50 protein-coding genes, 2 tRNA genes and 1 riboswitch (1 of these 53 cut by a window edge) are annotated in these 56692 nt (G+C 69.7%); of the genes, 37 read left to right on the top strand and 15 right to left on the bottom strand.

Going from position 1 to position 56692, the window contains the following annotated elements:
• The 6 genes from Q0Q23_RS10170 to msuE all read left to right on the top strand — a co-directional run.
• On the top strand, nucleotides 1–625 hold the 3' portion of the coding sequence (locus Q0Q23_RS10170; RefSeq protein ID WP_295122737.1) for a thymidine kinase. The gene continues 50 nt to the left of window position 1, outside the view; only the last 625 of its 675 coding nucleotides appear in the window; its start codon lies beyond the left edge, outside the window; it ends in the stop codon at nucleotides 623–625.
• Complete coding sequence (locus tag Q0Q23_RS10165; protein ID WP_295122733.1) at nucleotides 625–1932, top strand: UDP-glucose/GDP-mannose dehydrogenase family protein; 1308 nt, start codon at nucleotides 625–627, stop codon at nucleotides 1930–1932. Before Q0Q23_RS10170 ends, Q0Q23_RS10165 begins: the two co-directional genes overlap by 1 nt.
• Before the next feature lie 70 nt (nucleotides 1933–2002).
• A complete protein-coding gene (locus Q0Q23_RS10160) occupies nucleotides 2003–3853 on the top strand; it encodes a DUF4012 domain-containing protein (RefSeq protein WP_295122730.1) in 1851 nt (616 codons plus the stop codon).
• A gap of 49 nt (nucleotides 3854–3902) precedes the next feature.
• A complete protein-coding gene (locus Q0Q23_RS10155) occupies nucleotides 3903–4448 on the top strand; it encodes a hypothetical protein (protein ID WP_295122727.1) in 546 nt (181 codons plus the stop codon).
• Between the two features lie 64 nt (nucleotides 4449–4512).
• A complete protein-coding gene (locus Q0Q23_RS10150; protein WP_295122724.1) occupies nucleotides 4513–5529 on the top strand; it encodes an LLM class flavin-dependent oxidoreductase in 1017 nt (338 codons plus the stop codon).
• A gap of 86 nt (nucleotides 5530–5615) precedes the next feature.
• Entirely contained in the window at nucleotides 5616–6209 is a 594-nt protein-coding gene (msuE, locus tag Q0Q23_RS10145) for an FMN reductase (RefSeq protein ID WP_295122720.1), read from the top strand.
• 83 nt (nucleotides 6210–6292) lie between these two features.
• Here msuE and Q0Q23_RS10140 read toward each other — a convergent pair.
• The 3 genes from Q0Q23_RS10140 to Q0Q23_RS10130 form a co-directional block, all read right to left on the bottom strand.
• Nucleotides 6293–6366: transfer RNA gene (locus tag Q0Q23_RS10140), tRNA-Pro, on the bottom strand.
• 81 nt (nucleotides 6367–6447) lie between these two features.
• A complete protein-coding gene (locus Q0Q23_RS10135) occupies nucleotides 6448–7428 on the bottom strand; it encodes a metallophosphoesterase (protein WP_295122717.1) in 981 nt (326 codons plus the stop codon).
• The gene (locus Q0Q23_RS10130) at nucleotides 7428–9974 is read right to left on the bottom strand and encodes a transglycosylase domain-containing protein (protein ID WP_295122714.1); all 2547 of its coding nucleotides are present in this window, start codon (nucleotides 9972–9974) and stop codon (nucleotides 7428–7430) included. The genes Q0Q23_RS10135 and Q0Q23_RS10130 overlap by 1 nt, the downstream gene beginning before the upstream one ends.
• Before the next feature lie 115 nt (nucleotides 9975–10089).
• On the opposite strand from Q0Q23_RS10130, the gene Q0Q23_RS10125 reads away from it, so the two are divergent.
• Both Q0Q23_RS10125 and Q0Q23_RS10120 read left to right on the top strand, forming a co-directional pair.
• The gene (locus tag Q0Q23_RS10125; protein WP_295122711.1) at nucleotides 10090–10224 is read left to right on the top strand and encodes a hypothetical protein; all 135 of its coding nucleotides are present in this window, start codon (nucleotides 10090–10092) and stop codon (nucleotides 10222–10224) included.
• A complete protein-coding gene (locus Q0Q23_RS10120; protein ID WP_295122708.1) occupies nucleotides 10224–10694 on the top strand; it encodes a RidA family protein in 471 nt (156 codons plus the stop codon). Before Q0Q23_RS10125 ends, Q0Q23_RS10120 begins: the two co-directional genes overlap by 1 nt.
• 82 nt (nucleotides 10695–10776) lie before the next feature.
• Here the strand turns inward: Q0Q23_RS10120 and acs are convergent, their stop codons facing one another.
• Complete coding sequence (gene acs, locus Q0Q23_RS10115; RefSeq protein WP_295122704.1) at nucleotides 10777–12726, bottom strand: acetate--CoA ligase; 1950 nt, start codon at nucleotides 12724–12726, stop codon at nucleotides 10777–10779.
• A gap of 383 nt (nucleotides 12727–13109) precedes the next feature.
• Here acs and Q0Q23_RS10110 point away from each other — a divergent pair, with 383 nt between their 5' ends.
• From Q0Q23_RS10110 to Q0Q23_RS10090, 5 genes are all read left to right on the top strand, one after another.
• Complete coding sequence (locus Q0Q23_RS10110) at nucleotides 13110–14099, top strand: TadA family conjugal transfer-associated ATPase (RefSeq protein WP_295122701.1); 990 nt, start codon at nucleotides 13110–13112, stop codon at nucleotides 14097–14099.
• A complete protein-coding gene (locus Q0Q23_RS10105; RefSeq protein ID WP_295122698.1) occupies nucleotides 14092–15144 on the top strand; it encodes a type II secretion system F family protein in 1053 nt (350 codons plus the stop codon). The genes Q0Q23_RS10110 and Q0Q23_RS10105 overlap by 8 nt, the downstream gene beginning before the upstream one ends.
• Before the next feature lie 102 nt (nucleotides 15145–15246).
• Nucleotides 15247–15447 (top strand): DUF4244 domain-containing protein, encoded by a 201-nt coding sequence (locus Q0Q23_RS10100; RefSeq protein ID WP_295122695.1) that lies wholly within the window; start codon nucleotides 15247–15249, stop codon nucleotides 15445–15447.
• A gap of 29 nt (nucleotides 15448–15476) precedes the next feature.
• Nucleotides 15477–15839 (top strand): hypothetical protein, encoded by a 363-nt coding sequence (locus Q0Q23_RS10095; RefSeq protein ID WP_295122692.1) that lies wholly within the window; start codon nucleotides 15477–15479, stop codon nucleotides 15837–15839.
• Nucleotides 15840–15853: 14 nt separating this feature from the next.
• The gene (locus Q0Q23_RS10090; protein WP_295122689.1) at nucleotides 15854–16198 is read left to right on the top strand and encodes an Rv3654c family TadE-like protein; all 345 of its coding nucleotides are present in this window, start codon (nucleotides 15854–15856) and stop codon (nucleotides 16196–16198) included.
• Between the two features lie 6 nt (nucleotides 16199–16204).
• Here Q0Q23_RS10090 and Q0Q23_RS10085 read toward each other — a convergent pair whose 3' ends face one another.
• On the bottom strand, nucleotides 16205–16456 hold the full coding sequence (locus Q0Q23_RS10085) for a hypothetical protein (RefSeq protein ID WP_295122686.1): 252 nt from the start codon (nucleotides 16454–16456) through the stop codon (nucleotides 16205–16207).
• A 238-nt stretch (nucleotides 16457–16694) separates the two neighbouring features.
• On the opposite strand from Q0Q23_RS10085, the gene topA reads away from it, so the two are divergent.
• The 6 genes from topA (at nucleotide 16695) to Q0Q23_RS10055 (ending at nucleotide 23915) form a co-directional block, all read left to right on the top strand.
• Complete coding sequence (gene topA / locus Q0Q23_RS10080) at nucleotides 16695–19529, top strand: type I DNA topoisomerase (RefSeq protein ID WP_295122682.1); 2835 nt, start codon at nucleotides 16695–16697, stop codon at nucleotides 19527–19529.
• Entirely contained in the window at nucleotides 19526–20158 is a 633-nt protein-coding gene (gene tmk / locus Q0Q23_RS10075) for a dTMP kinase (RefSeq protein WP_295122679.1), read from the top strand. Before topA ends, tmk begins: the two co-directional genes overlap by 4 nt.
• Before the next feature lie 86 nt (nucleotides 20159–20244).
• On the top strand, nucleotides 20245–21435 hold the full coding sequence (locus Q0Q23_RS10070) for a DNA polymerase III subunit delta' (protein ID WP_295122675.1): 1191 nt from the start codon (nucleotides 20245–20247) through the stop codon (nucleotides 21433–21435).
• Complete coding sequence (locus tag Q0Q23_RS10065) at nucleotides 21432–22988, top strand: alpha/beta hydrolase (protein WP_295122672.1); 1557 nt, start codon at nucleotides 21432–21434, stop codon at nucleotides 22986–22988. The genes Q0Q23_RS10070 and Q0Q23_RS10065 overlap by 4 nt, the downstream gene beginning before the upstream one ends.
• Nucleotides 22989–23062: 74 nt before the next feature.
• Nucleotides 23063–23755 carry a TetR family transcriptional regulator gene (locus Q0Q23_RS10060; RefSeq protein WP_295122669.1) on the top strand — a complete coding sequence of 231 codons (693 nt, stop codon included), beginning with the start codon at nucleotides 23063–23065 and terminating at the stop codon, nucleotides 23753–23755.
• Between the two features lie 87 nt (nucleotides 23756–23842).
• Nucleotides 23843–23915: transfer RNA gene (locus Q0Q23_RS10055), tRNA-Thr, on the top strand.
• 49 nt (nucleotides 23916–23964) lie between these two features.
• Here Q0Q23_RS10055 and Q0Q23_RS10050 read toward each other — a convergent pair.
• A complete protein-coding gene (locus Q0Q23_RS10050) occupies nucleotides 23965–24597 on the bottom strand; it encodes a TMEM175 family protein (protein ID WP_295122666.1) in 633 nt (210 codons plus the stop codon).
• 268 nt (nucleotides 24598–24865) lie between these two features.
• Between Q0Q23_RS10050 and Q0Q23_RS10045 the strand changes: the two genes are divergently transcribed.
• From Q0Q23_RS10045 to Q0Q23_RS10005, 9 genes are all read left to right on the top strand, one after another.
• The gene (locus Q0Q23_RS10045; RefSeq protein ID WP_295122664.1) at nucleotides 24866–26332 is read left to right on the top strand and encodes a D-alanyl-D-alanine carboxypeptidase/D-alanyl-D-alanine-endopeptidase; all 1467 of its coding nucleotides are present in this window, start codon (nucleotides 24866–24868) and stop codon (nucleotides 26330–26332) included.
• A 15-nt stretch (nucleotides 26333–26347) separates the two neighbouring features.
• On the top strand, nucleotides 26348–26941 hold the full coding sequence (locus Q0Q23_RS10040) for an isochorismatase family protein (protein ID WP_295122662.1): 594 nt from the start codon (nucleotides 26348–26350) through the stop codon (nucleotides 26939–26941).
• Nucleotides 26942–27012: 71 nt separating this feature from the next.
• Nucleotides 27013–29178: an efflux RND transporter permease subunit gene (locus Q0Q23_RS10035; RefSeq protein WP_295122659.1), complete on the top strand. Its 2166-nt coding sequence runs from the start codon at nucleotides 27013–27015 to the stop codon at nucleotides 29176–29178.
• Between the two features lie 134 nt (nucleotides 29179–29312).
• Nucleotides 29313–30092 carry a thiamine pyrophosphate-dependent enzyme gene (locus Q0Q23_RS10030; RefSeq protein ID WP_295122656.1) on the top strand — a complete coding sequence of 260 codons (780 nt, stop codon included), beginning with the start codon at nucleotides 29313–29315 and terminating at the stop codon, nucleotides 30090–30092.
• A gap of 44 nt (nucleotides 30093–30136) precedes the next feature.
• Entirely contained in the window at nucleotides 30137–30880 is a 744-nt protein-coding gene (locus Q0Q23_RS10025; protein WP_295122653.1) for an alpha/beta fold hydrolase, read from the top strand.
• Nucleotides 30881–30929: 49 nt separating this feature from the next.
• A complete protein-coding gene (locus Q0Q23_RS10020; RefSeq protein WP_295122651.1) occupies nucleotides 30930–31391 on the top strand; it encodes an Lrp/AsnC family transcriptional regulator in 462 nt (153 codons plus the stop codon).
• A gap of 26 nt (nucleotides 31392–31417) precedes the next feature.
• Nucleotides 31418–32896, top strand: coding sequence for an NAD-dependent succinate-semialdehyde dehydrogenase (locus Q0Q23_RS10015; protein WP_295122647.1), 1479 nt, complete (start codon nucleotides 31418–31420; stop codon nucleotides 32894–32896).
• A 33-nt stretch (nucleotides 32897–32929) separates the two neighbouring features.
• Nucleotides 32930–34114, top strand: a complete 1185-nt coding sequence (locus Q0Q23_RS10010; protein ID WP_295122644.1) for a thiolase family protein — start codon at nucleotides 32930–32932, stop codon at nucleotides 34112–34114.
• Between the two features lie 33 nt (nucleotides 34115–34147).
• Nucleotides 34148–34927, top strand: coding sequence for a 3-hydroxyacyl-CoA dehydrogenase (locus tag Q0Q23_RS10005; protein ID WP_295122641.1), 780 nt, complete (start codon nucleotides 34148–34150; stop codon nucleotides 34925–34927).
• Between the two features lie 69 nt (nucleotides 34928–34996).
• Here the strand turns inward: Q0Q23_RS10005 and Q0Q23_RS10000 are convergent, their stop codons facing one another.
• Nucleotides 34997–36454 carry an XRE family transcriptional regulator gene (locus Q0Q23_RS10000; RefSeq protein WP_295122638.1) on the bottom strand — a complete coding sequence of 486 codons (1458 nt, stop codon included), beginning with the start codon at nucleotides 36452–36454 and terminating at the stop codon, nucleotides 34997–34999.
• A 116-nt stretch (nucleotides 36455–36570) separates the two neighbouring features.
• On the opposite strand from Q0Q23_RS10000, the gene Q0Q23_RS09995 reads away from it, so the two are divergent.
• On the top strand, nucleotides 36571–38499 hold the full coding sequence (locus Q0Q23_RS09995) for a phosphoenolpyruvate carboxykinase (GTP) (protein WP_295122635.1): 1929 nt from the start codon (nucleotides 36571–36573) through the stop codon (nucleotides 38497–38499).
• 136 nt (nucleotides 38500–38635) lie between these two features.
• Here Q0Q23_RS09995 and Q0Q23_RS09990 read toward each other — a convergent pair whose 3' ends face one another.
• On the bottom strand, nucleotides 38636–40600 hold the full coding sequence (locus Q0Q23_RS09990) for an ABC transporter ATP-binding protein (RefSeq protein ID WP_295122632.1): 1965 nt from the start codon (nucleotides 40598–40600) through the stop codon (nucleotides 38636–38638).
• Between the two features lie 124 nt (nucleotides 40601–40724).
• Here Q0Q23_RS09990 and Q0Q23_RS09985 point away from each other — a divergent pair, with 124 nt between their 5' ends.
• The 3 genes from Q0Q23_RS09985 to Q0Q23_RS09975 are packed head-to-tail and all read left to right on the top strand — an operon-like array spanning nucleotide 40725 to nucleotide 43320.
• The gene (locus Q0Q23_RS09985; protein WP_295122629.1) at nucleotides 40725–41651 is read left to right on the top strand and encodes an ABC transporter ATP-binding protein; all 927 of its coding nucleotides are present in this window, start codon (nucleotides 40725–40727) and stop codon (nucleotides 41649–41651) included.
• Nucleotides 41648–42493, top strand: a complete 846-nt coding sequence (locus tag Q0Q23_RS09980) for an ABC transporter permease (RefSeq protein WP_295122626.1) — start codon at nucleotides 41648–41650, stop codon at nucleotides 42491–42493. Before Q0Q23_RS09985 ends, Q0Q23_RS09980 begins: the two co-directional genes overlap by 4 nt.
• Nucleotides 42490–43320, top strand: a complete 831-nt coding sequence (locus Q0Q23_RS09975; RefSeq protein WP_295122622.1) for an ABC transporter permease — start codon at nucleotides 42490–42492, stop codon at nucleotides 43318–43320. Before Q0Q23_RS09980 ends, Q0Q23_RS09975 begins: the two co-directional genes overlap by 4 nt.
• Before the next feature lie 21 nt (nucleotides 43321–43341).
• Here the strand turns inward: Q0Q23_RS09975 and Q0Q23_RS09970 are convergent, their stop codons facing one another.
• The gene (locus tag Q0Q23_RS09970; protein WP_295122620.1) at nucleotides 43342–44739 is read right to left on the bottom strand and encodes an MFS transporter; all 1398 of its coding nucleotides are present in this window, start codon (nucleotides 44737–44739) and stop codon (nucleotides 43342–43344) included.
• A 160-nt stretch (nucleotides 44740–44899) separates the two neighbouring features.
• Here Q0Q23_RS09970 and Q0Q23_RS09965 point away from each other — a divergent pair, with 160 nt between their 5' ends.
• Nucleotides 44900–45361 carry a DUF2269 family protein gene (locus Q0Q23_RS09965; RefSeq protein ID WP_295122618.1) on the top strand — a complete coding sequence of 154 codons (462 nt, stop codon included), beginning with the start codon at nucleotides 44900–44902 and terminating at the stop codon, nucleotides 45359–45361.
• A gap of 23 nt (nucleotides 45362–45384) precedes the next feature.
• On the opposite strand, the gene ribH is transcribed toward Q0Q23_RS09965, so the two are convergent.
• The 5 genes from ribH to Q0Q23_RS09940 all read right to left on the bottom strand — a co-directional run bounded on the left by ribH (nucleotide 45385) and on the right by Q0Q23_RS09940 (nucleotide 50201).
• Nucleotides 45385–45870, bottom strand: a complete 486-nt coding sequence (ribH, locus tag Q0Q23_RS09960; protein ID WP_295122616.1) for a 6,7-dimethyl-8-ribityllumazine synthase — start codon at nucleotides 45868–45870, stop codon at nucleotides 45385–45387.
• Nucleotides 45867–47165: a GTP cyclohydrolase II gene (gene ribA / locus Q0Q23_RS09955; protein ID WP_295122614.1), complete on the bottom strand. Its 1299-nt coding sequence runs from the start codon at nucleotides 47163–47165 to the stop codon at nucleotides 45867–45869. The genes ribH and ribA overlap by 4 nt, the downstream gene beginning before the upstream one ends.
• Entirely contained in the window at nucleotides 47162–47809 is a 648-nt protein-coding gene (locus tag Q0Q23_RS09950; protein ID WP_295122612.1) for a riboflavin synthase, read from the bottom strand. The genes ribA and Q0Q23_RS09950 overlap by 4 nt, the downstream gene beginning before the upstream one ends.
• Complete coding sequence (ribD, locus tag Q0Q23_RS09945; RefSeq protein ID WP_295122609.1) at nucleotides 47810–48856, bottom strand: bifunctional diaminohydroxyphosphoribosylaminopyrimidine deaminase/5-amino-6-(5-phosphoribosylamino)uracil reductase RibD; 1047 nt, start codon at nucleotides 48854–48856, stop codon at nucleotides 47810–47812.
• A 94-nt stretch (nucleotides 48857–48950) separates the two neighbouring features.
• Nucleotides 48951–49102: riboswitch (FMN riboswitch) on the bottom strand.
• 94 nt (nucleotides 49103–49196) lie between these two features.
• Nucleotides 49197–50201, bottom strand: a complete 1005-nt coding sequence (locus Q0Q23_RS09940; protein WP_295122607.1) for a sugar-binding transcriptional regulator — start codon at nucleotides 50199–50201, stop codon at nucleotides 49197–49199.
• A gap of 144 nt (nucleotides 50202–50345) precedes the next feature.
• Here Q0Q23_RS09940 and Q0Q23_RS09935 point away from each other — a divergent pair, with 144 nt between their 5' ends.
• The 4 genes from Q0Q23_RS09935 (at nucleotide 50346) to Q0Q23_RS09920 (ending at nucleotide 56020) form a co-directional block, all read left to right on the top strand.
• A complete protein-coding gene (locus Q0Q23_RS09935; protein WP_295122605.1) occupies nucleotides 50346–52085 on the top strand; it encodes a glycerol-3-phosphate dehydrogenase/oxidase in 1740 nt (579 codons plus the stop codon).
• Between the two features lie 131 nt (nucleotides 52086–52216).
• Entirely contained in the window at nucleotides 52217–52996 is a 780-nt protein-coding gene (locus tag Q0Q23_RS09930; protein ID WP_295122603.1) for an MIP/aquaporin family protein, read from the top strand.
• 75 nt (nucleotides 52997–53071) lie between these two features.
• Nucleotides 53072–54586: a glycerol kinase GlpK gene (glpK, locus tag Q0Q23_RS09925; protein ID WP_295122601.1), complete on the top strand. Its 1515-nt coding sequence runs from the start codon at nucleotides 53072–53074 to the stop codon at nucleotides 54584–54586.
• 126 nt (nucleotides 54587–54712) lie between these two features.
• Nucleotides 54713–56020: an LCP family protein gene (locus Q0Q23_RS09920; protein ID WP_295122599.1), complete on the top strand. Its 1308-nt coding sequence runs from the start codon at nucleotides 54713–54715 to the stop codon at nucleotides 56018–56020.
• A 57-nt stretch (nucleotides 56021–56077) separates the two neighbouring features.
• Here Q0Q23_RS09920 and Q0Q23_RS09915 read toward each other — a convergent pair.
• The coding region (locus Q0Q23_RS09915; protein ID WP_295122597.1) for an HAD family hydrolase at nucleotides 56078–56692 on the bottom strand (615 nt) is incomplete at its 5' end.

The raw sequence follows: 56692 nt of genomic DNA, 5'->3' as shown, positions 1-56692 counted from the left end.
GGCCATGCTGCAGGCGGCGTACAACTATGAGGAACGCGGGCATCGCGTGCTGCTCGCCAAGCCCGAGATCGACACCAAGGGCGACATGGGCATCCTGTCGCGCCTCGGTGTGACCCGCCAAGTGGATTTCCTGATCGCTCCCGAGACGGACGCGTACGGCAGATTCCAGCAGCATCGGGAGCGCACGATCAAGCGCTTCGACCGCGACGTGAGCGCGCTGCTGGTCGACGAAGCGCAGTTCCTCACCGAGGCGCAGATCGACGACCTGCTGCGGATCGCCCTGCTGGACGACATCCCGGTTCTGGCGTACGGCATCCGCACCGACTTCCAGACGGTCGCGTTTCCCGGCAGCCGGCGGCTCCTGGAGGTCGCCCACAGCCTCGAGGAACTGAAGACGATCTGCCGCTGCGGCCGCAAAGCCATCTTCAACGCGCGCCAGATCGACGGGGTGTTCGTGTTCGACGGCGATCAGGTCGCCATCGACGGCGCCGAGGTCAGCTATGAGGCGCTCTGCGGCAACTGCTACCTCGACGAGAGCCGTGGCGTGCTCAACAACGGCCGGCGGCATTGGCCCGTGAGCGCCGCGACCGTCTACGACAGCGAACCGGATTCGGACTTCAGCTGATGCGCATCTCTGTCATCGGAGTCGGCTACCTCGGCGCTGTGCATGCTGCCGCCATGGCTGATCTGGGCCACACCGTCGTCGGAGTGGACGTCGACGAGGCCAAGATCGCGGCGTTGTCGGAGGGGCGTGCGCCGTTCTTCGAGCCGGGTCTGCCGGGGGTGTTGGCGTCGGCGTTGGGTAGTGGCCGGTTGTCGTTCACGACGGATTTCGCGGCAGTGGCGGGTGCGCAGGTGCATTTCGTGGCGGTGGGGACGCCGCAGTCGGCGGGGTCGGATGCGGCGGATCTGCGGTTCGTGGACGCGGCGTTCGCGTCGCTGTTGGAGCATGTGGCCCCGGGTGAGGTGATCGTGGGCAAGAGCACGGTGCCGGTCGGCACCGCGGGACGGCTCGCCGAGCTCGTGGAGGAGCGAGTCCCGGGCGCGACCCTGGCCTGGAATCCGGAGTTCTTGCGGGAAGGCTTCGCGGTGCAGGACACGGTCAGCCCCGACCGGCTCGTGTACGGCGTCCCGGCAGGTCCGCGTGGGGAACGCGCCGTGCGGGTGCTGGATGAGGTGTATGCGTCGGCGGTCGCGGCCGGGACACCGGTGGTGGTGACCGATTACGCGACGGCGGAACTGGTCAAGGTCGCCGCGAACGCGTTCCTGGCCACGAAGATCTCCTTCATCAACGCGATGGCCGAGATCGCCGAGGTCACCGGCGCCGACGTGACCCGGCTGGCCGACGCGATCGGTCACGACGCCCGGATCGGGCGCCGGTTCCTGAACGCCGGTGTCGGCTTCGGCGGCGGCTGCCTGCCCAAAGACATCCGCGCCTTCAGCGCCCGCGCCCGCGAACTCGGCCGCGGCGAGTCGGTGCGGTTCCTGGAAGAAGTCGACCAGATCAACCTGCGCCGCCGGCAACGCGTCATCGACCTCGTCCGGGAACACACCGGCACCCTCACCGGCACCCGCGTCGCCGTGCTCGGCCTGGCGTTCAAACCCCACTCCGACGACATCCGCGACTCCCCCGCCCTGGACATCGCCCTCCGCCTCGCCGACGCAGGCGCGATCGTGACCGCCACCGACCCCGAAGCCGTCCCCAACGCCCGCCGCCAAGCCCCCCACCTGACCTACACCAGCACCGCAGTGGAAGCCGCCACCGACGCCGACGCCGTCCTCCTGATCACCGAATGGCCCGACTACACCACCCTCACCCCCGACACCCTCACCCCCCACGTCACCAACCGCCTCATCATCGACGGCCGCAACACCCTCGACCCCCACACCTGGCGCACCGCCGGCTGGACCTACCACGGCCTCGGCCGCTGAAACTCGGCGCCCTCCTTTTGGGGGTGGCTGAGCACTGCGCAAAAAGATGAGGATTTGTTAGTTTGGTCGCATGGCGACCGGTCTCGCGCGCGAAGAAGCTCCGCCGACCGCGGCTTCCGCTCCGAGGCCGCGTCGAAGCAGGCCGATCGTCGTCGCCATCCTGATCGTGGCCCTCATCCTGCTCCTCGGCGCCGGCTGGATCGGCTGGCGGGCCTATCTCGCCCGCCAGGAGCTGAAGGTGGCGCTGTACGACGTCGATGCCGCGCGCTCGGCCATCGAATCGGGAAAGGTCGCCCAGGCGAAGGCGGCGGCCGCCGACCTCTCCCGCCACGCGCGGACGGCCGCGTCGCTCACCAGCGATCCGGTGTGGCGCGCGGGGGAGGGCGTCCCGTGGCTGGGTGACGATCTCGCAGCCTTCCGCACCCTGGCGGCAGCCGGCGAGACTCTGGCGACGCAGGTCGTCCAGCCGTTGGTGTCGGTCGCCGACTCGGTCGACCCGCGTGAACTGCGCTTGTCGGGCGGTCGGGTCGACGTCGCCCCGCTGGCTGCGGCCGCACCCGAGGTCGAGAAGGCGTACGCCGCGTTCGGTGTCGCCCAGCGCCAGGTCGACGCCCTCGACGACCGTCGGCTGATCGAGCCGGTCGACCGGGCCGTCACCCGGATGCGAACGATGCTCCACACGGCGCAGCCGCAGGTGGAGGCGGTTGCGAACACCGCGCGTCTGCTGCCCGGGATGCTGGGCGCGAGCGGTCCCCGCACCTATCTGGTGGTGGCCCAGAATCCGGCCGAGCTGCGCGCGACGGGTGGACTCATCGGATCCGTCACCGAGATCACGACAGACCATGGCGCGATCACGCTCACGGCTCAGACCCCGGCCTTCGGGCCCTGGCCCGAGCCGGTCCTCCCCGTGCCGGCGGAGACCACCGCTCTCTACGGGGGCGTCGTGGGGCAGTACCTGCAGGACGCGAACGCAACACCGGACTTCCCGCTCGCGGCGCGCATCACATCGGCGATGTGGGTGCACGACCACGGCGGCGTGGTCGACGGGGTGATCGCTGTGGATCCTGTCGTGCTGAGCGGGTTGCTGGGCGCGACCGGGCCAATCGCGATGCCGGATGGGCAGACCCTCTCGGCCGACGGCGCCGTGCAGTTGCTGCTCAGCGGCGTCTATCAGCACTTTTCGCATCCGTCCGACCAGGACGCGTTCTTCGCCGGCGCTGCGGCCTCCGTGTTCGCGCGCGTCGCCCAGGGCGGCGTGAGCGGCTCCGAGCTCGTCGATGTCCTGGCGGCATCCGGCGAGTCGGATCGCATCCGGATCTGGAGTTCTCGGCCCGCAGAGCAGACCATCCTGGCCACGACCACGCTGAGCGGCGGCCTCCCCGTCTCCACCGCGGGCACGACCGCGCTGGGCGTCTACCTCAACGACGGCACAGGCGGGAAAATGGACTACTACCTGGGCACCTCCGTGTCGGCCGGCGCTGCGGTCTGTCGAGCCGACCGCAAGGTCACTTCGCGCGTCGAGGTGACGCTGAGCAACAAGGCGCCAGAGAACGCCGGGACGACGTTGTCGTCCTACGTGACGGGAGGCGGGTTGTTCGGAGTGCCGACCGGCTCCATCCGGACCCGCATCGCCTTCTACGGGCCGCAGGGCGGTCTGCTCGCGGGCGTGACGAGCGGCGGCGCCGCGGTGCCGTCGGTGACCGGCAACGATTCCGGGCGTCCGGTGGCGGTGGTGGAGGTCCAGCTCGCCCCTGGCGAGTCGAAGACGGTGGCGGTCGAGTACGTGGGGACCAAGCAGGTGAAGACCGGGGTGAGCGTCGCCGTCACTCCCACGTTGAACGGCGATGGCACGGCTCCTGCGCTCGGCACTCGAAAACCGATCGGAAGCATCGCCAATGTCTGCTCTCCGGGTGTAAAGTGAGAATTAATCAGAATATCCGGGTTTGCTAGTCGAGCGGAGCGTGATCCCGATGCTGAAGAGATTCCTTGCGGCGGTGATCGTCGGTGCCGGTCTTCTCCTGGCCGCCCCCGCGGCCGCGAACGCCGCCGACTATCCGAGCGGCGCGCCGTGCAGCATCGACGCCAGCACGGTCCAGGCCGGCGACACGGCGACCGTGACCTGCATACCGGGCACCTGGGCCTCCAGCGAGCTCATCACGTGGACGGGAAGCGGCCTGAACGGCGCGAGTATCCGCATGGCCAGCGCCGTCACCTTCCAGAAGCACGCCAACGCCGACGGCAGCGATGTGCTGCTCGTGACGTTGCCGTCGGACGCGAGCGGTCCGTACACGATCACCGGCGTTGGAACGACCAGCGGCCACGTCTGCACCGTCACGGTCACGGTGATCCCGGCCGACACCACGGCGACCGCGGTCAACGACCCGGGAAGCTCCGGTCTCGCCGACACCGGCTCGGTCGTCGCGGAGTGGGCGCTCTGGCTGGGCGGTGGCCTGCTGGTCGTCGGCGTCGTGAGCGTCGCGATCGCGGCGTGGATGCGCAAGGTGCGGTCGTCCTGACGTCGACGCCGGCCGGCACTGCCGGACGGGGAATGGGCGAAGGGCGGCGGCGGTTGCCCCACTCGTGACTTCCACCGCTATCCCCCTCAACGTCCTCGACCTCGCCAGCAGACCCGCGGGCGGCAGCAACGCCGACGCCGTGGCAGGAACGATCCGCCTCGCACAGGAGGCGGAACGGCTCGGCTATCAGCGGTTCTGGGTGGCAGAGCATCACGGGATGCCCGCGATCGCCTCCAGTGCCCCCGCCGTGCTCATCGCCGGCATCGCGGCGGCGACGGAGCGCATCCGCGTCGGATCCGGTGGGGTGATGCTCCCCAACCACGCCCCGCTGGTCGTCGCCGAGCAGTTCGGCACGCTGCGTGCCCTCTACGGCGACCGCATCGACCTGGGGATCGGCCGCGCACCGGGCACCGACGGCGCGTCCGCCATGGCGCTGCGACGCAGCGCGGAAGGCCTCGGCGTGGACGACTTCCCGCAGCAGCTGCTCGACCTCTTCGGCTTCTTCTACGGCGGCATGACGGATGCGAACCCACTCCACACCATCACCGCTGTGCCGGGCCTCGGCGACGCCCCGCAGGTGTGGCTTCTCGGCTCGAGCGGCTACAGCGCACAGGTCGCCGCCGCGCTCGGGCTGCCGTTCGCCTTCGCCCACCATTTCGCGGGCGAGAACACCGAGGCCGCGCTCGACCTGTACCGGTCGCGGTTCGAACCGGGGGAGCAGCTGAGCGAGCCGCACGCGATGATCGCGGTCAACGTGATCTCCGACGACGATGCCGAGCGCGTGCGGGCGCTGTCGTTGCCCGGGCAGCTCTCGTTCCTGCGGATGCGCCGCGGCCTGAAGCCTCAGCCGGTGAGTGTGGAGGAGGCACTCGCGTACGACTTCAGCCCCGCCGAGGAAGAGTTCATCGCCGCCCGCAACGCGCGCCAGGCCATCGGCACGCCCGACCAGGTGAAGGCGCGTCTCGACTCGCTGATCGCCTCCACCGGTGTGGACGAGCTCATGGTGTCGTCCGGGGCCGCGACCGTGGAGGGCCGTATCCGATCGCTCGACGTCGTCGCCGAGCTGTACCCCGCTGCATGACGGTGCGTGACGGCCGCGCGGGCGCTCGCTGAGCGCCGAGGGTAGCGTTGGGCGCACCCCGACCCCCGCATGAAGGCGGTAACCGCATGGCACACGCACCCCACGTCGTCGGCGTGAGCGGCAGCCCCACCACTCCCTCCCGCACGACCGTGCTCGTCGACGAAGTCGCTCGCAGCTTCGCCGAGGCGACGGGCGGAAGGTCAACGACGATCGAGCTCGCACCGCTGCTCGCCGATCTCGGCGCCGCACCGTTCCGCACCGGCCTGAGCGCTCGGGTGCAGGAGGCGCTCGAGACGGTGGAGTCGGCCGATGTGATCGTGGTCGGCTCGCCCGCCTACCGGGCGACCTACACCGGCCTGTTCAAGCTGTTCTTCGACCAGATCGGCCAGTACGCCCTCATCGACAAGCCCATCGTGCTCACCGCCACCGGGGGCAGCGACCGGCACGCTCTCTTGGTGGAGCACCAGATGCGTCCGCTGTTCGGCTTCTTCCAGTCCCTCACGCTGCCGCTCGGCATCTACGCCAGCGAGTCCGACTTCAAGGACTACGCCATCACCTCCGACGACCTCCGCGAACGCATCGACACGGCGGTGTCGCGCACCATCCCGCTCATCCGCTCCCACATCGACCCCGAGTCGATCTACGCCACGGTGGACTTCGCGCGGCCGGATGCGTTCTAGCCACGGACTGCGACGCTCGCGCCAAGCGCGGGAACGACACAGGAGGGCCGGCTCGCAGTGAGCCGGCCCTCCTTGTGGTTGGGTCGGGGTGACAGGATTTGAACCTGCGGCCTCTTCGTCCCGAACGAAGCGCGCTACCAAGCTGCGCCACACCCCGGTGGCCCGAAGGCCTCAACTAGGATACACGAGCGCGAGGGGTGCAAATGACCATCGAAGCTCGACCGTCGGCGCCGCGGGTCTACTCCGACGCCGCCAGCGTCACCAGCGTCGCCTCCGGCCGGCAGGCGAACCGCACCGGCGCGTAGATCGACGTGCCGAGCCCGGCCGAGACGTTGAGATACGCGGCCCGGAACGCGTGCCTCCACAGGCTGAGCCCCTTGACCTGATGGCGCGGGATGTCGCAATTGGTGACGAGTGCGCCGAAGCCGGGCACGCAGACCTGACCGCCGTGCGTGTGTCCGGCGAAGATCATCGAGGCGCCGTAGGTGACGAACGCGTCGAGGACGCGACGGTACGGCGCGTGCACGACGCCCAGCGTGACCGTGGGGCGCTCGGAGCGCGGCTTGTCCTCCGGCCACGTCGCGTCGTCGGAGTACGGGTCGTCTTCGCGCAGTTCGTCCAGTGCGCCGGGGATGGCCTCCAGGCGATCGGCCTGGATGTGCGGGTCGTCGACTCCGAAGAACTCGAGGTGCGTGCCGTTGACGTCGAGCGCGCCAGCGGCATTGTTGAGGTTCAGCCACCCCAGGCTCTCGAAGTAGGCGGTCAGGGCCTTGTCGTCGAGGCGCGGAGCAGTGGAGGAACGGCGCTTGGGGCCGCCGAAGTACCGGAGCGGGTTCTTCAACTGCGGGCCGAAATAATCGTTCGATCCGTGCACGAAGACCCCCGGCACGCCCTGGAACGCGTCCAAGGCGGCGCGAATGCCCTCCAGCCCGTTCTCGTGACTCAGGTTGTCGCCGGTGTCGACGATCAGGTCGGGCTGGAAGCGCGCGAGTTGCCGAACCCACTCCTGCTTGTCGGTCTGCCACGGCGCCATGTGCAGGTCGGACAGGTGCAGCACCCGGATCGGCTTTGCGCCGGCCGGAAGCACGGGCACGCTGACCTCGCGCAGCGTGAAGGCGCGGCGCTCCACCAGCGAGCCGTACGCGAACGCGGCCGCACCCGCGCCGGCGAGCACCGCGAGCGCGGTGACGGCCGGTCGGAGGCCCGACGAGCGCGGCACTAGCCGCCCGCTCCCGGCCCGGGAGTGGGGGTGCTCTTCTGCAGCGTGAGCGTGACCTGGGTTCCCGCCTTGGCAGGGGTGCCGGCGCCCGGGTCCATCGCCTGGACGATGTCGTCGGGGGAGGACCCGCCTCCACTGGCCTTGGCGATGAAACCGGCGGCCGCCAGAGCTTGTTGCGCATCGGCCAGCTTCTGACCGACCACGTTCGGGATGGCGACCAACGAGCCGTTGCTCGTGTACAGCGTGACGACCGTGCCCTTGCCGACGGATGAGCCGGCGGCGGGGTTGCTGGACGAAACCGTGCCGGCCGGCGCCGCGGAGTCCTGGGGACCGCCGTCGGCGCTGTCGAGACCGAGGCCGGTCAGGATCGACTTGGCTTCTGCAGGCGACTTGCCGGTGAGGTCGGGGACGGCCACCTGGATGCCCTGGACGAGTTTGCTGCTCGGCGACGGGAAGCTATCGCCGCCGTACTTGCCGACGGCCGCCGACATCATGATGCGCTGAACAGTGGTTCGCGCGCTCGCAGGGGACGTGCCATGCGTCGGGTATGTCCTGCGCATGTCCTGGTGACCGGAGACGTTGCCGACCCAGTACGCACCCGCGACCTTGGTCGTGGCCGCGACCAGCCACAGCTGTTCGTTTCCATCAGTGGTGCCGGTCTTGGCGAGCATGTCCTTGCCGGTGGTGTTCATGCCCCCGGCCGTTCCGCCGCTCTGCGTCACCTTCTGCATCGCGAAGGCCATAGCCGCCGCGATGGTCGGGTCGACCGACTGCTGGCATTTCGTCGCCGGCGGCTTGATGTCCTTGCCGTTGCTGTCGATGATCTTGTCGATCGCGATCGGGGTGCATGTGACACCGCCGTTCGCGATACCGGCGAACGCGGTCGCCATGGTCAGCGGGGCTATCTCATTGGTGCCCAGAACGCTCGCAGGGTTGGTTCCGAGTTCTTCGCCTTTGGCCGTGTGAACATCGAACGCCTGAGCGGTGTCCCGGATCTTGCACATGTCGAGCTGCGAAGCCATCGACACGAATGCGGTGTTGATGGACGCCGCCGTCGCCTGGATCGCGCTGCGTGTGCCTTCCTCACCACTGCTGTCGTTGGTGGGCCAGCGAGTCGGGGTGGAAGGGTAGGAACCGCCGGGATAGCAGTAGCCCTTGAAGGTGCCGGCCGGGTACGTGCGGACATTCGCGTTGACCGTCTCGTACAGCGAGTGGCCTTCCTTCAGCCATTCCGCCAGCGTGAAGGTCTTGTAGGTCGATCCCACCTGGAAACCGCCGGAGCCGCCGTAATCGTAGTCGGTGGCGTAGTTGATGCTGGTGTATTGATTGCTGGTGCTCGTGACCTCGGGGTCTTGGCTGTAATCCTTGTTCTGGGCCATATAGAGAACCCGCCCGGTGCCGGGCTGGACACCCACGAGTACGCCGCCGATGTCGAACTTGTACGTCTTCGGAACGTACGAGTTCAACGTCTCCTCGGCCGTCCGCTGCAGATCGATATCGAGCGTCGTGTAGATCTTGTAGCCGCCTCGGTTGAACGCGGCGGTGCGGGTGTCGCGGTCCGCGCCGAACGTCGGGTCGTTCAGGAAGATCTTCTGCACGTAGTCGCAGAAGTACGCCGCGCCTCCCGCCGTCTGGCAGCCGCGCACGGAGGGTGTGATGACCGGCTGGATCGGGGTCTTGATCGCCTCGTCGTACTGGGCCTTCGTCAGCTTCTTGTACTCGTACATCTTGCCGAGGATGTAGTCGCGGCGCTCCTTGTTCTTGGCGTAGCCGTTCTTGGCGCCGTTCGTCTCGGAGTCGGGGTTGTCGATCTTCAGCCCGGTGGGCTCGTTGACGATCGCGACGAGGCTGGCGGCCTGCGCAGGGGTCAGCGCGGCGGCAGTGGTGTTGTAGTAGTAGCGGGCCGCGGCTTCGATGCCGTAGACCGAACCGCCGAAGCCGGCGATGTTGAGGTAGCCCTGGAGGATCTCGTCCTTGGTGTACTTCTTCTCGAGGCCGATGGCGTACTTCATCTCTTTGACCTTGCGGTCGGGAGTGACGCCCGTCGAGTCGTCGACGCAGGCCTGATACTTGTCCTTCTGCTCCTTGGTCTTGACCGGCATGGCCTCGCACTTCTGCAGCAGCACGTTCTTCACGTACTGCTGCGTGATCGAGGAGCCGCCCTGCACGCCGCCGCCCGAGACCGTGGAGAGCACACCGCGCACGGTGCCCTGGATGTCGACGCCGCCGTGGCTGTAGAAACGCGGGTCTTCACCGGCGATGGCCGCGTCTTTGGCGGCCTGCGACATCTGGTCGAAGCCGACAGGGAGACGGTTCTGGGAGTAGAAGGTCGCGAGCGCGATGTCCGAGCCGTCGGCGTTCTTCGCGTAGATCGTGGTCGGCTGGGCGAGCTGACCGATCTGGAGGTACTCGGGCAGGCCCTCGAACACGCCGATGCCGTTGTTGGCGGCCATGCCGGTCACGGCGATGGCGGGGGTGACGGCAGCGGTGACCAGAAGACCGGCCACGGCACTCATGCCGACGAAAGCGCCGACTGCTCCGAGCACACCTCTAGCCTGTGGTTTTTGCGCAGACATAGGATCAGGGTAGGCGATGAACCTGATAAACCCCCCGAATGAAAAGAGCACCATGCTGCGCTGGGAATACCTTACGACTCCTCTCATGATCCATAACACGGCCGCCATCCTCAACAACTGGGGGTCCGAAGGGTGGGAGCTGGTGCAGGTCGTGACCGGCCCGGAAGGCGGCCTGGTGGCCTACCTCAAGCGTCCGGTGCCAGGAGAGGACGCCGCCTGATGGCCGCGATCGAAGCCCGTCTCGCCGAGCTCGGAATCGAGCTCCCCGCCGTCGTCCCGCCGGTCGCCGCCTACACGCCGGCGGTCGTCGACGCGGGCCGTGTCTACACCTCCGGTCAGCTCCCGATGGTCTCGGGAGCCCTCCTCGCCACCGGCAAGGTCGGCGACGGTCACGGACTTGTGCCGGCGGGCGACGCCAAGGAGTACGCCCGGATCTGCGCGCTCAACGCCCTGGCGGCGGTCAAGAGCGTCATCGGCTCGCTCGACCGCGTGACGCGCGTCGTGAAGGTCGTCGGCTTCGTGTCGTCCGACCCGTCGTTCACGGGTCAGCCGGGTGTCATCAACGGCGCCTCCGAGGTTCTCGGCGAGATCTTCGGCAACGCCGGCGTGCACGCCCGTTCCGCGGTCGGCGTCGCGGTCCTGCCGCTGGACGCTCCCGTCGAGGTCGAGCTCATCGTCGCCTTCGAATAGCCCCCGCCCCAGCCCCCGAGCACAGGAAAAGCGTCGCGGATCTCACCGATTCGCGACGCTTTTCCGCAGCCAGGGCTGCGCGTCAGGTGAGCTTCGCCTGGATCGAGCTCATCACCGCGGTGTCGGCGAGCGTGGTCGTGTCGCCGACCTCACGGCCTTCGGCGACATCCCGCAGCAGCCGTCGCATGATCTTGCCCGAGCGCGTCTTGGGCAGCTCGGTCACGATGAAGATGTCACGCGGGCGCGCGATGGCGCCGATCTGCTCCGCGACGTGCTTGCGCAGCTCCGCGGCGACGTCGATGGACTCCGCCGTCTCGAGCTGGTTCTGCTTGATGATGACGAACGCGACGACGGCTTGGCCCGTCGTCTCGTCGGCGGCGCCCACGACGGCGGCCTCCGCCGTCAGCGGGTGCGCGACCAGCGCCGACTCGATTTCGGCGGTCGACAACCGGTGGCCCGACACGTTCATGACGTCGTCGACGCGGCCCATCAGCCAGATCTCGCCGTCCGAGTCGTAGCGTGCCCCGTCGCCGGCGAAGTACTTGTCGCCGAACTTCGACCAGTACGTCTCCACGAAGCGGTCGGGGTCGCCCCAGATGCCGCGCAGCATGCTCGGCCACGGCTCGGTGACCACGAGCAGTCCGCCCTGGTCCTTGCCGACCGGCACGCCCGCCTCGTCGAGGATGTCGATGGAGATCCCGGGCAGCGCGACCTGAGCGCTTCCCGGCTTCAGCGTGGTCACGCCGGGAAGGGCGGAGACCATGATCGCTCCGGTCTCGGTCTGCCACCAGGTGTCCACGATCGGGGTGTCGCCTCCACCGATGACGTCGCGGTACCACATCCACGCCTCGGGGTTGATCGGTTCGCCCACCGAACCGAGCACGCGGAGGCTCGACAGGTCGAACTTCTGCGGGTGCTGGCGCCCGATCTTCATGAAGGAGCGGATGGCGGTGGGGGCCGTGTAGAAGATCGAGACCTTGTACTTCTCGATGATCTCCCACCACCGGCCCGGGTGCGGTGTCTCCGGCGTGCCCTCGTAGAGCACCTGGGTGGCGCCGTTGGCCAGTGGGCCGTAGACGACATAGGTGTGCCCGGTGATCCAGCCGACGTCGGCGCTGCACCAGTAGACGTCCGACTCGGGGTGGAGGTCGAAGACGTTCTTGTGGGTGAACGCGGCCTGGGTGAGGTAGCCGCCCGACGTGTGAAGGATGCCCTTGGGCTTACCCGTCGTGCCCGAGGTGTACAGGATGAACAGCGGGTTCTCCGCGGGGAATGCTTTGGCTACGTGATCGGCGTCGACGAGCGCGATCTCGTCGTGCCACCACAGGTCGCGGCCCTCGGTCCACGCCAGCTCGTTCTCGCCGCGCTTCACCACGAGCACGTGCTCGACGGTCGACTCACCGTTCGCGAGAGCGGCGTCGACGGCGTCCTTCAGCGGGAAGACCCGGCCCTTTCGCCAACCGCCGTCGGCGGTGATGACCAGCTTGGCTTCGGCGTCGTCGATGCGGGAGCGCAGGCTCTCCGCGCTGAACCCGCCGAAGACCACGGAGTGCACGGCGCCGATGCGCGCCACGGCGAGCATGGCGATGACGGCCTCGGGGATCATCGGCAAGTAGATGGCCACGCGGTCGCCGGCCCGGATGCCGAGGCTGGTCAGCAGATTCGCCGCCTTCTTGACCTCGGCGGTGAGCTCGGCGTAGGTGATGGTGCGCGAATCGCCCGGCTCGCCCTCCCAATGGATCGCGACGCGGTCGCCGTTGCCGGCCAGCACGTGACGGTCGAGGCAGTTGTAGGCGACGTTGAGTTCGCCGTCGTCGAACCACGTGGCGAACGGCGGGTTCGACCAGTCGAGCGTTCGCGTGAAGGGCTTATGCCAATGGACGAGGTCACGCGACTGGTCGGCCCAGAATCCGAGGCGGTCGGCGGCGGCGCGCTCGTAGAGATCGGCCGTCGCGATCGCGTTCGCGGCGAACTCCTCCGTCGGCGCGAACCGCCGGGCTTCGTGGAGCAGGTTGTCGATTGTGTTGCTCATGGGGAGTCTTTTCGCTCCTTTGCGATGCGGATGTTCGAGTCGTGGCGCGACAATGCCTGACTCTACAACGTGCCGGCGACGAGCTTCGATCAGACTTGCGTTTGCATTGATTGTGCGTAGACTTGTCAGCGGCCGAATGTAAATTCTGGCGTGCGGCGCAATCGATTCCCCCCAATCCTGCGCCGCAGTGGCCGCACCTGTTCCCCCCAATAGGTGCGGCCCCCCTTTTTTAACCGCAGGCTCTGGCTTACGGGCTTACGGGCTTACGGGCTTACGGCTGTCACGGGTGCTGCCTTTTCAGGTTCGACTGTGGATGACGGGGTCTGTCCACAGATTCCGGTCGTCGGCCTCGCGCCGCGCGGGGCCTTCCTAGCCTCGAGGCCATGACGATCTCGAGCGCTTCCGGCATCTCCCACTCCGACGCGACGGCGCGCGGTGCGCCTGGGCGGTGGGAGACCTTCGGGCCGCTGACCCCCTACCTGATGCGCGAGGGCGTCACCGACCCCTTCCTCACGGGCGATGGCGTGCTCTGGTCCGATGGCGGTCCACGCGGCCTCCACCGCGTCGACGGCTGGAGCGCCGACGCGCACACCGCCCGTCGGCTCGCGACCCGTCTGATCGCCGTCGGCGGGCGTCATCTCGACGAGGCCACGCCATTCGCCGACGTCCGGCTCGCCGGGGGCGTGCGGGTGCACGCCGTCCTCGCTCCGATCTCGACGGCCGGCGCGTTGATCTCGATCAGGGTGCCGAGCACGGTCGCGCTCGGGCTCGACGACCTGGTGCGCGACCGGACCGTGACGCCCTCCGACGCCACGCGGCTCCGGGAGGCCGTGGTGACGCGCACCAACCTCCTCATCACGGGTGCGGGCGGAGCGGGCAAAACGACGCTCCTGGGGGCGCTGCTGTCCCAGGCGCCGCCCGACGAGCGGATCGTGCTCATCGAGGACGTCGCGGAGCTCCGGATCGCCCACCCGCACGTCGTGGGCTTGCAGACACGGCAGCCGAACCTCGAGGGGGCGGGAGGAGTGGGGCTGCGCCGACTGGTGCGCGAAGCGCTGCGGATGCGGCCCGACCGGCTCGTGCTCGGCGAATGTCGCGGCGAGGAGATCGTCGACCTGCTCGCGGCGTTGAACACCGGACACGACGGAGGGGCGGGCACCCTGCACGCGAACTCCCTCTCCGATGTGCCCGCGCGTCTCGAGGCACTCGGTGCCCTCGCGGGGATCGGCGAACTCGCGCTCGCGCGTCAGGCGGTCAGCGCGATCGGGCTGGTCGTCCACGTCACGAGAACGGGCGACCGCCGAAGGATCGCCGGCTTCGGCCGGTTGACGACGACCGCCGACGGCCGGCTGGCGGTGACGGGAGGTGGTTGAGGCTGTGCTCCGGCACCACCCGGCCGACGACCTGCTTGCCCGGGCGGTGGAGGCCCTCGCGGTACTGCTCGACGCGGGGATCTCCCCGATCGCAGTCTGGGCGTATGTCGCAGAGGACACCGAGCACGCGGTCGTGCGGGCGGCTGCTGCCAGGATCGCGGCGGGCGTGCCGCCGGCAGAGGCGATCGTCGAGGCAGCGCGTCGACGTGGGGCCGAGACGGGGGAGCGGCGGTGGCTGCGGCGCGGGCGAACGCCGTGGGGGATCCGTGCGCTGAGGGGGATGCGACGGCAGCGGTGGTCGCTCCGGCCGCGCCGGCGCGCCCCTGATCCGGTCGATCACGGTGCGGCGACGATCGCGGCGGTGTGGAGCGTCGCCGAGCACGCCGGCGCGCCGCTGTCGCCCGCGTTGCGTGGCGCTGCGGCGTCGCTGCGCGATCGGGCGGAGACCGTGCGGGATGTGCGTACGTCGCTGGCCGGCCCGCGTGCGACGGCGCGACTGATGGCGTGGCTGCCGGCTGTCGGCGTTGGCATGGCGTACGCCATCGGCGTGGATGTGGTCGGCGCGCTCGTGGGCAGCCCGCTCGGCTGGGGTGCGGGCGTCGCAGGGCTGTCGCTGATGGCTGCCGGTCGCGCCTGGACCGCGCGGCTCGTCGGCGAAGCATCGCGCGTGGGTGCCATCGCCGGTTCGGAGCACGAACTGATGGCGATCGCGCTGGCAGGAGGCATGTCGGTATCCCGCGCCAGGCGACTCATCGCGGCCGTCCGTGCTCAGGTGGGCATGCCCGCTGACGAGGGCGCGGCCCACTCCGTCGACCGGGTTCTGCGGGTCGCCGAACGGGCCGGCGCACCGGCAATCGAACTGCTGGCCGCCGAAGCGAGGCAGGAACGCCGCGGAGCCCGGGCGCGGGGCCGTGTGCGGGCCGAACTGCTCGCCGTGCGGCTGCTGCTGCCTCTCGGGGTGTGCGTGCTGCCGGCGTTCGTGCTGCTCGGCGTGGTGCCCGTGATCCTCGCGATGGTGTCCTCCACATTCACGGGGCTGATGTGAGGTGTCCACAGATTCGTGGCGGCGCCCACGCCGGGCGTCGCCGACCGGAAGCATCGGAACGGGCCACGAGCACCGTGGTCGACACACACGAAGGGGGAACACATGGGCGAGATCATGCGGGGAGCGCGGGACCTGGTGCACCGGCTGCGGCGGGAGGATCGCGGCGCGAGTACTGCGGAGTATGCCGTCACCACGATGGCGGCGGTCGGATTCGCCGGCGCGCTGCTGATGCTGTTGCGCGGCGACGAGGTGAGGTCGGTGCTCGCCGACCTCGTCCGGCGCGCCTTGACCGTGGGCGGCTGATCCAGCGAGTGGCACAAGGGGCGAAAAACGTGCAGCGATACGGAGCCGGCGGGATCGCGGCACCAGGCGATGTCCACGAGCGGGGCAGCGTCGCGGCGGAGTTCGCCACGGCGCTCCCCGCCGTCCTGCTGTGCCTGGCGGTGTGCGTCGGGGCGGTCCAGGCCGCCGCCCAGCAGGCGCGGCTGCTGGATCACGCGGCAACGGCGGCACGCCTCATCGGTCGCGGCGAGGTGGCCCCCGAACCTCCGTCCGGGGCGACGCGGACGGTCGGCTCGGACGCCGGACTGGTGTGCGTGACGCTCTCCCAGCAGAGCAACGCAGCAGGTCTCGGCGCGCTCGGGGTCGTCGTGTCGGCTCGCTCGTGCGTTCTCGACGATGTCGAGCCGGAATGATTCCGCGCTCGTGCATGCGAGCGGAGGGCGAGCGCGGCTCGGGAACGGTCCTCGCGATCGCGGCCATCGCCGTCATCCTCGCGGTCACAGCGGCCGCGATGCTCGTCTGCGGCGCGTGGTCGGCGCGACAGCGTGCGGCCCACGCCGCGGACGCGGCAGCCCTCGCAGGAGCAGATGTCGTGGTCGGCCGGGCGCCCGGCGAACCATGCGCTCAAGCGGAGCGGGTAATACGGGCCAACGGCGCTGCGCTCGGCGACTGTACGGTCGCCGGGGTTGTGGTGCAGGTCACGGCGGTGGTGCCCTACGCGGGTTCGCAGGCGCGCTCGCTCGCTCGGGCCGGCCCTCCCGGCACCGGTTGATTCCCGCTACTCGAACACCGTCTCCACGTAGCGGTACGCCACCGCACTCGGCAGGGAGGCGGTCGGATCGTCCGAGGCGTACTCGGTCTCGGAGGCGGAGCCGCGTACATACAAGTAGTGCTTGCCGCCCGACGGAGCGGCCAGTTCGAGCCGCGGTTGCGGCACACCGGAGTCGAGGAAGGAAGTGGAGATGGTCTTGCCCTCCAGGGGCCCGTCGATGAGCTTGGCGGTGTACGTCGTCATTGATGTCGTTGCCATGCCTCCATTGTCCTCCCGTACCCCGCCGGGCAACAGGGGCCGGCCTCGTCCGCGATGCGCCGGCGGCGAACGCCGGCGCGAAGGGTGCCGACGATTAGGCACACAACCGGCCGAGGTGTGTATGGTTTGCCTGTTGGGCCGCTCGGCTCACGCTCGCCGCCCTCTGCGCGGCGCTCGGGGGAGCGATTTCGGGCCGGCGAGGTCCGTCTGAACACAGCAGCTATATAAGAGGAGTCAAGTGCCTGGCACGAAGAAGCTCGTCATCGTGGAGTCACCGAACAAGGTGAAGTCCATCGCCCAGTACCTCGGCGACGGCTACGAGGTGATGGCGTCCGTCGGACACATCCGCGACCTGATCGAGCCCAAGAACCTGCCTCCCGAGCTGAAGAAGGGGTCGCTCGGCAAGTTCTCCGTCGACGTCGAGAACCAGTTCGCGCCCTACTACGTGGTGTCCGACCAGAAGAAGAAGACCGTCGCCGATCTCAAGCGCGCCCTCAAAGACGCCGACGAACTCCTGCTCGCCACTGATGAGGACCGTGAAGGAGAGGCCATCGCGTGGCACCTCGTCGAGGTCCTGAAGCCCAAGGTGCCGGTCAAGCGCATGGTGTTCCACGAGATCACCAAGGAGGCGATCGAGAAGGCGCGCGACAACACGCGCGAGATCGACACCGCCCTGGTCGACGCGCAGGAGACCCGTCGCATCCTCGACCGTCTCTACGGCTACGAGGTCTCGCCCGTTCTCTGGCGCAAGGTCGGCCCCGGGCTCTCGGCCGGACGCGTGCAGTCCGCAGCTACGCGGCTCGTCGTCGACCGGGAGCGCGAGCGGCTCGCGTTCGTCGCGGCATCCTACTGGGGGCTCACCGCCCAGCTCGCTCCGGAGGAGGCGGCCGCGTTCGAGGCGCGCCTCGCCCGGCTGAACGGCGAGCGGGTCGCCACCGGTCGCGACTTCGACGACCACGGCCGTCTGACGTCCGGCGCGACCACGCTCGACGAGACGTCCGCCCAGGCGCTCGCGGACGCCGTCCGGCTGCCGAGCACCGCGGTCTCCGTCTCGAAGGTCGACTCCAAGCCGTACTCCCGCCGGCCTGCCGCACCGTTCACCACCTCCACGATGCAGCAGGAGGCCGCGCGCAAGCTGCGTTTCTCGGCCCGGCAGACGATGAGCGTGGCCCAGACGCTCTATGAGAACGGCTACATCACCTATATGCGCACCGACTCCGCGTCGCTGTCGCAGCAGGCCACCAACGCGGCGCGCACCCAGGCCGCCAAGCTGTACGGCGCCGAAACCGTGCCGGACAAGCCGCGCGTCTACGCCTCGAAGAGCAAGAACGCGCAGGAGGCGCACGAGGCGATCCGGCCGGCCGGTGAGGTGTTCCGAACGCCCGCGGAGCTCGAGAAGTCGCTCCGCGGTCCGGAGCTGCGCCTCTACGACCTGATCTGGAAGCGAACGGTCGCCTCGCAGATGGCCGATGCAAAGGGCCAGACCGCTTCGGTCACCGTCGAAGCCGCGATCTCGGAAGGGCCGCTCGACGGGGCCGTCGCGGAATTCACCGCCAGCGGCACCGTCATCACCTTCCGCGGATTCCTCAACGCGTACGAAGAAGGCCGAGACGAGGAGCGCAACGCCGACGCGGGCGGCGACGCCAAGCTCCCGCCGCTGACCGAAGGCCAGCAGCTGGCGGTCACGGACGTCGCAGCGGACGGCCACGAGACCACCCCGCCGCCGCGCTACACCGAGGCCAGCCTGGTGAAGACGCTCGAAGAGCTCGGCATCGGGCGGCCCTCCACGTTCGCGAGCATCATCTCGACGATCATCGATCGCGGTTACGTCACTCAGCGCGGTCAGGCACTCGTTCCCAGCTGGATCGCCTTCTCGGTGGTCAGGCTGCTGGAGGACTACTTCGCCGACCTCGTGCAGTACGACTTCACCGCCGAAATGGAGGACGACCTCGATCGCATCGCCGACGGCGAGGCCGAGCGCGTCGACTGGCTCAACAGCTTCTACTTCGGAAGCGACAAGCACAAGGGACTGCGCCGCGTCATCGACAACCTCGGTGAGATCGACGCGCGCAGCATCAACTCGATCACGATCGACGACGGCGTGACCCTGCGGATCGGCAAGTACGGGCCGTATCTCGAAGTCCACGAAGAAGGTGCGCCCGAGGACGCCACCCCTCGCCGCGTCAACCTGCCGCCGGAACTGGCACCGGACGAGCTGACGCCCGCCAAGGCGAAGGAGCTCATCGAGGCGCCGGTGCAGACCGACCGGGTGCTGGGCTCCGACCCGGCCACCGGCAAGCTGGTGCTCGCGAAAGACGGTCGCTTCGGTCCCTATGTGACCGAGGCCGACCCGGAGGAGGAGCCGGCGGTCGATCCGAAGACCGGCGAGGTCGTCGAGCCCAAGAAGGCGGCGAAGAAGACGGCCGTCAAGCCGCGCACGGCGTCTCTGTTCAAGTCGATGGATCTGGCGACGATCGACCTCGACACCGCGCTGAGACTGCTCGAGCTGCCGCGAACGGTCGGAACCGACCCGGAGAGCGGCGCTGACATCCAGGCTGCGAACGGCCGCTACGGCCCGTACCTGAAGAAGGGCACGGACACCCGGTCGCTGCCCAGCGAGGACGACATCTTCGCCATCGACCTCGCCGGCGCGCTCGAACTGTTCGCGCAGCCGAAGTACGGCAACCGCCGTGCCTCCAGCGCGCTCAAGGAGTTCGAGGCGGACCCGGTCAGCGGCAAGCCGATCCGGATCAAGGACGGCCGGTTCGGCGCGTACGTGACCGACGGCGAGACCAACGCCACCATCCCGCGCGGCGAGACCGTCGACGAGGTCGACTTCGAGCGGGCCGTGCAGCTGCTGGCGGACAAACGGGCGAAGGGACCGGCCAAGAAGCCGACCAAGCGCGCGACCACGCGCTCGACGGCGGCCAAGACGACGGCGGCCAAGACGACCGCAGCGAAGGCGACCGCAGCCAAGACGACCGCAGCGAAGACGACGGCGGCCAAGACGAAGGCTGCGGCCAAGCCGAAGAGCACGTCGACGCGTTCCGCGGCGAAGAAGACCGCCGAGTGAGCGCGGAGGCGCAGCCCGGCCTGTTCATCACCCTCGAAGGCGGAGACGGCGTCGGCAAGTCCACCCAGGCGGCGCTCCTGGAGCAGTGGTTGAGCGGCCGTGGCCGGACGGTCGTGCGCACCCGCGAACCGGGCGGCACGGCCGCCGGCGTCGAGATCCGGGAGATCGTGCTCCACCACCGCGGAGACATCGCCCCGCGCGCTGAGGCCCTGCTCTACGCGGCCGATCGCGCCCACCACGTGGCGACGGTCGTGCGACCCGCCCTCGAACGCGGCGACGTCGTGCTGCAAGACCGCTACATCGATTCGTCCGTCGCCTACCAGGGTGCCGGCCGGGTGCTCGACGCCGATCAGGTGCGTGAGCTGTCGCTGTGGGCGACCGAAGGCCTGCTGCCCGACGTGACCATCCTGCTCGACCTCGACGAGGAGTCGGCGCGCGCACGGCTGGACTCTGCTCGCACGCGGTACGACCGGCTCGAGGCCGAACGGTCCGAGTTCCACGCCCGGGTGCGCGCCGGCTACCTGGCGCTGGCCGAGGCCGAGCCCGAGCGGTTCCTCGTCGTGGACGCATCGCAGCCGGTGGAGGACATCGCGGCGGACATCCGCCGTCGACTCGAGGACCGGGTCTGACACCCCCGCCTCCGCCCGCGCCCCCGCTCCGGGTCGCTCCGCGGCCGGCAGAGGCGTTGTCCGCCGTGCCCGGTAGCCTGGAGCACATGGCGGTGTGGGACGACCTGACGGGACAGGACGACGCGATCGCCGTCGTCCGCGCCGCCGCCGAGTCGGCCACCGCCGCCGGGCCGGCCGCCGATGCCGCGCGCGGAATGACGCACTCCTGGCTCATCACCGGCCCTCCCGGGTCGGGAAGGTCGAACCTCGCCTACGCGTTCGCGACGGCTCTGCTGAGCCCCGGGACCCCGGAGGGCGATCTCGCCGCGCAGCGCCAGGTCGAGGCGCGGACCCACCCCGATCTCGCCGTCCTCAGCACCGAGCGCGTCATCATCTCGATCGAGGAGGTGCGCTCGCTCGTCGCCAGCTCGCAGTTCGCGCCGTCCGTCGGCCGGTACCGGGTCATGGTCATCGAAGACGCCGACCGGATGACGGAGCGCACCTCCAACGTCCTGCTCAAGGCGTTGGAGGAGCCGCCGGAGCGCACGGTCTGGATCCTCTGCGCGCCCAGCGACGCCGACCTGCTCCCCACCATCCGCTCCCGCGTGCGCACCGTCCGGCTCAAGGTCCCCGACGTCTCGGACGTCGCGCGGCTGATCGAACGCCGCGACGGCGTCGACGGCCAGGTCGCCGAGCGGGCCGCGCGGCACGCGCAGAGCCACATCGGGATGGCGCACCGCCTCGCCACCAACGAGGAGGCCCGGCGTCGACGCGACCAGACCCTGGAGCTGGCCCTCGGCATCCGCTCGGTCTCCGACGCCGTTCAGGCCGCGGCCACACTGCTCGAGGTCGCGGGCGCCGACGCGAAGGCGATCACGGAGGAGCGCGATGCGGAGGAGCGCGAGCACGCCCTGCGCTCGCTCGGCATCGAGCCGGGCGGCACGATCCCGCCCGCGCTGCGCGGTCAGCTCCGCCAGCTCGAGGACGACCAGAAGCGACGGGCGACGCGCAGCCTCCGCGACGGCATCGACCGGATCCTCACCGATCTGCTGTCGCTCTACCGCGACGTGATGATGCTGCAGCTCGGCAGCAGCAGCGAGCTCGTGAACCTCGAGATCCAGCCCCGGCTGGCGGCTCTCAGCGCGCACACGACTCCTGCCGCTACGCTCGCGGCGATGGATGCGATCGCGACCGCCCGCGAGCGGATCGACGGCAACGTCGCACCCGCTCTGGCCCTGGAGGCCATGCTCATCACCATCCTTCGCGGCGGCGCCGCGCGAAAGGGGACCGACCTGTGACCACCCGACTGAGCCGTCCGGCTCGCCGGCGGGCCGCTCGCACCGTCTTCGCCGCGATCGCGGCCGTCACGGCTCTCACGCTCACCGGTTGCGTGACCTGGTTCCTGCCGGCCAAGACGTCGAGCACCTCCAATCCCGTGTCGGAGCACGTCGCCGCCGCGCTCACGCCGTTCTACACGCAGAAGCTCGTGTGGAGCGACTGTGCACAGGGCAAGCAGTGCACGACGGCCAAGGCGCCCCTGGACTGGAAGAATCCGTCGGCGGGCGAGATCGACCTGGCGCTGATCCGTCAGCAGGCCACGGGCACGAAGCAGGGGTCGCTGCTGGTGAACCCCGGCGGCCCGGGAGGCTCGGGCTACGACTTCGTCAAGGACTCGGTGGACTACGCCACCGACAAGACGCTCCAGAGCCACTTCGACGTCGTGGGCTTCGACCCCCGAGGCGTCGGCCGTTCGACCGCCGTCAAGTGCTACGACGCCGCACAGATGGACGACTACCTGTACGGCATCACTCCCGGCCAGCGCGGTTCCGACTCCTGGATCGCCGACAACGTCACGATGTCCAAGCAGTTCGGCGCCGCGTGCGCGAAGAACACCGGCGCTCTGCTCGACCATGTCGACACGGTGAGTGCGGCTCGTGACCTCGACCTGCTGCGCGCGGTCCTCGGCGACAAGAAGCTCAACTACCTCGGCTACTCCTACGGCACCTACCTGGGCGCCGTGTATGCCGACCTCTACCCCGGCAAGACGGGCCGCCTCGTGCTCGACGGAGCGCTCGACCCCGCGGCGAGCAACTTCGACGTCACCACGGTGCAGGCAGAGGGGTTCGAGAGCGCGCTGCGGGCCTACCTCGCCAAGTGCCTGACCGAGAAGGACTGCCCGTTCAGCGGATCGGTGGAGGACGGGATGAGGACGATCTCCCAGCTTCTGGCCTCGGTGGAGGCCAGCCCGATCCGCAACTCGGACGGCCGTGAGCTCGGGGCCAACACGCTCGTGACCGCGATCATCTACCCGCTGTACGACGCGACGGCCTGGTCGTATCTGAGCAGCATGTTCACCGATGTGATGAAGGGCAGTGCGCGCATCGCGTTCGCACTCGCCGACGGCTACAACAGCCGCAACAAGGACGGCACCTACAGCGACAACTCCACAGAGGCGTTCATGGCGATCAACTGCCTCGACTACAGCTACGACGACGACCCCGCGACGATGCGCGCACAGGCTCAGGAACTGGCCAAGGCCGCGCCGGTGATCGGTCCGTACATGGCCTACGGCGACATCGGCTGTGCCAACTGGCCGTACAAGACGACCGCGCAGCGCGGGCCGATCGCGGCGGCGGGTTCCGCGCCGATCCTCGTCGTGGGCACCACCAACGACCCGGCGACGCCCTACGTCTGGGCGAAGAACCTCGCATCGGAACTCGCGAACGGCCACCTTCTGACGTACAAGGGCGAGGGACACACCGCCTACAACAAGTCCAACTCGTGCGTGAACGGCGCGGTCGACTCGTTCCTCGTCGACGGCACCATCCCCTCGCCGGGCAAGACCTGCTGAGACGGCAGGCATCGTGACATCGCGACGCATCGGGTGAGTGGTGCAATTTTGCAGACAGTGAAATAATCGAACTCGTGACTGTGACCACGACGACGGACGGCGAGCTGGGCCTGCGTGAGCGCAAGCGGATCGCCACCAGGCGCGCGATCCAGCTCGCGGCTCTCGAGCTCGCGAGCGAGCGCGGGTTCGACAAGGTGACGATCGACGAGATCAGCCACGCGGCCAACGTCTCGCCGCGCACCTTCTTCAACTACTTCCCGTCCAAAGAGTCCGCGATCATCGGGGAGCTCCCCCAACTGCCGGACGAGGAGAGCATCGAGCGCTTCGTCGCAGCCGGGCCCGCCGAGCCCATCCTCGACGGGATGGGCAAGCTGCTCATCGCGGCGATCGACACCGGCGATCTCGATGGCGAGCTCGACAGCGGCCTCCCGGCTGAGCGGACGGCCAGCGCCCAGGAACTTCACGCGCTGCGCCGTTCCCTGCTGAAGGACAACCCGGAGCTGTTCGCGCAGCGGATGGCGAGCATGCACACCTTCGAGGACGCCCTGAGTGCGGTCGTGCAGCGCCGGCTCGCCCACGACGACCCGCGACTCGCCGACGACCAGGAGACGCTGCACCAGCGTGCGCGCCTCGTCACCTACGTCGCGTTCGCCGGCATGCGCCACGCCTGGTCGTGCTGGGCCGACCACGGTGGCGTCGAGCCCCTGTCCGAGCGGCTCCGCAGCTCGTTCGACCAACTGCAGGCGCTGGGCGCCCAGGCGCACTGAGAGCGCCGTCCACCGGCTCGGTGGTCGTGAGCACCCTCCGTGATCGGGTAAGCTATCTGACTGTGCCCGGGCGCTGAGCCCGGCCACGCCGCCCTAGCTCAGTCGGCAGAGCATCTCACTCGTAATGAGAAGGTCAAGGGTTCGATTCCCTTGGGCGGCTCCGTTTCTCCCTGGGACGCGGTCCTCGCGCGCCCGCCCAGCCGCCACGCTCAGTCTCGGGGCCGCCGCCATCCCGTCGTGCTGACCACCGCGATGAAGTACGCCGGCACCGCCACGAACACGAGCAGTGAGGCGATCGGCGAGACGAAGACGAGCGCTCCCGCGACCAGGATCGGGATGGCGGCGAGCATCGCCTGGTAGCCGTGGAGGCGCATCCAGCCGGTATCGGCCGGATCGACGAGCAGTCGCGGCCGCGCGGCGAGGGTGAACTCGAGTCCCGTCCAGGAGGCGCTGACCACCAGTGAGACCAGGGTGTAGACGGCGACCGCCGCGATCTGGTCGGAGCGGGTGCCCTCGCGCACGGCTGCGGCGATCAGTGACGTGGGCCACGGCACGACCGAGACCCCGAGCAGGAGCAGGAGGTTCAGCAGGAGCACGGCGGGCTCGACGCGCGCGATCCGCCGGAAGACGGTGTGGTGGTGCAGCCAGATGCTGGCGATCGTGGCGAACGCCGCCAGGTAGGCGAGGTAACTCGACCAGTCGCTGAGCAGGGTCTCGGCGAATCGGCCGGGAGCCGGCACGCGCAGATCGAGGACCAGCAGCGTGATCGCGATCGCGAACACGGCGTCGCTGAACGCTTCGATGCGGCCGGTCTCACGGGTCGCGGAGGGTTCATCGGTCATCGGGGCCGTCCTCCCTTCGATCGCTGTCGACCCGGCCGCCCCCGCGCACCCGATTGGCGCTCTCAGGCAACGTGGGTAATATACCCGGATGCGCGAATCGGACCAGCGCGACTCCGGTCTGCCCGACGGCACCGAGTCTGAATCGACGAACACTTTCCCCCTTGTTCCCCCGGCCGGCGACTCCTCTGCGACGAGCGAGCCCGGCGATGCGTCGACTCGTTCGGGGCGCCGCGCGGCACGTGCGAGCGGTCGTAGGGGGGCCGACGGCATGCCGGGTGGTGCTGCGGGAGGAGCCCTCGCCGGCGTCCTCTCGGCGATCCGTACGCACCCGAAAGCGTGGATGGCCGCGGGAGCGGCCGTCGCCTTCGTCATCCTCGGCACGGGCAGCGTCGCTCTCGGCGCCACCCTGGGCGCGACGCCGGCCGGAGCTGCTGCTCCCACCGCGACACGGTCCGCGAGCAGCACCCCGACGCCCACGCCGACCCCTACGCCGACCGCCGACCCCGCGCGTCCCGTGCCCGCCGCGCAGCCGGCCGCGAGCCGCGTCCGCACCTGTTCGGTCGCCTCCCTCGCCCAGGACGGCCGCCTCGGCAATCTCGAGGCCCAGGTGGTCAACGCCAAGACCGGCCAGGTGCTCTTCGATCGCAACGGCGGCAAGCCGGGTCCGACCGCCTCGGTGCTCAAGACCCTGACCTCTGCGGCTGCTCTGGCGACGCTCGGCCCGGACTACCGGGTGCAGACCACTGTCGTCGCCGGCAGCGCGCCCGGACAGGTCGTGATCGTCGGCGGTGGTGACGTGACGCTGTCGCGTCTGCCCGGCGGACAGGGCGCGTTCTACACGGGCGCACCCTCGATCCAGGATCTCGCGAACCAGACCAAGCAGGCGCTGGGCGGTCAGCCCGTGACGTCCATCGTCGTCGACACGTCGTTGTTCGGCGGCCCGCTGTGGCAGCCGAGCTGGGACGAGCACGAGGAGCGGGTGGTCGAGGGGTCCACCCCGTACATGTCCGCCCTGATGGTGGACGGCGATCGCAATGACCCGGGCGCGGTGGAATCGCCGCGCAGCACGGACCCGACCGGACGCGCGGTGCAGTACTTCCAGCAGTACCTCGGGACGAACGTCCCGGTGACCTCGGGATCGGCTCCGGCGGGCGCGCGCCAGCTCGCGGCCGTGCAGTCGCAGCCTGTCACCACCCTGATCGATCAGGCGATGAAGTACTCCGACAACACGATCATGGAGGAGCTCGCGCGGCTCGTCGCGATCAAGGCGGGCGCAGGCAACACCTTCGACGCCGAGAACGCCGGCGTGCTCGCCGGCCTGAAGGGCTACGGGATCGACACCAGCGGCATCCACATCGCCGACGGTTCCGGCCTCAGCGCCGACAACGCGGTGCCGCCGTCGTACCTGACCCAGCTCTTCATCAAGGTGCTCAACCGCCAGAACGGGCTCGGCGTCGTCTACGACGGCCTGCCGGTTTCCGGTCAGTCGGGCACGCTCGGCCCGGGCTACAGCCGCTTCACGGGCGCGAACGCGGTCGCCCGCGGCGCCGTCCACGCCAAGACCGGCTGGATCGACAACGGCTACACGCTCGCCGGGATCGTCGACGCCGCCGACGGCACTCCGCTCACGTTCGCCGTCTTCGCGCTCGGCCCGGTGAGCGACAATGCCAAGCAGGCGATCGACACGCTCGTCACCGGCTTCTACAAGTGCGGTGACAACCTCATGAACGGCTGAGCGGAGGAGGCGGCGATGGGCAAGGCGCTGTTCATCATCGACGTGCAGAACGACTTCACCGAAGGGGGAGCCCTCGGTGTCGCCGGGGGAGCCGCGGTGGCGGCGGCCATCACGGAGCATCTGCGCGCCCATGCGGACGACTACGCGATCGTGCTCGCGAGCCGCGACTGGCACGACGCGGACAACGACAACGGAGGCCACTTCGCGGGCGACGCCGATCCCGACTTCGTGAACACCTGGCCGGCGCACTGCGTGGCCGGCACAGCGGGAGCCGACTATCACCCGGCGCTCGACACCTCACGGGTGGGCTATCACATCCGCAAGGGCCAGGGCGTGCCCGCGTACTCGATCTTCGAGGGGCGGACCGAGGCCGGGTCGACCGTGCACAACATCCTCGACGAGCACGGGATCGACACCGTCGACATCGCGGGCATCGCGACCGACTACTGCGTGCGCGCATCGGCGCTCGACGCGCTCGCGCACGGTCAGCGCGTGCGCGTACTCACATCGCTCGTCGCCGGTGTGGCGCCGGACTCGTCGGCGGACGCGCTCGCCGAGCTCGCCCACGCCGGCGCGGAACTCATCGCGACCGACCGGGAGGTTGGATAGAAGGCGACTGGCCGCCTGCATCGATTACGCACTATGCTGATTGCTAACTTGGCTAGCTAATTGGAGGCGTGATGTCGGGCAGACCGTCGACCTGGGTGCGGATCGTGGTGCCGATCGCGCTCATCCTGATCTGGTTGGTAGTGGCCGGCCTCGGCGGCCCGACGTTCGGCAAGCTGTCCGGGGTGTCCAGCAACGACCAGGCCGCGTTCCTGCCCGCCAGCGCGGAGTCGACCGAGGTCCAGGACTGGCAGAAGCGGTTCACCGACTCCGAGGCCGTCCCCGCGATCGTCGTCGTGCAATCCGATTCCACGATCGCGAAGAGCGAGCTGGCCGGATACTCCCAGCTCGCCGCGAAGCTCGGCGCTGTCGACGGAGTGCAGGCGCCCGAGGCGGGTGCGAGCACGAGCGTCGCCGGCCCGATCCCGTCGGAGGACGGCCGCGCCGTGCAGTTCATCGTGCCCGTCGCCGACACCGAGAATGTGAAGTCGGTCGTCGCCGACCTGCGCGACGTCGTGAAGAGCGACCTGCCCGCGGGAACCCAGGGCTGGGTCACCGGGCCGGCGGGCCTCACGGCCGACCTCGTCAACGCGTTCGGCGGCATCGACGGCATCCTCCTCCTCGTCGCGGTCGGTGCGGTGTTCGTCATCCTGCTGCTGGTGTACCGCGCGCTCCTGCTGCCGTTCCTGGTCCTGCTCACCTCGGTGTTCGCCCTCTGCGCGGCGATCCTCTTCGTGTACCTGTTCGCCCTGTGGGGCTGGATCAAGCTGAGCGGGCAGAGCCAGGGCATCCTCTCGATCCTGGTGATCGGGGCCGCCACCGACTACTCCCTCCTGCTCGTCGCACGGTACCGGGAAGCGCTGGAGCAGGAGGAGTCGCGCTGGACGGCGATCCTCACCGCGTGGAAGGCCGCGTTCGAACCCATCATCGCGTCCGGCGCGACGGTCATCCTCGCCCTGCTGTGCCTGCTGTTCTCCGACCTCAACTCCAACAAGAGCCTCGGGCCGATCGCGGCGATCGGCATCGTGTTCTCGCTGCTCTCGGCGCTGACCCTGCTGCCGACGCTGCTCGCGGTGTTCGGCCGCGCGGCGTTCTGGCCGTTCCGGCCCGTGTACGCCGGCGACCGTCCGCACGAGCACAAGCACAGCGACACGGAGCGGATCGCGGGGCTGGAGAGCGTCCGCGGCGTCTGGCGGCGCGTCGGAGCGCTGATCGCGCGTCGGCCGCGCGTCACCTGGATCGTGTCGTTCGTGCTGCTCGCCGCCTGCGCGCTGGGACTCACCCAGCTCAAGGCGAACGGCGTCCAGCAGACCGACCTCGTTCTCACGCAGTCCGATGCGGTGGACGGACAGAAGATCCTCGCGAAGCACTTCGACGCGGGCTCCGGCGCGCCGGTCGTCATCGTCGCGAAGGAGGCCGACGGCGAGGCGGTGCGCGCGGCGGCGCAGAAGAACGACGGCATCGCGTCTGCGACCCTCTACACGGGCGGAGGCCGCCCGGCGTCGGCCGGCGGCGCGGCAACGCCTCCGGTCGTCAAGGACGGCCGGGTGCTCATCCAGGCGACGCTGAAGGCGCAGCCCGACTCGGCTGCGGCGGAGCAGGTCGTCCGCGAGCTGCGCCACGACCTCCCGGAAGCCGGCCAGGGCGTGCTCGTCGGCGGGGTCACCGCCATCGCGCTGGACACCAACGACACCGCCCAGCGCGACCTGATGAAGATCATCCCGATCGTGTTGCTGGTGATCCTCGTCGTCCTGATGCTGCTGCTGCGGTCGATCCTCGCGCCCGTGCTCCTGATCGCCAGCGTGGTGCTGTCGTACGCTGCGGCGCTGGGGGTGTCGGCACTCGTGTTCGACCACCTGTTCCGCTTCCCGGGCGCCGATGCGAGCGTGCCCCTGTTCGGGTTCGTGTTCCTGGTGGCCCTGGGAGTGGACTACAACATCTTCCTGATGACGCGGGTGCGCGAGGAGTCGCTGCGGATCGGGACACGGCCGGGCATTCTGCGGGGCCTCGGGATGACCGGCAGCGTCATCACCTCGGCCGGAGTCGTCCTGGCAGCGACGTTCGCGGCGCTCGCCGTGATCCCCATCCTGTTCCTCGTGCAGATCGCGTTCATCGTCGCATTCGGCGTGCTGCTGGACACCGTGCTGGTGCGCTCGCTGCTCGTCCCGGCGGTGTCCTACGACATCGGCCGGTCGATCTGGTGGCCGTCGAAGCTCTGGCGGAACGCTCCGCGCGGCTGAGCGACCGTCGGTCCGGCGCGGCACCGCGCACCCTGTAGAGCGGAGCGCGGCGTTCGCCGCCGGGCGCTGGACAGGATGCGCGGCCGGCGTCGCGCGCGTTGCCGCCCGCGCGACGGTCGGAGAGAGTGGCGGATATGACCCCCACGATCCTCGAGCCGGTCACCGGAGCGCGCGCCGACGTCGCCGCCCTGCTCCGCCGGCTCTACCGGACGATGGCGACCGTGCGCCGGCTGGACCGCGAAGCGGTCGTCCTGCGCGGCCGCGGCATCCTCCCCGGACACATCGACTCCCGCGGCCGTGAGGCCGTCCACGTCGGCGCGGCGTCAGCGCTCGACCCGGCGCGCGACCGCGCCTTTCCCGCGGCTCATGAGCCGGGGATCGCGATCGCACTCGGAGCCGACCCCGCTGCCGTCCTGAGCACGGCCAACGGAACTCTCGGCGCCGCGTTCGGCGGATCGGTCACGCACGCGGTCGGCTGGGCACTGGGCGCCAAACTCGACCGCACCGGCGCGTGCGCGCTGGCACCCATCGGTGCGGGTGTCGGCAGCCCGGCCGAGCTGCGTGAAGCCGTGGGCACCGCTCGCGCCGCGGCGCTGCCCGTGGTGTTCCTCTCGAGCGCTGGTCGCTCAGGGCGAGCGACGATGCCCGTCCTCCTGGTCGACGGCTCCGACGCGCTCGCCGTGCACGATGCCACGCTGGAAGCTCTCGAGCACGCACGGTCGGGGGCCGGGCCGATCCTGATCGACGCCGTGCTGCCCGACCCGTCGGCGTGGCCGGCCCGCGACCCGCTCGTGGTCTGCGAGCAGCGCCTCCGCGCGACCGGCACCGTCGACGACGACTACTTCGCCGAGATCGCCGACACCGCGGACGCGGTCGCCGACCGGATGCGCGCGCGCCTGGCGACGGGCCGTTGACGCTGACGCTGCCGCTGCCCGCTGCGATCCACGAGGATGGAGCCATGCACCTGCACGTCGAACGGCATCCCGGACCCGACCCGGTTCTGCTCGTCCACGGCTTCGCGACCACCGGCGCACTGACCTGGGAGGCGACCGGCTGGGTGGCCGCGCTCGCCGAGGCCGGACGCGGCGCGGTCGTCCCCGACCTGCGTGGCCACGGCGCGAGCGCGTCGCCGCATGAGCCCGCCCTCTACTCGCCCGACCAGCTCGCCGCCGATCTGATCGCGGTCCTCGACGAGCAGGGGCTGCAGCGGGTGGACGTCATCGGCTATTCGATGGGCAGCTGGGTCGCGCTGGCTCTCGCCGGTTCCGCGCCCGAGCGCGTGCGCCGACTCGTCGTCGGCGGCATCGGGACGGTCGAGCAGTTCGGCCACTGGGGGGTGGAGGCCGTCCAGCGGGCCATCCTCGACGGTGCCGACGCCCTCCCCGCCGACAACCCGCTCGCGCCCCTCCTCTCGTCGCTGCGGGAGGCTCCCGGCGTGGACCGCGAAGCCCTGGCCGCATGCGCGGCGGGGATGGCGCGGCACCCGCTGCCGTTGCCCTCGCTCGAGCGGCCCGGCGCGCCCGCCCCGGTCCTGGTCGTGGTCGGCGAGGTCGACCCGGTGGCACAGGGCGCCGACGAAGCGGCCCGGCTGCTCGGGGCCGAGCTCGTCGTGCTCCCGAGGCGCAATCACATCACCACCCTGAGCGCCCGCGGGTTCAAGCAGGCTGCCCTCCCGTTCCTGGGAGCTTCGGTCAGCGTGTAGGAGAGCTGCGGCAGGGGTCGTACGATGTGCGGGGAGCGAAGGAGTGCGCATGATCGACAGACTGGACGCCGACTTGATCGCGCTGCTCACGGAGGAGCCCCGGCTGGGGGTCTTCGAGGCCTCCCGGCGGCTGGGCGTCGCGCGCGGCACGGTGCAGGCGCGCCTCGACCGGTTGCAGCGCTCCGGCGTGGTCAAAGACTTCGCACCGACCATCGACAGTCGCCGGCTGGGCTTCCCGGTGACGGCGTTCGTGACCGCCGAGATCACCCAGAGCGACCTCTCGGTGGTCGAGCACCTGCGCGGCATCCCGGAGGTGCTGGAGGTGCACACGGTCACCGGGTCGGGCGATCTGCTGATCCGGGTGGTCGCCCGCTCCAACGCCGACCTTCAGCGCGTGATCAACGGCATCCTCGCTGATCCCGGGATCAGCCGCACGTCGACCGTCATCGCGTTGGAGACCAAGATCGAGAGCCGCAGCGTACCGCTGGTGCAGGCGGCAGTGAACGAGTGAGCAGGACCGAGCCAGGAGGTATCAGGATGGATCAGACGGGTCTCACCGAGACGGGGCTGCTGGAACGGGTGCCCGACCGTCTCTACATCGGCGGCGAGTGGGTTCCGGGAGCTAACGGGACGCTGAAGGTGTTCGACCCCGCGACCGGGGACCTCATCCGTGAGATCGCGAACGCGTCGGCGGAGGACGGCGGACGTGCCCTGGATGCCGCCGTGGCGGCGCAGGACTCCTGGGCGGCGACCGCGCCGCGCGCCCGAGGCGAGATCCTGCGCCGCGCGTTCGACCTGCTGCAGGAGCGCCGTGGCGAGTTCGCGCTGCTGATGACGCTGGAGATGGGCAAGCCGCTGGCCGAGGCCGACGGCGAGGTCACCTACGGCGGCGAGTTCCTCCGTTGGTTCTCCGAGGAGGCCGTGCGCATCGCGGGCCGCTACGCGACCAACCCGGAGGGCACGGGTCGCATGATCGTGTCGCAGCACCCGGTCGGGCCGTGCTTCCTGATCACGCCGTGGAACTTCCCGCTGGCGATGGCGACGCGCAAGATCGCGCCGGCACTGGCCGCGGGCTGCACGGTCGTCGTGAAGCCGGCCGAGCTGACGCCGCTGACGACCCTGTACTTCGCGCGGCTGCTGGAGGACGCCGGACTGCCCGCCGGCGTGCTGAACGTGATCACGACCTCGACCTCCGGAGCGGTCTCTGCTCCGATCATCGCCGACCCCAGGCTGCGCAAGCTCTCGTTCACCGGCTCGACCGAGGTGGGGAGGAAACTGCTGCAGCAGGCGTCCGAGAACGTGCTGCGCACCTCCATGGAGCTCGGCGGCAACGCGCCGTTCGTCGTGTTCGACGACGCCGACCTCGACCGCGCGGTCGACGGCGCGATGCTCGCGAAGTTCCGCAACATCGGCGAGGCCTGCACCGCCGCCAACCGCTTCATCGTGCACGAGGACGTCGCCGACGAGTTCGCCCGCCGGGTCACGGCCAAGGTCGACGCGATGAAGATCGGCCGCGGCACCGAGGAGGGCGTGACCATCGGGCCCCTGATCAACGAGGACGCCGTCGACAAGGCGGCGGAGCTCCTCGAAGACGCGGTCGCGCGGGGCGCGTCGGTCCTCACCGGCGGCTCCCGCGTCTCCGGGCCCGGCACCTTCTTCGAGCCGACCGTGGTGACCGACGTGCGCGCGGGCAGCGAGATCCTCCGACAGGAGATCTTCGGCCCGGTGCTGTCGATCGTCCGCTTCCGCGACGAGGACGAGGCCGTGCGCATCGCCAACGACACCGAGTTCGGCCTGGTCTCCTACGTGTTCACGCAGGATCTCGCGCGGGGCCAGCGGATGATCGAGCGCCTGCAGACGGGGATGATGGGGCTCAACGTCGGCGTCGTCTCGAACGCCGCCGCCCCGTTCGGCGGCGTCAAGCAGTCGGGGCTGGGCCGTGAGGGAGGCCTGGAGGGCATCCACGAGTACCTCAGCACGAAGTACACCCTGACCCCCGACCCGTTCACGGTCTGACGCCGTCGACCGTCCGAACCGAGGAGCTGCACCATGCCGACCGAAGCCGTCATCGTCGACGTCGTCCGCACGCCGTCCGGCCGCGGCAAGCCAGGGGGCGAACTGTCCGACATCCATCCCGCCGATCTCCTGGCCGGTGTGCTCGCCGAGGTCGTTCATCGCAACGGGCTCGACCCTGCACTGCTCGACGACGTCATCGGGGGATGCGTCACGCAGTCGGGCGAGCAGGCGGGGAACATCACGCGCACGGCGGTGCTCAGCGCGGGGTTCCCGGAGAGCGTGCCGGGTGTCACCGTCGACCGGCAGTGCGGGTCGAGCCAGCAGGCCGCCGCATTCGCAGCACAGGGGGTGATCGCCGGTGCGTACGACATCATCATCGCCTGCGGGGTGGAGTCGATGAGTCGGGCTCCGATGGGCTCGAACCTGGGCGCAGCCTCCCTCGGCGGCGAACTGCTGCACTCGCGCTATCCGGACGGCCTCGTCAACCAGGGCGTGGCGGCGGAGCTGATCGCCCAGCGCTGGGGCATCGCCCGCGACGAGCTCGACGCCTTCGCCGCCGAGTCGCACCGGCGGGCGGCGGAGGCCGCGGCGTCCGGCGCGTTCGAGCACGAGCTCGTTCCGGTGCCGACTCCCGACTCCGGGAGTGTTGAGGCGGACGAGACGATCCGCCCGGGGACGACGGTCGAGAAGCTCGCCTCGCTCGCGCCGTCGTTCCGCACCGACGCGCTGGCCGCGCGCTTCCCGCAGCTCGACTGGCGGATCACGCCGGGGAACTCCTCGCCGCTCACCGACGGGGCGTCGGCGGCTTTGATCATGAGCGGGGAGGCAGCGAAGCGACTCGGCCTGAAGCCTCGTGCGCGCTTCCACTCGTTCGCCGTCGCCGGCAGCGACCCGCTGTACATGCTCACCGGGATCCTGCCCGCCACCCGCAAGCTGCTCGACCGCAGCGGCGTGCGGCTCGACGAGATCCAGGCGTACGAGGTCAACGAGGCGTTCGCGCCCGTGCCGCTCCTGTGGCAGCGGGAGTTCGGCGTCGACGCCTCCCGGCTGAACCCGCGAGGCGGCGCGATCGCGCTGGGCCACGCACTCGGCTCCTCGGGGACGCGGTTGCTCGGCACCCTCCTGAACGAACTGGAAGCGACCGGCGGCCGGTTCGGCCTGCAGACCATGTGCGAAGGCGGAGGCACCGCCAACGCCACCCTCATCGAGCGGCTCTGAACGCCGCCTCCCCGCTCCGACGAAAGGACTCTCATGCAGATCGACGGTTGCTCCGCCCTGGTCACCGGCGGCGCCAGCGGGCTCGGCAACGCCACGGCGCGGGCGTTGACCGAGGCCGGCGCTCGCGTCGTGATCCTCGACCTCCCCAGCTCGGAGGGTGAGAAGGCCGCGGTCGCCCTCGGCCCGCACGCGCGGTTCGTCGCCGCCGACGTCACCGATGTCGAGCAGGTTCAGGAGGCCGTCCAGGCGGCGAGTGCGCTGGCACCGCTGCGGATCGTCGTCAACTGCGCGGGCATCGCGACCGCGCAGAAGGTGCTCGGCCGTGACGGCGTCCTCCCGCTGGAGAGCTTCGAGCGGGTCATCCGCGTCAACCTGATCGGCACGTTCAACGTCGTACGCCTCGCGGCTGCGGCGATGGTCGAGACCGAGCCCGTGGGGGAGGACGTGCCCGGCGGTCGCGAACGCGGCGTCATCGTGAACACGGCGTCGGTGGCCGCGTTCGATGGGCAGATCGGGCAGCCGGCCTACTCGGCCTCGAAGGGCGGCGTCGCCGCGATGACCCTGCCGCTGGCGAGGGAGTTCGCCCGCAGCCTGATCCGTGTCGTCACCATCGCGCCGGGCATCTTCGAGACGCCGATGATGGCGGGGTTGCCGCAGGCGGCGCAGGACTCGCTCGCCGCGCAGGTGCCCCATCCGTCACGGCTCGGCCGTCCGTCCGAGTACGCGCAGCTGGTGCGCTCCATCGTGGAGAACCCGATGCTCAACGGCGAGACCATCCGTCTCGACGGCGCCATCCGCATGCAGCCCAAGTAGGTCGACATTCGTCACGAATGTCGACATTCGTGGCACGAAAGCGGTGATTCGTGACGAATGTCGCGGCGCTCAGACGCCGGAGTGCGCCTCGAGGAACGTGTACACGTCCGAGTCGTCGACGCCGGGGAACGAGCCCGACGGAAGCGGAGAGAGGATGTGCGCGTGCAGCCGCGCGCTCGGCCAGGCTTTGCCCGACCAGTGCCCGGTCAGCTCGGCCGGAGCGCGCTTGCAGCAGGACTCGTCGGGACAGCGCGACTCCGCCCGCTCCGTCGTCTCACGGCCCCGGAACCATTTGGCCTGATCGAACGGGACGCCGACGCTGATCGAGAAACCGCCGTCGGCGGTGGTGCCGGTCTGCGTCGAGCACCAGTAGGTCCCGGCGGGGGTGTCGGTGTACTGGTAGAACTCGGTCGTGCGGTTCGTGCGCACGAAGGCCTTGCGGGCTCCCCACTTGCGGCACACCACCTGGCCTTCGATGGAGCCGGTCACGTCGGTCGGAAGCGGCAGGCCGTCGTTCTCGTAGCCCTTGTAGAGTGTGCCGTCGTCGCCGACGCGCAGGAAGTGCAGCGGCATGTCGAGGTGGCGGGTCGCCAGGTTGGTCAGCCGCAGGGCGGCGGCCTCGTGGGTCACGCCGAAGGCGTCGCGGAAGTCTTCGACGGCGAGGTCCTTCTCCTTCTTCGCCTGCTGGAGGAATGCGACGGCGGCCTCCTCCGGCATCAGGCAGCACGCGGCGAAGTAGTTGATCTCGAGGCGCTGGCGCAGGAAGTCCGCGTAGCTGGCGGGTTGTTCGTGGCCGAGGAGCCGGTGCGCCATCGCCTGCAGCGCCATCGACCGCAGGCCGTGGCCGCCGGGGATGGATGCCGGAGGCAGGTAGATGCGCCCGTTCTCGAGGTCGGTGATCGACCGGGTCGAGCGCGGGAGATCGTCGACGTAGATGAGCTCGAACCCGAGCTGCTCGGCCATCACGCTGACCTCGCGGTGGGTGAGCGCGCCGCGGACGTGGCCGGAGGCACGCACGCGCTCCTCCGCAAGCACCTCGATGTCGGGGATGTAGTTGTTCTGACCGCGCATCCGCTCGCGCAGCTCGGTGTTGGCCCTTCGGGCCTCCTCGGGCGTGGCGATCGCTTCGTTGGCGCGGCGGGCGAGCTCCCGGTGAAGTCCGACCAGCGCCGCCAGCGTCTCCGTCGGGGTGCCCTTCGTCGGCTTGACGGCCGGGAGACCGAGTGAGCCGTACAGGGTGCCGCGCTGGGCGCGCGCGAGCTCGATCTCCAGGGCGGCGCGCTCGTCCGGCGGCTCGGCGGAGAGCAGATCGGCGAGCTGCACGCCGAGAGCCGATGCGAGCGACCCGAGGAGGGAGATACGCGGCTCGCGCTTGCCGTTCTCGATGAGCGAGAGCTGGCTGGCGGCGACGCCGGCGGCACTGCCGAGCTCGTCGAGTGTCAGGCCGCGCTGGGTGCGGAAGTGCCGGATGCGGTGACCGAGGGTGGTGACGTCGGCGGTGACCGGCACGGAGTCGAGGGAGTCCATGCCTTCACGATAGCGAAAGAATCGCAATTCTTTACCTCATAAATCGCGTCCAGTCGTGCGAATCCTCCCTGAAGCTGGATTCACGCCCCGATCTTTCCGAACGAGAGGACCCCGGAATGAGCATCGCCGAGCTTCCCCGGACCGCCCACCCGCACACCGACGATCCGGAGACCGACACCATGCAGACCGCACAGGCGTACGACTCCCTCGCTCCAGCTCCCGAGCCGCGTCCGGCCGGCGAGGCTGCGGGTCCCGCAGGACTCGACGGCCTCCGTGCCTGGGTGGCGGGCATCGCCGACCTCACGCAGCCCGAGTCGATCGTCTGGTGCGACGGGTCTCCCGGTGAGGAAGACCGCCTCACCAAGCAGCTCGTGGCGGAGGGCAAGCTCATCCGGCTGAACCCGGAGTGGCGCCCCAACAGCTTCCTCGCCCGCACCGATCCGCGCGATGTCGCCCGGGTGGAGGACCGCACGTTCATCTGCTCGATCGACGAGGAGGACGCCGGACCGACGAACAACTGGCGCGAGCCGGAGGCCATGCGCGCCGAGCTGCGCGACGTCTTCGCCGGCAGCATGCGCGGTCGCACGATGTACGTCGTCCCGTTCTCGATGGGGCCGGTGGGCGGCCCGATCTCGCAGGTCGGAATCGAACTGACCGACTCCGCGTACGTCGCGGTGAGCATGGCGAAGATGACCCGGGTGACCAGCGCCGTCCTCGACCTGATCGACGCCGGAGCGGCGTGGGTGCCGACCGTGCACAGCGTCGGTGCGCCGCTGATCGACGACGCGGGCGTCCGGCGCGACGACGTCGCCTGGCCCTGCAACGACACCAAGTACATCGTCCAGTTCCCGGAGACGCGCGAGGTGTGGTCGTACGGTTCGGGTTACGGCGGCAACGCCATCCTGGCCAAGAAGTGCTTCGCGCTGCGGATCGCGTCCGCGATGGCCCGCGACGAGGGCTGGCTCGCCGAGCACATGCTGCTCATCAAGGTCACCTCGCCCGAGGGCCGCGCCTTCCACTTCGCGGCGGCGTTCCCGTCGGCGTGCGGCAAGACCAACCTCGCGATGCTGCGGCCGACCATCCCGGGATGGAGTGTCGAGACCATCGGCGACGACATCGCCTGGCTGCGCCAGGGTCCCGACGGCCGTCTGCGCGCCATCAACCCGGAAGCGGGCTTCTTCGGCGTCGCGCCGGGCACCGGCGAGCTCACCAACAAGACCGCGGTCGAGACCCTCTGGGGCAACACGATCTTCACCAACGTGGCGCTGCGCGACGACGGCGACGTGTGGTGGGAGGGTCTCACCGAGGAGCCTCCCGCGCACCTCATCGACTGGGAGGGCAACGACTGGACGCCGGCGAGCGGGCGGCCGGCCGCGCACCCGAACTCGCGGTTCACCGTGTCCGCGGCGCAGTGCCCGTCCATCGCTGACGACTGGGACGCGTTCGACGGCGTTCCGATCGACGCCATCCTGTTCGGCGGACGCCGCGCCACCAACGTCCCGCTCGTCGCCCAGGCGCGCGACTGGAAGCACGGCGTCTTCATCGGCGCGACGGTGTCGTCCGAGAAGACGGCGGCGGCGGAGGGGACCGTCGGCGAACTGCGCCGCGACCCGTTCGCGATGCTCCCGTTCTGCGGCTACAACATGGCGGACTACTGGGGCCACTGGCTCGAGATCGGCGAGCAGCTCGGCGAGAACGCTCCGGCGGTGTTCCAGGTCAACTGGTTCCGCAAGGGCGACGACGGCCGGTTCCTCTGGCCGGGCTTCGGCGAGAACTCGCGCGTGATCGAGTGGATCGCCCGCCGGGTGGAGGGGAAGGCCGACGCCGTCCCGACGCCGATCGGCCGCCTCCCGCGGATCGATCAGCTCGACTTGGACGGGCTCGACCTGCCGGAGGCCGACGTCGACGAGCTCTTCGAGGTCGACCGGGACAGCTGGCTCGCCGAGTGCGACCTGACCGAGGAGTACTTCGAGCGTTTCGGCAGTCGCGTCCCCGCCGCGCTCCGCGCAGAGCTCGCCTCCCTGCGCTACCAGCTCCGCGCCTGACCGCCCTCTGACCGCCCTCTGACCGCCCCCTGACCGCCCGACTCCTGACCGCGGGCGACCGCCGAGTACGCAGACTGTCTGCGTACTCGGCGGTTTTTCGTCGATTATCGGCGTACTCGCGAGGTGCTGACGGCTCTCAGACGAGGAGTTGGTGCTTGGCGAGGTCGCGGTAGAGCGGGGTGGACTCGACGAGCTCGGAGTGGGTGCCGACGCCGACCACGCGGCCGTGGTCGAGCACGACGATCTGGTCGCTGTCGACGACCGTGGAGAGCCGGTGCGCGATCACCAGCAGGGTGCGGTCCTCCGCCACCGCGTCGATCGCCTCCCGCATCAGCTGTTCGTTGCGGCCGTCGAGGCTGGACGTGGACTCGTCCAGCAGCAGCACGGGCGGTGCCGCCAGCAGCGCGCGGGCGATCGCGAGCCGCTGGCGCTCGCCGCCGGAGAGCATGATGCCGTCCTCGCCGACCGGGGCATCGAGCCCGAGGTCGCTGCGCTCCAGCACCTCGGTGAGGTTGACCGCGTGGAGGACGTCGGTGCACTGCTCGTCCGTCGCGTCCGGCGTGGCCAGCCGGAGGTTGTCGCGCAGCGAGCCCGCGAGCACCGGCGCGTCCTGCTCGACGTAGCCGATGTTCGAGCGGAGGGCGACGCGATCCAAGGTTCGCACGTCCATTCCACCGAACCGCACCTCGCCGGCCTCCGGGTCGTAGAAGCGCTCGATCAGCGCCAGGATGGTGGACTTTCCCGCGCCGGACGGCCCGACCAGAGCGGTCCGCTTGCCGCGCGGGACGCGGAAGCTGACGCCGTGGAGCACACCGCCGTGAGTGGGCGCGGACGCGGGGTCCCCGATCCCGGCGGCCGCCTCCGCCTCGGCCACCACATCCGCGCCGGCGAGCGCGCCGAAGGCGATGGCCTCGGTGTCCGTCGGCGCGGTGCCGGCCTGCGCCGTCGTCCCGTCGGGCGACGGCGTCGACGGATATGCGAACTTCACATCCACGAACTCGATGGCGGGGGCGTCGGGTGCGAGGCCCTCGTTCGCCGCACCGACGGTCAACGCGAGCGGGGCGATCTCGCGGTCGTGCTGGTCCTCGGTCGGCAGATCGAGGATCTCCTGGATGCGGCCCAGGGCTCCCAGAGCCGAGTTGACCGCCGTGATGGCACCGAAGGCCTGGCCGAGCGGCAGGATCATCATGAACAGGAACAGGATGAACGCCACCAGGTTGGCGACGGTGATCGCGCCGCTCGCCACCCGGAAACCGCCGACGCCGAGCACGACCAGGAACGACACCTGCATCGCGATGCCGGCCACCGGCACCACGAGAGCCGAGATCTTCGCGACCCGGATGCCCATCCGCCACGCCCCGGTCGCGTCGTCGTCGACGGCGGCGATCTCGCGGTCGGTCGCATTGGCCGCGCGGATCGTCCGCACGGAGCTGATCGCCCGCTCCACCGCGGCGGCCAGGTCGCCGACCTTGGTCTGCGCCTTCTGACTGGCCACGCGGATGCGGCCGGAGAGCAGCGTGACGACGACGATGGAGACCGCGACCACGAGCACGGTGAGCCCCAGCAGCACGGGGTCGATGACGAGCATCGCGACGAGCGCGCCGATGAACGTGAGGGCGCCGCCGATGGCCTCCACGAGTCCCTGGGTGAGCACGGCGCGCAGCAGCGTGGTGTCGGAGCCGACGCGCGACACGAGGTCGCCGGTGCGGCGGGTGTCGAACTCGCTGATCGGGAGTCGCAGCAGCCGCGCAACGAGTTTGCGGCGCGACGAGAGCACGACGCCCTCGCCGGTGCGCTGCAGGAGGTAGTGCTGGTAGCCGGAGATCAGTGCGGAGACGACCACGAGGGCGACGAGCCCCCAGACGATCCCGTTCAGCGGCTCGCCCTTGCCGACCAGCGTGATCACCTGGCTGACGAGCAGCGGCTGGGCGAGGCTCGCCGCCGCCCCCAGCACGCTGAGGACGACCACGAACGAGAGCACCGCGCGGTGCTCGAGGAGGTACGGGAGGAGCTGGCTGAACCGGGCGCGCGGCCCGGTGTCGGCCTCCCGCCGGGCGAAGGGCGAACGACGGCGCGGGGGAGCGCTGGTCTCGGTGCTCATGAGGTTCCTTCGAAGAGGGTTCGGGATGCTTCTTCGACCGTACTTCCTGTGGACTTCCGGTTTGCTGAAACCGCGGATGTCAGGGGGCATCGGATGTCGGACGAGGGGGATACAGTGCTCGACTATGCCGATGTCTGTCATCACCGCCACCGACCTGGTCAAGAAGTACAACGACTTCCCGGCCGTCGACGGCATCAGCTTCGAGGTCGAGGCGGGGGAGTCGTTCGGCCTGCTCGGCCCCAACGGCGCAGGCAAGTCCACCACGATGCGCATGATCGGGGCCGTCTCGACGCGCACGGCGGGCACGCTCAGCATCCTCGGGCTCGATCCCGACCGGTACGGTCCGGAGATCCGGTCGCAGCTCGGCGTGGTGCCGCAGTCCGACAACCTCGACACCGAGCTGAGGGTGCGTGACAACCTCATCGTGTACGGGCGCTACTTCGGTCTGCCGTCGGCACGCGTGCGCGAGCGTGCGGACGAACTGCTGGCGTTCGCCCAGCTGGAGGACAAGGCGAAGGCCAAGGTCGACGATCTCTCCGGCGGCATGAAGCGGAGGCTGACGATCGCCCGGGCGCTCATCAACGACCCGCGCATCCTGCTGCTCGACGAGCCGACGACCGGGCTCGACCCGCAGGCCAGGCACATCCTGTGGGACCGGCTGTTCCGGCTCAAGGAGCAGGGCACGACCCTGGTCCTCACGACCCACTACATGGACGAGGCCGAGCAGCTCTGCGACCGCCTGGTCGTGGTCGACAAGGGCACGATCATGGCGGAGGGCACCCCCGCCTCGCTCATCCGCCAGTACTCGACGCGCGAGGTCCTCGAGGTGCGGTTCGGGTCCGATCGCAACGCGGAGGTCGCTCCGCGGCTCGACGGGATCGGGGAGCGGGTCGAGGTGCTGCCCGACCGCATCCTCGTCTACAGCGACGACGGGGAGGCCGAGCTCGCTCGGCTGACGGAGCGCGGCCTCCACCCGCTCACGAGCCTCGTGCGCCGGTCGAGTCTCGAAGACGTGTTCCTGCGTCTCACCGGGCGGAGCCTGATCGAATGAGCGCGACCACGTCTGTGGGCGAGGGGTCGCAGGCGGCGCTCGCCGGGGCGAGGCGCCCGCGGCGCTTCGGCGCCTGGTACGTCGCGGAGCACCGGTTCCGGGTGATGCGTGCGTATCTGCAGACCCTGCTGGTCACGGGTTTCGGCAACCCGTTCCTCTATCTGTTCGCGATGGGTGTCGGCCTCGGGAGCCTGGTCAGCGCCAACCTGGGGCCGACCGCGGTGAACGGCGTGAGCTACCTGGCGTTCGTCGCGCCGGCGCTGCTCTGCACCGCCGGCGTCACCGTGGCCTGCGAGGAGTTCACCTACCCGGTGATGCTCGGGTTCAAGTGGAACCCGACCTTCGTCGGGATCAGCGCCTCCCCGATCTCCGCCGGGCAGATCATCGACGGCGTCGTCATCTCGGTGGTCGCGCGGCTTCTCGGCACGAGCATCGTCTACTACGGCTTCATGCTGCTGTTCGGCGCCGTGCCGAGCCCGTGGGGGTGGCTGGCGATCCTGGTCGCGACCCTCGGCGGCCTCGCCTTCGGCGCACCGGTCATGGCGTACGTCGCGACGCTGGAGCAGGACACCGGCCAGATCGCCATGCTGATGCGGTTCGTGCTGCTGCCGATGACCCTGTTCTCCGGCACCTTCTTCCCACTGGCGACGATGCCGCCCGCTCTGCAATGGATCGGCTGGATCTCGCCGCTCTGGCACTCCACGGAGCTCGCGCGCGTGTTCGCGTACGGTTACGCCGAGCCGCTGTGGCTCACACTCGTGCACGTGGTCTACCTGGCCGCGCTGTTCGTCGTCTTCTGGCGGCGGGCGCGGCGCATCGCCGCGAGGAGGCTGAACAAGTGACCACCACGCGCGATCCGCTCACCGCCGCCGTGTCGCGGGCGCGCCCGTTGCGCGCGCTCTACGCGGGCAACGCCCGCTCGGTGATGCAGCGCGGCTGGTCGGCGACGCGCAGCACGAACTGGCTGGTCATCGTGTCCGGCTTCTTCGAGCCGATCTTCTACCTGCTGTCGCTGGGCATCGGGTTCGGCGAGCTCGTCGGGGACGTGACCACGGCCGGAGGGGACCAGGTGCCGTACGCGGCATTCATCGCGCCGGCCCTGCTCGCCACGGCCGCGATGAACGGCGCGGTGTACGACTCGACCTGGAACGTGTTCTTCAAGATGCACTTCGCCAAGCTCTACGAGGGGATGCTGTCGACGTCCCTCGGGCCGCTCGACGTCGCGCTCGGGGAAATCCTCCTCGCGCTGCTCCGCGGCGCGCTCTACGCGGCCGGATTCATGATCGTGATGCAGGCGCTCGGGCTCAACCTGTCATGGTGGGCGCTGCTCGCCCTGCCTGCCGTCCTCCTCATCGCATTCGGCTTCGCGAGCTTCGGGATGGGCGTGACGAGCTACATGAAGACCTTCCAGCAGATGGACTGGATCAATTTCATCCTGCTGCCGATGTTCCTGCTCTCGGCGACGTTCTATCCGATCACGGTCTATCCGGACTGGATCCAGAAGATCATCATGGCGCTGCCGCTCTGGCATGGCGTCGAGCTGGTCCGCGGCCTCACCACCGGCGCCGTCGACCCCGGGATGCTCTGGCACGTGCTGTACTTCGCCGTCATGATCGCGCTCGGCCTGGTCCTGACGACCCGGCGCCTCCGCGCGCTCTTCCTCGACTGAACGTGCCCCTCGGGGAGCTGTTCAGCTCACGTTGTCGGTGAAGTCGACGTCCTTGGTCTCCTTCGAGAGCAGCAGGGCGACGAGCGTGAGCACACCGGCGAGCGACAGGTAGACGCCCACCAACACCGTGCTGCCGTGGCCCACGGTCCACAGCCAGACCGCGATCGTCGGCGCCACCGCGGCACCCAGGACGCTCGACAGGTTGTAGGCGACCGCGGACCCGGTGTAGCGCACGTTGGTCGGGAACAGTTCGGGCAGCTCCGCACCCATCGGCCCGAACGTCAGCCCCATCAGGGTGAAGCCGACGATCAGCAGCGCCATGGTGCCGACGAACCCGCCCGCGAACAGCGGCACGAAGAGGAGGCCGAAGACGATGATCCCGATCGTCACCCAGATCAGGGTCCTGCGGCGCCCGAAGCGCTCGGCGAGCGGACCGGCGACCAGTGTGAAGACGCCGAAGAACACCACGCCGATGATCAGCATGACGAGGAAGTCGTTGCGCGAATAGCCGAGACCCGCCACGAAACCCGTCGCGGAGAAGCTCTTGCCGGCCTTCTCCGCCGCGGCCTGCGCTGCCTCCGGGGTCGCTGCGGTCGTCCCGTACGTGAGGGTGAACGCGGTCATCAGGTAGAACAGCACGTAGGTCGCCAGCATGATGAACGTGCCGAGCACGATCTGCCGCCAGCTGGTGCGGAACACACGTGCAACAGGCAGCTTGGCGACCTCACCGGTGTCCACCACCTTCTGGAACGCGGGAGTCTCGACGAGCTTGAGCCGAACGTACAGCCCGACGATGACCAGCACAGCGCTCAGCAGGAACGGGACGCGCCAGCCCCACGCGGCGAACTGCTCGGCACTCATCGTCATGCTGAGCGCGAGGAAGAGCAGGTTGGCCACGATGAAGCCGATGGGAGCGCCGAGCTGCGGGAACGTGCCGTAGACGGCGCGCTTGCCGGCCGGGGCGTTCTCCGTCGCGAGCAGCGCGGCCCCGCTCCACTCGCCGCCGAGGCCGAGGCCCTGGCAGAACCGCATGACGACCAGGAGGAATGGTGCCCAGAACTCCCAGCCGGGTACCTGGGCGGTGGGCAGGCAGCCGATCAGGACCGTGGCGATGCCCATGGTGAGCAGGGAACCGACCAGCGTGCCCTTGCGTCCGATGCGATCGCCGAAGTGGCCGAACAGGATCGAGCCGACGGGGCGGGCGATGAATGCGACGCCGAAGACGGCGAACGACGCGAGCAGGGCCGTCGTCGGGTCTTCGCTGGTGAAGAACAGGGCAGGGAAGACCAGTACCGCGGCCGTGGCGTAGACGTAGAAGTCGTAGAACTCGATCGAGGTGCCGATGAGGCTGGCGAGGATGACACGGCCGCGCGTGTTGGCGGGCGTGGTGGACGGGGTGACGGAGGCCGTCGTAGACATGCGTGAAGAACTTCCGGTGACGTGACGAACAGCCGCAGAGCGTGGGCGTCGGTCGGGCGTCGCGCGGGCGGGGAGAACGGGAACGGGCGCTTGTGGCGCCCTCCCACCCTATGCGGCAGGGGTGACGCGGCCGAATCCGGCCGATCGGTAGGCTGAGGGCATGGAAACACTCTTCGCCGTGCTGCATGTCGTGTCCGCCGTGTTCATCGTGGGTCCGATGGCCATCCTCCCGATGACGGCGATGCGCGCCGTCCGCGCGGGCAACGCCGGACAGGTGGAGGTGCTGGCGAAGTCGACGAACCTGATCTCGCTGCTGTCGCTGCTGGTGGTGTTCTTCGGCTTCGGCGTGATGGGGCTGGCCGACAAGAAGTACGGCCTGAGCATCACCACGCCGTGGATCCTGTGGTCGCTCATCCTCTATGTGATCGCGCTCGGACTGACCCTGTTCCTGGTCGTGCCGACGATGCGCCGTGCCGCCGAGGCGATCCGGGGTGCCGAGGCGGGCCGGGCCGGCGAGGCGGGGCAGGCCGAGCCTTCCCGCTATCCCGCCATCGCGGCGGGCTCCGGTGTCGCGAGCCTGCTGCTGGTCGCCGTCGTGGTGCTGATGGTCTGGAAGCCGTAGCCCCCAGACCAGCACACCGCTGCTCAGCGGACGGCGCCGCGCAACTCCCGCAGAGTGATCGCCGTCGCGAGCGCCGCGAACGCGGCCTCCTCGCCCTTGTCCTCCTTCGACCCGGGAAGGCCGGCCCGGTCGATGCCCTGAGCCTCGTCCTCGAGCGTGAGGACGCCGAAGCCGACCGGTTTGCCGGTGTCGAGCGCGACCCGGGTCAAGCCGTCCGTCGCCGCCGACGACACGTACTCGAAGTGCGGGGTGCCGCCGCGGATGATCACGCCGAGGGCGACCACGGCGTCGGCGCCGGACTCGAGGGCCGCCTTGCTGACGACCGGGAGCTCGAAGCTGCCGGGCACGCGCACGAGCGAGTAGTCCGCCCCGGCGGCCTCGAGGGTGCGGGTCGCCCCGGCGATCAGACCGTCGGTGATCCGCTCGTGCCAGGCGCCGGCGACGATCACGACCTTCAGGCCGCGGCCGTCCACGGCCTCGGTCGTCTTCGGGGCTCCTGCTCCGCTCATCGTGCTGTCCTCTCCGCTGCCACCGCAGCAGTGCCGTCCGACCCGTCCTGCGGGTCGATGTCGTCGATCACGTGACCCATGCGGTCGCGCTTGGTCTCCAGGTACCCCTCATTGAAGACGCCGACGCCGACGATGAGCGGAACACGCTCGTCGACGGTGATGCCGTGCTCCTCCAGCTGGCGGACTTTCTCGGGGTTGTTGGTCAGCAGGCGCACCGACTCGATGCCCAGGTCTTGCAGGATCGCCGTGGCCGCGCCGTAGTCGCGGGCATCGATCGGCAGCCCGAGGGCCAGGTTGGCGTCGAGCGTGTCGAGGCCGTCCTCCTGCAGCTTGTAGGCGCGCAGTTTGTTGATCAGGCCGATTCCGCGACCCTCGTGGCCGCGCAGGTAGACGACCACGCCGCCCTCGCGCTGGATGGTGTCGAGCGCCGCGTCGAGCTGTGGCCCGCACTCGCACTTCAGCGACCCGAAGGCCTCGCCGGTCAGGCACTCCGAGTGCACGCGAACGAGTGTGCCCTCTGCGCGGGGGTCGCCGGAGACGATCGCCACGTGGTCGGCGCCCGTCATCCGGTCGCGGTACGCCCGCATCCGGAACGACCCGTGCACCGTCGGCACCGTCGTCTCAACCTCGAAGATGACGCGGGACGACTCGGGGATCGGCGTCGGCGAAGCGAGCCGCTGGTCGCAGTGGAACTCCTGCAGGTAGCCGATGAGCGCTTCGATGGTGATCACCAGGACGCCCTCGCGCTCGCCGAGCTCGAGCAGGCCGGGCAGGCGCATCATCTCGCCGTCGTCGGCGACGATCTCGGCGATGGCTGCGACCGGCGTCAAGCCGGCGAGCTTCAGGAGGTCGACCGACGCCTCGGTGTGGCCGTCGCGCTCGCGCACGCCGCCGTCCACCGCGCGCAGCGGCAGGATGTGGCCCGGCCGGTGCAGGCTGGCCGGCGTCGACTCCGCGTCGGCGAGCACCCGCAGGGTGTGCGACCGGTCGGCCGCGCTGATGCCGGTCGAGAGCCGGTCGGCGGCGTCGACGCTCACCGTGTAGTTGGTGCCGCGGGCGTCCTCGTTGTTCGCGACCATGACCGGGAGCTCGAGGCGGTCGGCGATCTCGTTCGTCATCGGGGCGCAGATGAAGCCGGACGAGTTCTTGACCGTCCACGCGATCCACTCCTGGCTGGCGAGTTCAGCGGCGATGACCACGTCGCCCTCGTTCTCGCGGCTCTCGTTGTCGACCACGATGACAGGCCGTCCCGCACGCAGCTCGGCGAGGGCCTCCGGGATGGTGGCGAGGGTCATGACGCACTCCGTTCTGTCAGCGTCCGGCGTTCCGTCAGCGCGGGTTCGAGCGCGAGCATCCGCTCGACGTGGCGGGCGAGGATGTCGGTCTCGATGTTCACGCGGTCGCCGGGGAGGCGGTCGCCCAGGGTGGTGGCGGTCAGCGTCTCGGGGATGAGCGAGACCTCGAACCAGCCGTCCTCCCGCCCGCCGCCGACATCGCTCACGGTGAGGGAGACGCCGTCCACCGCGATCGAGCCCTTGCGGGCGACGAGCGGTGCGTGCTCCGGGTCCAGGCTGAGCCGCACGACGCGCCAGGCGCTGCCGTCCTCGATCGAGAGCACGGTGGCGGTGCCGTCGATGTGCCCCTGCACGATGTGGCCGCCGAGCCGGTCGCCGACCCGGGCGGCGCGCTCGAGGTTCACCCGGCGCCCGGCCTGCACGCCGTCGAGGGTGCTCATGGCGAGGGTCTCGGCCATCACATCGGCGGTGAAGGAGTCCTCGTCCTGACCGATCACGGTGAGGCAGACGCCGCTCACCGAGATGGAGTCTCCGTGCGCTGCGTCGCTGACGGCGAGGGGGCCGCGCACGGTGATCCTGGCGGCGTCGGCGACGCGCTCGACGGCGGTGATCTCGCCCAGCTCTTCGATGATTCCGGTGAACACTCAGTCCTCCTGGTGGGTGGTGTCGGGCTTCGGGACGGGAACGGCCCGCAGGTAGAGGTCGCCGCCGAGTCGTTCGACGTCGAGGATGCGCAGCCTGCGCTGGTCGCCGATGGTGGCGACGCCGATGTCGTCCAGCGCGAGGCGCGGGCCCCCGAGCAGCGACGGGGCGATGTAGATCGCATACTCGTCGACCAGTCCGGCGGCGACGAAGGCGCTGGCCAGCGTGGGCCCGCCCTCGACATACACGCGTCGGAAGCCGCGCTGGCGGAGGTCGGCGACCACCTGATGGAGGTCGTGCGTGCCCTCGAAGACGACCGGGTTCGGGTGGCGGAAGATCGCCGCGTCGTTGGGGACGGCTCTGGTGCCGACCACGACCGGCGTCGGCTGTGTGGCGAGCAGCTCGCCGGCATCGCCGCGGGCGGTGAGGCTCGGATCGTCGGCGAGCACGGTGCCGGTGCCGACCACGATGGCGTCGGAAGCCTCCCGCTGCTCGTGCACGCGCTGTCGGGCCGCGGCGCCGGTGATCCACTTGCTGGTGCCGTCGGCCGCGGCGGCGCGGCCGTCGAGAGTGCTGGCCCACTTGACGGTGATGTGCGGCCGCCCGAGGCGCGCGGCCGTGAGCCAGTCGCCGAGGAACGCCTCGGCCTCGTCGGCGAGGACGCCCGCGATGACCTCCACCCCGGCCTCCCGGAGCCGTTCGGCACCGCCGGAGGAGTGGTGGCCCGGGTCGGCGACCGCGTAGACCACGCGGGCGACCCCGGCTTCGATGAGCGCCTCGGAGCACGGGCCGGTGAGGCCCCAGTGGTTGCACGGCTCGAGCGTCACGACGGCGGTCGCTCCGCGTGCTCCGCCTTCGGGAAGCGATCGGAGGGCGTCGACCTCGGCGTGGGCCGTTCCGGCCCCGCGGTGGAAACCCTCGGCGATGGTGTGACCGTCGGCGTCGAGGATGACGCAGCCGACGCGGGGATTCACGCCGGTGGCGGGCCCGCCTTCGGCGAGGCGCAGCGCCGTGCGCATCGCCGCATCCCATTCTCCAGACCGGGTCATCCGGGCGTCGTCCTGTCTCTCGTGTCGTCGAGACGTGATGCCGGGGTCGCTGGAGCCGATGCTCGCGTTCGCTCGCGGTCGTCGCCGACCGTGAGACGTGCGCCTCCCATCCGGACTGAGCGCCCAGGCTCTCGCCTGCACGCATTACCGTCGGTGCCGGAATTCCACCGGCTCAGCAGGAGGCAGGGCCTCCCGCTCGCGGACTGTCACCGCCGGTTCGGACTCTCACCGACCCCGGAGCACGTTCTTCTGTTGTCGAGTCTAGATCAACGCGCTCCGCAGCGGTCTATTCCCGACTCTCTGTGACGCCGACGTGCCCCTCGGGAACCGCGGGCGCGGGTCAGGCGGCGTCGGCCACGGCACCGAGGGGGTCCGAGAGGCCGACCAGGGCACGGGCGGTGCCCTCGTCCACGATCAGGTCGGTGATGAGGCCGGCGGCCAGTGCGCCGCGCAAGCTGTGCACCTTCGACGGGCCCGAGACGATGCACACGCGGCGGGGTACGCGCTTGATCAGATCGATGTCCGGGCCGCTGGCCCGCTCGTTGAGGGGGATGCCGTGGTGGCTGCCGTCCTCACGGAAGAACACGGTCGCGACGTCGCCGACGACGCCCGACGCGTCGAGCGACGCGTAGTCGGCGGCGTCGAGGTACCCGCCGGCATAGACGTGCGATCGCACCTCGGAGAACGGGGAGCCCAGACCGAAGAGCGCCACGTCCATCCGCTCCTGGATGTCGAGGATGCGCCGGGTGCTGCGCTCGCGCCACATCGCCACCTTGGTCTGCGGGTCGTCGAAGAGCGCTGGAACAGGGAACTCCTGGATCGTGCCCGAGTACGTGTCGCCGAACCGCCGCAGGATCTCCGAGGCGTAGAGCACGCCCGTGGTGTAGGTGTTGCCCGCGCCGTTGAGCTGCACGAACTCCACGTTGTGCAGGTCTTTCGGGATCAGGTGCCTGCTCAGCGCGCTCATCGTCGAGCCCCAGGCGATGCCGACCGTGGTGTTGGAGTCGATGAAGCGGTCGAGAATCCGTGCAGCCGAGATGGCGACGCGCTCGAGCCGGTCGACGTCGCTGATGGCGCTGGGCATGGGGACGATGTGCGCGCCGATCCCGTAGCGGGAGTGCAGCTCCTGCTGGACGCGGGTGGCGCCCTCGTGGGGCTGGGCGATCTGGATGGTGACCAGTCCAGAGGCCCTGGCATAGGAGAGGAGCCGGGAGACGCTGGAGCGCGACGTGTGCATCTCGTGGGCGATGGCCTCCATCGTCAGGTCCTGCATGTAATACAGGTGCCCGGCTTTGAGGGCATCGCGGACCTTCTCGGGGAGGTTCTGGGTGTCTGGTTCGGCCATCTCGGGTGCTCGCCTTCTCGCGTACTCCGCCTTCTCGGGCAACGGGGCACTGCACGTATGTGCATCCGGCTTGATCGAAGTTGTGCCGGCATCGAAGACTATAGCTGCACCCACCGCCGTACAGAAGAAACCCAGGAGTCCGAAGTGACGACGAAGTCGAATACCCGCGCCGAGATCCAACTGCTGCGCGAGCGTCCCAACGCCCAGGTCGTGATCGTCGGCGGCGGCATCAACGGCCTCGGCACCTTCCGCGACCTGGCGCTGCAGGGCGTCGATGTCGTGCTCGTCGAGCGCAACGATTTCGTCTCCGGCGCCTCGGCCGCCTCCAGCCACATGATCCACGGCGGCATCCGCTACCTCGAGAACGGCGAGTTCCGCCTGGTCAAGGAATCGGTCACCGAGCGCAACGGCCTGCTGAAGATCGCACCCCACTACGTCAAGCCGCTGCAGACGACCATCCCGATCTACTCGACCTTCTCGGGCATCCTCGCCGCTCCGCTGCGCTTCCTCACCCACAAGCAGGGCAAGCCGAAGGAGCGCGGCGCGTTCCTCATCAAGACCGGCCTCACGATCTATGACGCGTTCTCGCGCGACGGCGGCACGGTCCCGCGGCACACCTTCCACGGCCGCAAGCGCTCGCTGCAGGAGCTGCCGAAGCTCAACCCGGGCCTCAAGTACACGGCCACCTACTTCGACGCCTCGGTTCACGACCCGGAGCGACTCGCACTCGACGTGCTCGCCGATGGGTTGGCGGCCGGTCCGCACGCTCGTGCCGCCAACTATCTGGAGGCCGTCGGCGCCCGCGACGGCGGAGTCCTCGTGCGCGACCGCGAGTCCGGTGAGGAGTTCACGATCACCGCAGACGTCGTCGTCAACGCCTCCGGACCGTGGACCGACCTCACGAACGCCGCGCTCGGCGAAGCCACCCGGTTCATGGGCGGCACCAAGGGCTCGCACATCGTGCTCGACAACCCCGAACTGCTGGAGGCCTGCCGCGGCCGTGAGATGTTCTTCGAGAACAACGACGGCCGGATCGTCCTCATCTATCCGCTCAAGGGGCGGGTCATGGTCGGCACGACCGACCTCGAGGCCGACATGTCGGTGCCCGCCGTGTGCACCGAGGACGAGATCGACTACTTCATCGAACTGGTCTCGCACGTTTTCCCAACGATCCCCGTGACGCGCGAGCAGATCGTCTACACCTTCTCCGGCGTGCGCCCGCTGCCGCACCACGACGACACGGCCCCCGGCTTCGTCTCCCGCGACTACCGCATCGTGCCCGGCACGGTGCCGGGCCTGGGCAGCACGACGGTGCTCAGCCTCGTCGGCGGCAAGTGGACGACGTTCCGCGCGCTGAGCGAGCACCTCGCGAACGAGACGCTCGAGGCGCTGGGCATGACCCGCACGGTGCAGACGCTCGGCCTCCCGATCGGCGGGGGCGCCGGATTCCCCACCACGCAGCAGGCCGAACGCGACTGGATCGCCCGGTACGGCGCGGATGTCGGCGCCGAGCGCGCGGCCGTTCTGCTGGCCCGCTACGGCACCAAGGCCGCGTTCGTCATCGACGCGATCGCCGGCTGGGACGGCGAGGACGCCCCGCTGGCCGCCGCGCCCTCGTACTCGCGTGGCGAGATCGATCACCTGGTCCGCACCGAGCGCGTGTCTCACCTGTCCGACGTCTTCCTGCGCCGCACGAGCCTCGCGTTCACCGGTTCGATCTCCGTCGCGCTGATCCGCGAGATCGGCGAAATCACCGCAAACGCCCTCGGATGGTCGCCAAACAGGCGCACGGAGGAGGAAGATGCGTTCCAAGCGGAACTGGCCGCCGCCCACCGGGTGAACCTCGAGTCGGGGGACGGGAGCGAAGCCGCGGCGCTCCGATAATGCACGAACGTGCATAGCACGGTTCTTGCCGTGGGGGACATGACGCCAATAGCGTTCAAGGGCCCGCCCTGGACAAGAACCTCACCATCGCACAACAGGGTGCGGGTCAACTGAACAACTGGAAGGTCAACGTGGACAATATCGGTATTGATTTCCTGTCTGAGCTGGTGGGCACCGCCATGCTGGTACTCCTCGGTACCGGTGTTGTGGCGAACGTCGCGCTCATCAAGAACAAGGGCTTCAACGGCGGGTTCCTGATGGTGAACATCGGCTGGGGCATCGCGGTGTTCTCTGGTGTGGTCGTCGCCTACAACTCCGGTGCTCACCTGAACCCGGCCGTGACGCTCGGTCTGGTGGCCAACGGCGCCAAGGCCTTCGGCAGCGCGGCAGCGCACACGCTGGTGCCGGTCAACTTCGTCACCGTGCTGCTGTACATCCTGGCCCAGCTCATCGGCGCCATCATCGGCGCGGTGCTGACGTTCCTGGCGTACAAGAAGCACTTCGACGAGGAGCCGGACCCGGCGAACAAGCTCGGCGTGTTCTCCACCGGCCCTGCCATCCGCAGCTACGCCTGGAACCTGGTCACCGAGATCATCGGCACCTTCGTGCTCGTCTTCGTGGTCATCGCGTTCGGCCACCAGCCGGGTACGGCGGCCGGACTCGCCGCTCTCGGCGCTCTGCCCGTCGCCCTTCTCGTGATCGGCATCGGTGCGAGCCTCGGTGGTCCGACCGGGTACGCGATCAACCCGGCCCGTGACCTCGGCCCGCGCATCGCGCATGCGTTCCTGCCGATCAAGGGCAAGGGGACCAGCGACTGGTCCTACTCCTGGGTCCCCGTGGTCGGGCCGATCATCGGCGGTCTGCTCGCCGGCTGGCTCGCACTGCTGCTGCTCCCCATCCTCACCAAGTAACACCCGGGGGCCGGCCCGGGGAGACCCGGGCCGGCCCTCTTCAGTCCCACCCCCAAAGAACAAAGGAGTTACCTTATGGCCGACTACGTCGTCGCTATCGACCAGGGCACCACGAGCACCCGGGCGATCATCTTCGACAAGTCCGGGTCGATCGTCTCGACTGGACAGCTGGAGCACGAGCAGATCTTCCCGAAGGCCGGGTGGGTCGAGCACGACCCGAAGGAGATCTGGAACAACACCCGCGAGGTCATCGGGCAGGCGCTGTCGAAGGCCGACCTGACCCGTCACGACATCGCGGCCGTGGGCATCACGAACCAGCGCGAGACCGCTGTCGTCTGGGACAAGAACACCGGTGAGCCGGTCTACAACGCCATCGTCTGGCAGGACACCCGCACCCAGCCGATCGTCGACCGCCTCGCAGCGGACGGCGGCACCGAGCGCTTCAAGCAGATCGTCGGCCTCCCGCTGGCGACCTACTTCTCCGGCACCAAGATCGTCTGGATCCTGGAGAACGTGGAGGGCGCGCGCGAGCGTGCCGAGGCGGGCGACCTGCTCTTCGGCACGACCGACACGTGGGTGCTCTGGAACCTCACCGGCGGTCCCGACGGCGGTGTGCACGCCACCGATGTGACCAACGCCTCCCGCACCCTGTTCATGGACCTGGAGACCCTCTCCTGGCGCGACGACATCCTCGAGGTGTTCGGCGTGCCCAAGTCGATGCTGCCGGAGATCAAGAGCTCGTCGGAGGTCTACGGCCAGGTCGAGTCCTCGAGCCTGCTGCGCGAGGTTCCCGTCGCGGGCATCCTGGGCGACCAGCAGGCCGCGACCTTCGGTCAGGCCGCGTTCGATCCGGGCGAGTCGAAGAACACCTACGGCACCGGCAACTTCCTCATCTTCAACACGGGTGAGGAGATCGTCCACTCCAAAAACGGCCTCCTGACGACGCTCGGCTACAAGCTGGGCGACGCCAAGCCGCACTACGCCCTGGAGGGCTCGATCGCGGTCACCGGTTCGCTCGTGCAGTGGCTGCGCGACAACCTCGGCATCATCTCCAGCGCCCCCGAGATCGAGGACCTGGCGAAGACCGTCGAGGACAACGGCGGCGCCTACTTCGTGCCGGCGTTCTCCGGCCTGTTCGCGCCGTACTGGCGGGCGGACGCACGCGGTGCCCTCGTCGGCCTCACGCGCTACGTCAACAAGGGTCACATCGCCCGCGCGGTGCTGGAGGCCACGGCCTTCCAGACCCGCGAGGTGCTGGACGCTGTCAACGCCGACTCCGGGGTCGAGCTCTCGGAGCTGAAGGTGGACGGCGGCATGATCGCCAACAACACCCTCATGCAGTTCCAGGCGGACATCCTGGGCGTGCCGGTCGTGCGCCCGGTCGTCGCGGAGACGACGGCGCTCGGCGCCGCCTACGCCGCGGGCCTCGCGGTCGGCTTCTGGAGCGACCTGGACGACCTCCGCAAGAACTGGCAGGAGGACCGCCGCTGGACGCCCGACATGGACGCCGCCGAGCGCGACCGTCAGCTGCGGCTGTGGAAGAAGGCCGTCACGAAGACGTTCGACTGGGTCGACGACGACGTGAGGTAGTGTCCACGCTGCACCACCGAGCGCCGTCCGGCTTCTGCCGGGCGGCGCTCGTGCGTTGTGCCGCGTCTTCCGGTTTCCTCATCGCCGGGCAAGGATTCGCAAAGAATGGTCGCTTAGCGTGCTCGTATGAGGCATTCTTCCGTCGTGCGGCCGGCTCCGGTGCGGCACGGCCGGCTCCCCGTGCGGCGGGCGCGCGGGCCGTTGGCGCGGTTGCTCGCCTCCACGGTCGCCGTCGTGCTGCTCGCCGTCGGAGGTGTGGCCGCCTACGCGGTGCAGGACACGGTGCGCTCGCTCAAGCCCGCCATCCACCTCGTGTCGGCGTCGGGCAAGTCCGTCACGCCGCCGAGCGTGGGCGCCGAGACCGGTGCGGTGAACATCCTGCTCGCCGGAACGGACACGCGCACCGGTCAGGGCGGTCAGTTCTCGAGTGCCCAAGAGCTCGCCGGAAGCTCCGGCGCGGGAAACAACGATGTGACGATGGTTCTGCATCTCTCGGCCGACCACCAGCACGCGACCGTCATCAGCATCCCGCGCGACCTCATGGTGCCGATCCCGTCGTGCCCGACCTCAGGAGGCGGTTCCACGTCTCCGCGGGACAGCGCGCAGTTCAACACCACGCTGTCGACCGGCGGACTGTCGTGCGTCGTGCTGACCGCCGAGGCGCTCACCGGCCTCAGCATCCCCTATGCCGCGGAGATCAGCTTCGACGGCGTGGTGGCGATGTCCAACGCCGTCGGCGGCGTCCCCGTGTGTCTCGCCACGCCGCTCACCGACCCGTATGTCGGGCTGAAGCTGCCGGCCGGTCAGCAGACCCTGGTCGGATCCCAGGCTCTCGCCTTCGTGCGCAGCCGCCACGGCGTGGGCGACGGCAGCGACCTCGGCCGCATCAGCAACCAACAGCTCTTCCTCTCGTCGCTGCTGCGAACGGTGACGAGCGCCGGCGTGCTGACCAACCCGCTCACGCTGTACACGCTGGCGAAGGCGGCGACCTCCAACCTGACCCTCTCCGACACGCTGGACTCGCCGACGACGCTCGTCTCGATCGCCCTGGCCCTCAAGAGCGTGCCGCTCAGCGCCTTCGTCTTCCTTCAGTACCCGTCCATGACCGACCCCGAGAACACCAACCGCGTCGTGCCGGAGCCCACGGGCGTCGACGCCCTCAAGCAGGCTCTGGCCTCGGACACGCCCGTGGTGCTGACCGGGACGACCGGCTCCGGCACGGAGTCGGCGACGCCCGCCCCGACCACGTCGCCGTCGGCTACGCCCAGCGCGACGCCGACGCCGACGCCGACGCCGGGCGCCGGGAGTCCGTCCGGCGCCGGGAGTACGTCCGCGGGCGGTTCCACGCCGGCGCCCACCTCCTCGGCCGTCAGCCTCCCGTCCGACGTGACCGGCCAGACCGCGGCCGAACAGACCTGCACCAAGGGCAACTGACGACGGCCCGTCGGCCCGGCACGCCGTCCCGCATCGACCGTCAGCCGACCATCGGCGTCAGGTCCGCGTGGCCAGCCGCACGACAGCGCCGGGCAGCTCGTCGAGCGAGCTGAGCTCGATCACGCCGAGGGAGGCGGCTTCCGCCGCGTCGTCGGTCGACGGCACGTCGCCGCGGCGATTCAGCCAGACGCCGGTCAGGCCGGCGCGCGCCGCGCCGATCGCGTCGGTGCGCAACCGGTCGCCCACATACACCGCCTGCTCGGGGCTCTCGCCGAACTCGGCGCACGCCACGTCGAAGATACGGGCGTCCGGCTTCGCGACGCCCACCTCTCCCGACGCCACCAGGCGCTCCATGCGCGCGTCGAGCCCCACGGCCTCCACCTTGCGCCGCTGGAACGCGAGATCACCGTTGGTGATGAGCCCGAACCGCACGCCCGCGATCGTCGCCTCCAGGGCGTCGAGGCAGCGCAGCGCGTCGTGGTGCAGCGACCAGGCGGCGACGTAGTGCTCGAAGTAGTCCGAGAACCACGCGCTCGCCTCGGCGTCGCCGAGCACGACCCCGTGCCGGGCGGCGAAGTCGCGTGCCCGTGCCTGTCGCTGGCCTTCGAAGTCGAGCCGGCCGGCCAGATACGAGTGGTAGTGCTGCTCCTCCAGGTCATGCCAGAGGGCGAC

It is taken from the genome of uncultured Leifsonia sp., assembly GCF_945957465.1.
GTDB lineage: Bacteria > Actinomycetota > Actinomycetes > Actinomycetales > Microbacteriaceae > Leifsonia.
This window is presented reverse-complemented; position numbering and strand designations above follow the sequence as displayed.

What these genes read in the sequence shown, in the direction of transcription:
- Q0Q23_RS10155 (WP_295122727.1), top strand. Translation starts at nt 3,903, where the DNA reads ATGCTGAAGAGATTCCTTGCGGCGGTGATCGTCGGTGCCGGTCTTCTC.
- Q0Q23_RS10010 (WP_295122644.1), top strand. Translation starts at nt 32,930, where the DNA reads ATGCCGACCGAAGCCGTCATCGTCGACGTCGTCCGCACGCCGTCCGGC.
- Q0Q23_RS09965 (WP_295122618.1), top strand. Translation starts at nt 44,900, where the DNA reads ATGGAAACACTCTTCGCCGTGCTGCATGTCGTGTCCGCCGTGTTCATC.
- Q0Q23_RS10090 (WP_295122689.1), top strand. Translation starts at nt 15,854, where the DNA reads ATGCGAGCGGAGGGCGAGCGCGGCTCGGGAACGGTCCTCGCGATCGCG.
- Q0Q23_RS10160 (WP_295122730.1), top strand. Translation starts at nt 2,003, where the DNA reads ATGGCGACCGGTCTCGCGCGCGAAGAAGCTCCGCCGACCGCGGCTTCC.
- Q0Q23_RS10030 (WP_295122656.1), top strand. Translation starts at nt 29,313, where the DNA reads ATGACCCCCACGATCCTCGAGCCGGTCACCGGAGCGCGCGCCGACGTC.
- Q0Q23_RS09980 (WP_295122626.1), top strand. Translation starts at nt 41,648, where the DNA reads ATGAGCGCGACCACGTCTGTGGGCGAGGGGTCGCAGGCGGCGCTCGCC.
- Q0Q23_RS10045 (WP_295122664.1), top strand. Translation starts at nt 24,866, where the DNA reads ATGCCGGGTGGTGCTGCGGGAGGAGCCCTCGCCGGCGTCCTCTCGGCG.
- msuE (WP_295122720.1), top strand. Translation starts at nt 5,616, where the DNA reads ATGGCACACGCACCCCACGTCGTCGGCGTGAGCGGCAGCCCCACCACT.
- ribD (WP_295122609.1), bottom strand. Translation starts at nt 48,856, where the DNA reads ATGACCCGGTCTGGAGAATGGGATGCGGCGATGCGCACGGCGCTGCGC.
- Q0Q23_RS10165 (WP_295122733.1), top strand. Translation starts at nt 625, where the DNA reads ATGCGCATCTCTGTCATCGGAGTCGGCTACCTCGGCGCTGTGCATGCT.
- Q0Q23_RS09970 (WP_295122620.1), bottom strand. Translation starts at nt 44,739, where the DNA reads ATGTCTACGACGGCCTCCGTCACCCCGTCCACCACGCCCGCCAACACG.
- Q0Q23_RS10015 (WP_295122647.1), top strand. Translation starts at nt 31,418, where the DNA reads ATGGATCAGACGGGTCTCACCGAGACGGGGCTGCTGGAACGGGTGCCC.
- Q0Q23_RS10110 (WP_295122701.1), top strand. Translation starts at nt 13,110, where the DNA reads ATGACGATCTCGAGCGCTTCCGGCATCTCCCACTCCGACGCGACGGCG.
- glpK (WP_295122601.1), top strand. Translation starts at nt 53,072, where the DNA reads ATGGCCGACTACGTCGTCGCTATCGACCAGGGCACCACGAGCACCCGG.
- Q0Q23_RS09995 (WP_295122635.1), top strand. Translation starts at nt 36,571, where the DNA reads ATGAGCATCGCCGAGCTTCCCCGGACCGCCCACCCGCACACCGACGAT.
- Q0Q23_RS10035 (WP_295122659.1), top strand. Translation starts at nt 27,013, where the DNA reads ATGTCGGGCAGACCGTCGACCTGGGTGCGGATCGTGGTGCCGATCGCG.
- ribA (WP_295122614.1), bottom strand. Translation starts at nt 47,165, where the DNA reads ATGACCCTCGCCACCATCCCGGAGGCCCTCGCCGAGCTGCGTGCGGGA.
- Q0Q23_RS10040 (WP_295122662.1), top strand. Translation starts at nt 26,348, where the DNA reads ATGGGCAAGGCGCTGTTCATCATCGACGTGCAGAACGACTTCACCGAA.
- Q0Q23_RS10000 (WP_295122638.1), bottom strand. Translation starts at nt 36,454, where the DNA reads ATGGACTCCCTCGACTCCGTGCCGGTCACCGCCGACGTCACCACCCTC.
- Q0Q23_RS09990 (WP_295122632.1), bottom strand. Translation starts at nt 40,600, where the DNA reads ATGAGCACCGAGACCAGCGCTCCCCCGCGCCGTCGTTCGCCCTTCGCC.
- Q0Q23_RS10100 (WP_295122695.1), top strand. Translation starts at nt 15,247, where the DNA reads ATGGGCGAGATCATGCGGGGAGCGCGGGACCTGGTGCACCGGCTGCGG.
- Q0Q23_RS10025 (WP_295122653.1), top strand. Translation starts at nt 30,137, where the DNA reads ATGCACCTGCACGTCGAACGGCATCCCGGACCCGACCCGGTTCTGCTC.
- Q0Q23_RS10085 (WP_295122686.1), bottom strand. Translation starts at nt 16,456, where the DNA reads ATGGCAACGACATCAATGACGACGTACACCGCCAAGCTCATCGACGGG.
- Q0Q23_RS10125 (WP_295122711.1), top strand. Translation starts at nt 10,090, where the DNA reads ATGATCCATAACACGGCCGCCATCCTCAACAACTGGGGGTCCGAAGGG.
- Q0Q23_RS09985 (WP_295122629.1), top strand. Translation starts at nt 40,725, where the DNA reads ATGCCGATGTCTGTCATCACCGCCACCGACCTGGTCAAGAAGTACAAC.
- Q0Q23_RS09940 (WP_295122607.1), bottom strand. Translation starts at nt 50,201, where the DNA reads ATGGCCGAACCAGACACCCAGAACCTCCCCGAGAAGGTCCGCGATGCC.
- ribH (WP_295122616.1), bottom strand. Translation starts at nt 45,870, where the DNA reads ATGAGCGGAGCAGGAGCCCCGAAGACGACCGAGGCCGTGGACGGCCGC.
- Q0Q23_RS09920 (WP_295122599.1), top strand. Translation starts at nt 54,713, where the DNA reads ATGAGGCATTCTTCCGTCGTGCGGCCGGCTCCGGTGCGGCACGGCCGG.
- Q0Q23_RS10070 (WP_295122675.1), top strand. Translation starts at nt 20,245, where the DNA reads ATGGCGGTGTGGGACGACCTGACGGGACAGGACGACGCGATCGCCGTC.
- Q0Q23_RS10020 (WP_295122651.1), top strand. Translation starts at nt 30,930, where the DNA reads ATGATCGACAGACTGGACGCCGACTTGATCGCGCTGCTCACGGAGGAG.
- Q0Q23_RS10005 (WP_295122641.1), top strand. Translation starts at nt 34,148, where the DNA reads ATGCAGATCGACGGTTGCTCCGCCCTGGTCACCGGCGGCGCCAGCGGG.
- Q0Q23_RS10120 (WP_295122708.1), top strand. Translation starts at nt 10,224, where the DNA reads ATGGCCGCGATCGAAGCCCGTCTCGCCGAGCTCGGAATCGAGCTCCCC.
- Q0Q23_RS10050 (WP_295122666.1), bottom strand. Translation starts at nt 24,597, where the DNA reads ATGACCGATGAACCCTCCGCGACCCGTGAGACCGGCCGCATCGAAGCG.
- acs (WP_295122704.1), bottom strand. Translation starts at nt 12,726, where the DNA reads ATGAGCAACACAATCGACAACCTGCTCCACGAAGCCCGGCGGTTCGCG.